Source organism: Serratia sp. NFX21 (assembly GCF_048517035.1).
Classification (GTDB): Bacteria; Pseudomonadota; Gammaproteobacteria; order Enterobacterales; family Enterobacteriaceae; genus Serratia; species Serratia quinivorans.
The window spans coordinates 2,346,456-2,404,126 of sequence record NZ_CP183196.1 but is presented as its reverse complement, the minus strand read 5'-3'; the positions used below and the strand labels follow the sequence as shown (position 1 = coordinate 2,404,126).

53 protein-coding genes (2 of these 53 cut by a window edge) are annotated in these 57,671 nt (G+C 56.3%); 28 read left to right on the top strand and 25 right to left on the bottom strand.

The window, feature by feature from the left end; genetic code table 11:
- The 3 genes in view from ACNT1W_RS11290 to ACNT1W_RS11280 are tightly spaced (each overlapping or abutting the next) and all read right to left on the bottom strand, a layout consistent with a single transcriptional unit that may run on beyond the window.
- Nucleotides 1–231, bottom strand: partial view of a (2Fe-2S)-binding protein gene (locus tag ACNT1W_RS11290; RefSeq protein WP_012006267.1) — the 5' portion only. The gene continues 24 nt to the left of window position 1, outside the view; the window shows 231 of its 255 coding nt (coding positions 1–231); its start codon is at nt 229–231; its stop codon lies beyond the left edge, outside the window.
- A complete protein-coding gene (locus ACNT1W_RS11285; protein WP_419246785.1) occupies nt 228–1,352 on the bottom strand; it encodes an NAD(P)/FAD-dependent oxidoreductase in 1,125 nt (374 codons plus the stop codon). The genes ACNT1W_RS11290 and ACNT1W_RS11285 overlap by 4 nt, the downstream gene beginning before the upstream one ends.
- A complete protein-coding gene (locus ACNT1W_RS11280; protein ID WP_012006265.1) occupies nt 1,352–2,299 on the bottom strand; it encodes a 4-hydroxyproline epimerase in 948 nt (315 codons plus the stop codon). Before ACNT1W_RS11280 ends, ACNT1W_RS11285 begins: the two co-directional genes overlap by 1 nt.
- Before the next feature lie 285 nt (nt 2,300–2,584).
- Between ACNT1W_RS11280 and ACNT1W_RS11275 the strand changes: the two genes are divergently transcribed.
- The 5 genes from ACNT1W_RS11275 to ACNT1W_RS11255 all read left to right on the top strand — a co-directional run bounded on the left by ACNT1W_RS11275 (nt 2,585) and on the right by ACNT1W_RS11255 (nt 8,869).
- Nucleotides 2,585–3,430, top strand: coding sequence for an AraC family transcriptional regulator (locus ACNT1W_RS11275; RefSeq protein ID WP_259188496.1), 846 nt, complete (start codon nt 2,585–2,587; stop codon nt 3,428–3,430).
- Nucleotides 3,431–3,638: 208 nt separating this feature from the next.
- Nucleotides 3,639–4,559 (top strand): dihydrodipicolinate synthase family protein, encoded by a 921-nt coding sequence (locus tag ACNT1W_RS11270; RefSeq protein WP_017892368.1) that lies wholly within the window; start codon nt 3,639–3,641, stop codon nt 4,557–4,559.
- A gap of 57 nt (nt 4,560–4,616) precedes the next feature.
- Nucleotides 4,617–6,227 (top strand): aldehyde dehydrogenase (NADP(+)), encoded by a 1,611-nt coding sequence (locus ACNT1W_RS11265; RefSeq protein ID WP_419246784.1) that lies wholly within the window; start codon nt 4,617–4,619, stop codon nt 6,225–6,227.
- Between the two features lie 44 nt (nt 6,228–6,271).
- Entirely contained in the window at nt 6,272–7,837 is a 1,566-nt protein-coding gene (locus tag ACNT1W_RS11260; protein ID WP_012006261.1) for an APC family permease, read from the top strand.
- A gap of 18 nt (nt 7,838–7,855) precedes the next feature.
- Nucleotides 7,856–8,869: an Ldh family oxidoreductase gene (locus ACNT1W_RS11255; protein WP_419246783.1), complete on the top strand. Its 1,014-nt coding sequence runs from the start codon at nt 7,856–7,858 to the stop codon at nt 8,867–8,869.
- A gap of 46 nt (nt 8,870–8,915) precedes the next feature.
- Here the strand turns inward: ACNT1W_RS11255 and ACNT1W_RS11250 are convergent, their stop codons facing one another.
- Nucleotides 8,916–9,344, bottom strand: coding sequence for a universal stress protein (locus ACNT1W_RS11250; RefSeq protein WP_012006259.1), 429 nt, complete (start codon nt 9,342–9,344; stop codon nt 8,916–8,918).
- A 177-nt stretch (nt 9,345–9,521) separates the two neighbouring features.
- Nucleotides 9,522–10,238 (bottom strand): autoinducer binding domain-containing protein, encoded by a 717-nt coding sequence (locus ACNT1W_RS11245; protein WP_112362741.1) that lies wholly within the window; start codon nt 10,236–10,238, stop codon nt 9,522–9,524.
- A 347-nt stretch (nt 10,239–10,585) separates the two neighbouring features.
- Between ACNT1W_RS11245 and ACNT1W_RS11240 the strand changes: the two genes are divergently transcribed.
- The 5 genes from ACNT1W_RS11240 to ACNT1W_RS11220 are packed head-to-tail and all read left to right on the top strand — an operon-like array spanning nt 10,586 to nt 16,447.
- Nucleotides 10,586–12,115, top strand: coding sequence for a 3-hydroxyacyl-CoA dehydrogenase NAD-binding domain-containing protein (locus ACNT1W_RS11240; protein ID WP_012006257.1), 1,530 nt, complete (start codon nt 10,586–10,588; stop codon nt 12,113–12,115).
- Between the two features lie 9 nt (nt 12,116–12,124).
- Nucleotides 12,125–13,336, top strand: a complete 1,212-nt coding sequence (locus ACNT1W_RS11235) for an acetyl-CoA C-acyltransferase (RefSeq protein ID WP_419246867.1) — start codon at nt 12,125–12,127, stop codon at nt 13,334–13,336.
- A 15-nt stretch (nt 13,337–13,351) separates the two neighbouring features.
- A complete protein-coding gene (gene hemA / locus ACNT1W_RS11230; protein WP_419246782.1) occupies nt 13,352–14,563 on the top strand; it encodes a 5-aminolevulinate synthase in 1,212 nt (403 codons plus the stop codon).
- On the top strand, nt 14,560–15,732 hold the full coding sequence (locus tag ACNT1W_RS11225) for an MFS transporter (RefSeq protein WP_261422716.1): 1,173 nt from the start codon (nt 14,560–14,562) through the stop codon (nt 15,730–15,732). The genes hemA and ACNT1W_RS11225 overlap by 4 nt, the downstream gene beginning before the upstream one ends.
- Nucleotides 15,725–16,447, top strand: a complete 723-nt coding sequence (locus ACNT1W_RS11220) for an enoyl-CoA hydratase-related protein (RefSeq protein ID WP_261098748.1) — start codon at nt 15,725–15,727, stop codon at nt 16,445–16,447. Before ACNT1W_RS11225 ends, ACNT1W_RS11220 begins: the two co-directional genes overlap by 8 nt.
- Before the next feature lie 105 nt (nt 16,448–16,552).
- Here ACNT1W_RS11220 and ACNT1W_RS11215 read toward each other — a convergent pair whose 3' ends face one another.
- Nucleotides 16,553–16,852 carry a putative quinol monooxygenase gene (locus tag ACNT1W_RS11215; protein WP_012006252.1) on the bottom strand — a complete coding sequence of 100 codons (300 nt, stop codon included), beginning with the start codon at nt 16,850–16,852 and terminating at the stop codon, nt 16,553–16,555.
- 156 nt (nt 16,853–17,008) lie between these two features.
- Between ACNT1W_RS11215 and ACNT1W_RS11210 the strand changes: the two genes are divergently transcribed.
- Together ACNT1W_RS11210 and cycA are read left to right on the top strand one after the other, a co-directional pair.
- Complete coding sequence (locus ACNT1W_RS11210) at nt 17,009–17,503, top strand: DedA family protein (RefSeq protein WP_261276929.1); 495 nt, start codon at nt 17,009–17,011, stop codon at nt 17,501–17,503.
- Between the two features lie 687 nt (nt 17,504–18,190).
- Nucleotides 18,191–19,591 carry a D-serine/D-alanine/glycine transporter gene (cycA, locus tag ACNT1W_RS11205; protein ID WP_026142302.1) on the top strand — a complete coding sequence of 467 codons (1,401 nt, stop codon included), beginning with the start codon at nt 18,191–18,193 and terminating at the stop codon, nt 19,589–19,591.
- A 21-nt stretch (nt 19,592–19,612) separates the two neighbouring features.
- On the opposite strand, the gene rutR is transcribed toward cycA, so the two are convergent.
- Nucleotides 19,613–20,308: an HTH-type transcriptional regulator RutR gene (rutR, locus tag ACNT1W_RS11200; RefSeq protein ID WP_329906279.1), complete on the bottom strand. Its 696-nt coding sequence runs from the start codon at nt 20,306–20,308 to the stop codon at nt 19,613–19,615.
- 285 nt (nt 20,309–20,593) lie between these two features.
- Here rutR and rutA point away from each other — a divergent pair, with 285 nt between their 5' ends.
- From rutA to rutG, 6 genes are read left to right on the top strand one after another with little or no spacing between them, the layout of a single operon-like run.
- Nucleotides 20,594–21,694 (top strand): pyrimidine utilization protein A, encoded by a 1,101-nt coding sequence (gene rutA, locus ACNT1W_RS11195; RefSeq protein WP_261098749.1) that lies wholly within the window; start codon nt 20,594–20,596, stop codon nt 21,692–21,694.
- Nucleotides 21,694–22,440 carry a pyrimidine utilization protein B gene (rutB, locus tag ACNT1W_RS11190; protein WP_329906280.1) on the top strand — a complete coding sequence of 249 codons (747 nt, stop codon included), beginning with the start codon at nt 21,694–21,696 and terminating at the stop codon, nt 22,438–22,440. Before rutA ends, rutB begins: the two co-directional genes overlap by 1 nt.
- A gap of 48 nt (nt 22,441–22,488) precedes the next feature.
- Nucleotides 22,489–22,875 (top strand): pyrimidine utilization protein C, encoded by a 387-nt coding sequence (gene rutC / locus ACNT1W_RS11185; protein WP_261098751.1) that lies wholly within the window; start codon nt 22,489–22,491, stop codon nt 22,873–22,875.
- A 24-nt stretch (nt 22,876–22,899) separates the two neighbouring features.
- Complete coding sequence (rutD, locus tag ACNT1W_RS11180; protein ID WP_012006245.1) at nt 22,900–23,703, top strand: pyrimidine utilization protein D; 804 nt, start codon at nt 22,900–22,902, stop codon at nt 23,701–23,703.
- 14 nt (nt 23,704–23,717) lie between these two features.
- Nucleotides 23,718–24,245 carry an NADH-dependent FMN reductase RutF gene (gene rutF, locus ACNT1W_RS11175; RefSeq protein WP_012006244.1) on the top strand — a complete coding sequence of 176 codons (528 nt, stop codon included), beginning with the start codon at nt 23,718–23,720 and terminating at the stop codon, nt 24,243–24,245.
- 56 nt (nt 24,246–24,301) lie between these two features.
- Nucleotides 24,302–25,621: a pyrimidine utilization transport protein G gene (rutG, locus tag ACNT1W_RS11170; protein WP_419246781.1), complete on the top strand. Its 1,320-nt coding sequence runs from the start codon at nt 24,302–24,304 to the stop codon at nt 25,619–25,621.
- A 28-nt stretch (nt 25,622–25,649) separates the two neighbouring features.
- Here the strand turns inward: rutG and ACNT1W_RS11165 are convergent, their stop codons facing one another.
- The gene (locus ACNT1W_RS11165) at nt 25,650–26,567 is read right to left on the bottom strand and encodes a DMT family transporter (RefSeq protein WP_419246780.1); all 918 of its coding nucleotides are present in this window, start codon (nt 26,565–26,567) and stop codon (nt 25,650–25,652) included.
- A gap of 67 nt (nt 26,568–26,634) precedes the next feature.
- On the opposite strand from ACNT1W_RS11165, the gene ACNT1W_RS11160 reads away from it, so the two are divergent.
- Nucleotides 26,635–27,210, top strand: coding sequence for a helix-turn-helix domain-containing protein (locus ACNT1W_RS11160; RefSeq protein ID WP_261422724.1), 576 nt, complete (start codon nt 26,635–26,637; stop codon nt 27,208–27,210).
- Here the strand turns inward: ACNT1W_RS11160 and ACNT1W_RS11155 are convergent.
- Nucleotides 27,207–28,130 (bottom strand): LysR family transcriptional regulator, encoded by a 924-nt coding sequence (locus ACNT1W_RS11155; protein ID WP_419246779.1) that lies wholly within the window; start codon nt 28,128–28,130, stop codon nt 27,207–27,209. The genes ACNT1W_RS11160 and ACNT1W_RS11155 overlap by 4 nt on opposite strands.
- 67 nt (nt 28,131–28,197) lie before the next feature.
- Between ACNT1W_RS11155 and ACNT1W_RS11150 the strand changes: the two genes are divergently transcribed.
- From ACNT1W_RS11150 to ACNT1W_RS11115, 8 genes are all read left to right on the top strand, one after another.
- Complete coding sequence (locus ACNT1W_RS11150) at nt 28,198–28,815, top strand: LysE family transporter (protein ID WP_419246778.1); 618 nt, start codon at nt 28,198–28,200, stop codon at nt 28,813–28,815.
- Between the two features lie 77 nt (nt 28,816–28,892).
- Nucleotides 28,893–29,492 carry an NAD(P)H:quinone oxidoreductase gene (gene wrbA, locus ACNT1W_RS11145; protein ID WP_012006238.1) on the top strand — a complete coding sequence of 200 codons (600 nt, stop codon included), beginning with the start codon at nt 28,893–28,895 and terminating at the stop codon, nt 29,490–29,492.
- A gap of 239 nt (nt 29,493–29,731) precedes the next feature.
- A complete protein-coding gene (locus ACNT1W_RS11140; protein ID WP_017892346.1) occupies nt 29,732–30,043 on the top strand; it encodes a hypothetical protein in 312 nt (103 codons plus the stop codon).
- Nucleotides 30,044–30,180: 137 nt separating this feature from the next.
- Entirely contained in the window at nt 30,181–31,641 is a 1,461-nt protein-coding gene (locus ACNT1W_RS11135; protein WP_419246777.1) for a TrkH family potassium uptake protein, read from the top strand.
- A 165-nt stretch (nt 31,642–31,806) separates the two neighbouring features.
- A complete protein-coding gene (locus ACNT1W_RS11130; RefSeq protein WP_012006235.1) occupies nt 31,807–32,604 on the top strand; it encodes a DNA/RNA non-specific endonuclease in 798 nt (265 codons plus the stop codon).
- Between the two features lie 232 nt (nt 32,605–32,836).
- Nucleotides 32,837–33,397: a sugar dehydrogenase complex small subunit gene (locus tag ACNT1W_RS11125; RefSeq protein WP_012006234.1), complete on the top strand. Its 561-nt coding sequence runs from the start codon at nt 32,837–32,839 to the stop codon at nt 33,395–33,397.
- 15 nt (nt 33,398–33,412) lie between these two features.
- Nucleotides 33,413–35,068, top strand: coding sequence for a GMC family oxidoreductase (locus ACNT1W_RS11120; RefSeq protein ID WP_017892342.1), 1,656 nt, complete (start codon nt 33,413–33,415; stop codon nt 35,066–35,068).
- Nucleotides 35,065–36,474, top strand: coding sequence for a c-type cytochrome (locus ACNT1W_RS11115; RefSeq protein WP_419246776.1), 1,410 nt, complete (start codon nt 35,065–35,067; stop codon nt 36,472–36,474). The genes ACNT1W_RS11120 and ACNT1W_RS11115 overlap by 4 nt, the downstream gene beginning before the upstream one ends.
- 107 nt (nt 36,475–36,581) lie before the next feature.
- On the opposite strand, the gene ACNT1W_RS11110 is transcribed toward ACNT1W_RS11115, so the two are convergent.
- A complete protein-coding gene (locus tag ACNT1W_RS11110) occupies nt 36,582–36,797 on the bottom strand; it encodes a hypothetical protein (protein ID WP_012006231.1) in 216 nt (71 codons plus the stop codon).
- A gap of 462 nt (nt 36,798–37,259) precedes the next feature.
- Between ACNT1W_RS11110 and ACNT1W_RS11105 the strand changes: the two genes are divergently transcribed.
- Nucleotides 37,260–39,254, top strand: coding sequence for a BCCT family transporter (locus tag ACNT1W_RS11105; RefSeq protein WP_112362724.1), 1,995 nt, complete (start codon nt 37,260–37,262; stop codon nt 39,252–39,254).
- Nucleotides 39,255–39,582: 328 nt separating this feature from the next.
- Here the strand turns inward: ACNT1W_RS11105 and ACNT1W_RS11100 are convergent, their stop codons facing one another.
- The 15 genes from ACNT1W_RS11100 to ACNT1W_RS11030 all read right to left on the bottom strand — a co-directional run.
- Nucleotides 39,583–40,974: a VasL domain-containing protein gene (locus ACNT1W_RS11100; protein WP_419246775.1), complete on the bottom strand. Its 1,392-nt coding sequence runs from the start codon at nt 40,972–40,974 to the stop codon at nt 39,583–39,585.
- 62 nt (nt 40,975–41,036) lie between these two features.
- On the bottom strand, nt 41,037–41,126 hold the full coding sequence (locus ACNT1W_RS11095) for a DUF1283 domain-containing protein (RefSeq protein WP_071593052.1): 90 nt from the start codon (nt 41,124–41,126) through the stop codon (nt 41,037–41,039).
- Between the two features lie 98 nt (nt 41,127–41,224).
- The gene (gene tssE / locus ACNT1W_RS11090) at nt 41,225–41,674 is read right to left on the bottom strand and encodes a type VI secretion system baseplate subunit TssE (RefSeq protein WP_012006228.1); all 450 of its coding nucleotides are present in this window, start codon (nt 41,672–41,674) and stop codon (nt 41,225–41,227) included.
- On the bottom strand, nt 41,674–42,219 hold the full coding sequence (gene tssJ, locus ACNT1W_RS11085) for a type VI secretion system lipoprotein TssJ (RefSeq protein WP_012006227.1): 546 nt from the start codon (nt 42,217–42,219) through the stop codon (nt 41,674–41,676). The genes tssE and tssJ overlap by 1 nt, the downstream gene beginning before the upstream one ends.
- Nucleotides 42,197–43,282, bottom strand: a complete 1,086-nt coding sequence (gene tssG / locus ACNT1W_RS11080; RefSeq protein ID WP_012006226.1) for a type VI secretion system baseplate subunit TssG — start codon at nt 43,280–43,282, stop codon at nt 42,197–42,199. Before tssG ends, tssJ begins: the two co-directional genes overlap by 23 nt.
- Nucleotides 43,246–45,000, bottom strand: coding sequence for a type VI secretion system baseplate subunit TssF (gene tssF / locus ACNT1W_RS11075; protein WP_419246774.1), 1,755 nt, complete (start codon nt 44,998–45,000; stop codon nt 43,246–43,248). Before tssF ends, tssG begins: the two co-directional genes overlap by 37 nt.
- 27 nt (nt 45,001–45,027) lie before the next feature.
- A complete protein-coding gene (gene tssA / locus ACNT1W_RS11070; RefSeq protein ID WP_419246773.1) occupies nt 45,028–46,620 on the bottom strand; it encodes a type VI secretion system protein TssA in 1,593 nt (530 codons plus the stop codon).
- Nucleotides 46,620–50,072 carry an ImcF-related family protein gene (locus ACNT1W_RS11065; protein WP_419246772.1) on the bottom strand — a complete coding sequence of 1,151 codons (3,453 nt, stop codon included), beginning with the start codon at nt 50,070–50,072 and terminating at the stop codon, nt 46,620–46,622. Before ACNT1W_RS11065 ends, tssA begins: the two co-directional genes overlap by 1 nt.
- On the bottom strand, nt 50,059–51,195 hold the full coding sequence (locus tag ACNT1W_RS11060; RefSeq protein ID WP_223272856.1) for a hypothetical protein: 1,137 nt from the start codon (nt 51,193–51,195) through the stop codon (nt 50,059–50,061). The genes ACNT1W_RS11065 and ACNT1W_RS11060 overlap by 14 nt, the downstream gene beginning before the upstream one ends.
- Nucleotides 51,192–51,449, bottom strand: coding sequence for a PAAR domain-containing protein (locus ACNT1W_RS11055; protein WP_135344415.1), 258 nt, complete (start codon nt 51,447–51,449; stop codon nt 51,192–51,194). Before ACNT1W_RS11055 ends, ACNT1W_RS11060 begins: the two co-directional genes overlap by 4 nt.
- A gap of 36 nt (nt 51,450–51,485) precedes the next feature.
- Nucleotides 51,486–53,792, bottom strand: a complete 2,307-nt coding sequence (locus tag ACNT1W_RS11050; protein ID WP_419246771.1) for a T6SS phospholipase effector Tle1-like catalytic domain-containing protein — start codon at nt 53,790–53,792, stop codon at nt 51,486–51,488.
- The gene (locus ACNT1W_RS11045) at nt 53,780–54,274 is read right to left on the bottom strand and encodes a DUF3304 domain-containing protein (RefSeq protein WP_419246770.1); all 495 of its coding nucleotides are present in this window, start codon (nt 54,272–54,274) and stop codon (nt 53,780–53,782) included. The genes ACNT1W_RS11050 and ACNT1W_RS11045 overlap by 13 nt, the downstream gene beginning before the upstream one ends.
- 36 nt (nt 54,275–54,310) lie before the next feature.
- Entirely contained in the window at nt 54,311–54,814 is a 504-nt protein-coding gene (locus tag ACNT1W_RS11040; protein WP_419246769.1) for a DUF3304 domain-containing protein, read from the bottom strand.
- Between the two features lie 94 nt (nt 54,815–54,908).
- A complete protein-coding gene (locus ACNT1W_RS11035; RefSeq protein WP_261276908.1) occupies nt 54,909–55,712 on the bottom strand; it encodes a DUF4123 domain-containing protein in 804 nt (267 codons plus the stop codon).
- Nucleotides 55,705–57,671: the 3' portion of a type VI secretion system Vgr family protein gene (locus ACNT1W_RS11030; protein WP_419246768.1), read on the bottom strand. Its footprint extends 409 nt past the window's final position; only the last 1,967 of its 2,376 coding nucleotides appear in the window; its start codon lies beyond the right edge, outside the window; the stop codon is at nt 55,705–55,707. The genes ACNT1W_RS11035 and ACNT1W_RS11030 overlap by 8 nt, the downstream gene beginning before the upstream one ends.

The following is a 57,671-nucleotide window of genomic DNA, read 5'->3' as shown; positions in this document are numbered from 1 at the left end:
ACGCATTCCAGGCTGGCACAGAGTCTGACACGCCAGCCGCCGCAGGCCATTCACCGTCACCCGGCACTCCTGGCAAATGCCCATACCGCAAAACGCGGCGCGGGGTTGCCCCGTGACCGAGATGCGGCAGCTATCCAGCCCGCTCAGGCTGAGCACTGCGGCTACGCTAAGTCCTTCGGGTACGCAGAGACTTTCACCGTTGAGGGTCAACGTCAGCAGGTTTTGTTTCATACCGGCAACGCCTCCTTAGGGAACATTCGTGCAGCCAGATAAGGGGTATCGTCAATCGCCGGTCGATGATTATGGATCTGCGCGGCAATCAACGCGGCGCTGCCCAGCGCGGTGGTAACCCCCAGCCCCTCATGCCCCAATGCCAGCCATAACCAGCGATGCTGGGGATGTGGCCCGAGTAGCGGCAGACCGTCGTCGGAGGCGGCACGCAGGCCGGTCCAGCAGCGGATAATGTTCATCTGTGCCAGGGCAGGAAGAAAGGTGGTGGCGCGTGTCAGCATGGCGGCCAGTAACGGCATGTCGATAGTGCTGTCTGGGGCATCAAACTGGCGGGAGGAGCCAATCAACAGCTGACCGGTTGGACGAGCCTGAACGTTAAACGCCACCGAAGTCCCGTCGCTGGCGTGTGCGCTGGCACCATAACCCAACTCAACCAATTGGTGGTGCACCCGTTGCGGGTAGCGATCGGTGATCGCCAAATGCCCTTTTTTGGCACGCAACAAGGGTTGCCCCAGTAAGCTATCGTCCTGCAGACCACAGGCCAGCACCACCGCCGGTGCGGTTAAACGTTCGCCGCTCGCCAGCACCAGCGCCTGCTGTTCCAGCGCGACGGCTTCACCCACAATGACCCTGACCGAGGGTCCGGCGTCAGCCACTAACCAGCGGGCAACGTTGGGCGCATAAACAATGCCGTCCCCCGGCACGCGTAAACCACCGGCCAGACCGGGCCGCAGCATGGGTTCAAGAACAGCGACCTGCGCAGTGTTCAGCGTTTCGCTCGTCACACCGTACTCCGCCATGCGTTGCCGCTTCGCTTCGGCAACCGCCATTTCGTCGTCCCGCTCCGCCAGCCACAGCGTACCGCAGCCACGCCAGGCGCAGCCTTCCGGCAGACGCGCCACCAGGCTGCGCCAAAGTTGCAATGAATAGGCGCTTAAAGCCAGTTCGGCAGGATTATCGTCCATGCACACCAGGTGGCCCATACCGGCCGCCGTCGCCCCAGCACGCTGGTTGTCCACCAGCAAAACTTGTAATCCTTGCTGCGCCAGTCGCCAGGCGCAGGCAGCGCCGATAATGCCGGCCCCCACCACAATCGCATCCGCCCGCCTGCCGGCAATCATCAGCGGATCCCCCAAACGAAGGGATCGCGCTCATCCAGCAGCAGTTGGCTGTCGGCGCAAACGTAAGCTTGCCCACGAATAAACGGCGTCACGCGATCGCCACTGCGCTGGTAATAGCCGCTGAATCTACTGCCAATCACGCTCGCCTGGTGCCAAATCTCACCCGGCTGCAGTTTGCCATCGGCCGCCAGACAGGCCAGCTTGGCGCTGGTCCCGGTGCCGCAGGGCGAGCGATCGTAAGCCTTGCCGGGGCACAGCACAAAGTTGCGGCTGTCGGCCTGCGGGTCGGCGGCAAACAGCTCGATATGGTCGATAACGCCACCGTCTTCGCCATATATCCCTGCGCCCTCAAGCGCCTGACGTACCGCCCAGCTAAAGGCGGTCAGCGCATCCAGATTTTGCGTATTGATCGCCAGATGATGTTCGCCGATCAGAAAAAACCAGTTACCGCCCCAGGCAATATCGCCCACCACCGGCCCGTAGCCGTTGACCTCAACCCTGACCTGCCGGCGATAACGATAGGCCGGTACGTTTTCCACCGTCACGCTGCCATCCTGATGCAAAGTGGCGTTCACCGTGCCCACCGGAGTTTCGATCAGGTGCTCACCGACGCCGATTTTCCCCAGATAGGCCAGTGAGGCCACCAGACCGATGGTGCCATGGCCACACATGCCCAAATAGCCGCTGTTGTTGAAAAAAATCACCCCGGCGGCGGCCTGCGGTGAGCAGGGCTGGCACAGTAAGGCTCCCACCAGCACGTCGTTGCCGCGAGGCTCCAGAATGATGGCGCTGCGCCAGTCGTCATATTGTTGAGCAAACAGCGCCTTGCGTTCCGCCATACTGCCCGTGCCCAAATCGGGGAATCCTTCGACAATCAGTCGGGTGGGTTCCCCGGCGGTATGGGAATCGATCGCCCGCAGCGCGGTGAAGTGCGAAGAAAGTGCCATCGGAATCTCCTGGGTTAATGAAATGTTACCGATAGAGCTAGACTGACCGAATCTGCTGACGGCGGCTTGATGCATTTCGGCGTGGCAAATGCCGAAATCAGCACAATCCCCTGGGCAGGGTTTAGCCGGATCGAGACAACCCGGCGAGCAAAAGTATGCGGTGATCCGCATAATTGGCAGCTACGCTTGAAAAGTTATAAGAAAGTTAATATTGATGAGGCGCTTGCCAAACGGCCGGTCCGGCCACCTCAGATTCAGTGCCACCCAGTGGGAAAAGGTATTGCCATGCGATTAGCCCAGGATCATCAGCTTGTTACGGCCTCCCGGCCGGTTATCGAGGAGCCGGAACAGGACATTTTTGCCGTTGAACAACTGTCACGCTGGTGCGATGGCCTGGCACAACAGCGCCCGAACACCCTGCACGACCTGCTCAACTCTCTGGCTCTGATCGCCCCGCTACTCAATGCTATCCCCAACGTGGTGTTTTTTATCAAGGATCTGCAAGCGCGTTACCTGCTGGCCAACCTGACGTTGGCCAAGCGCTGCGGCTTTAAAACCGTCACGCCGCTGCTGGGAAAAACCTCGGCGGAGGTGTTTCCGGCCCAGCTTGGCTCGGGTTATACCGAACAGGATCTGCGAGTACTGCAGCAGGGAGCATTGATTCAGGACCAACTGGAAATGCACCTGTACAGTGGGCGAGAGACCGGCTGGTGCCTGACACAAAAACTGGCGCTCTATGACGTTCAGGGCAAGATCATCGGTATGGCCGGCATCTCGCACGATCTGCAGGAGGCCAAAGCAAACCATCCTGCCTATCAGCGACTGGCGGCGATCGACGTCTATATCCGTCAGCACTACGCCCGACCTATTGCCCTCGAGGAATTAACCGCCCTCACCGCCCTTTCCGTGGCGCAGATAGAGCGCTACTGCAAACGTATTTTCCACCTCACACCACGCCAGATGATCCACAAGGTGCGGCTGGAAAAAGCCACCGAACTGCTGGCAGGCGATTTACCCATAACCGACATCGCCCTGCAGTGCGGTTACACCGATCACAGCGCATTCAGCCGCCAATTCAAAGCCATGACCGGCTCCACGCCACGTGATTTCCGCATTAGCATCACGCCATAACACACTGATTTATTGCATAAAGAAGTTTATCTTTGGCGCTTTGACGGCCAGGTTTTTGCTTGCCTGATACTCTGCGCCACTGTGCCAATTTCGTCATGGCATTCGGAGAAAACCGTCAAGCCCCTGCGGACAATACAGGTCAATCTGTGATTGGATTTTACCAATAATTCACCATTGATTAACAAACTTGGACGACAGGATAAACACTATGAGCCATAAAGCCATTAGCTGGAGCGGCGTGTTCCCGGCGGTCAGCACTCAGTTTCGTAGCGATTTCTCTCTGGATCTCGATGCCACCCATACGGTGATAAAAAACCTGGTCAAAGACGGTGTTTCTGGCCTGGTGGTGTGTGGCACCGTGGGCGAAAACACCTCGATGACCGTTCAGGAAAAATTGTCGGTGATTGAAGTGGCACGCGATGCGGCACAAGGCAAAGTACCGGTGATTGCCGGAATTGCCGAATTCACTACGGCCTTTGCTCGCAACATGGCGCAAGAAGCGCAAAAGGTCGGCGTCGACGGCATCATGGTCATGCCTGCGCTGGTCTACTCCGCCAAACCCCATGAAACCGCCGCCCACTTTCGCAGCGTTGCCGGTGCCACCGATCTGCCGATCATGGTCTACAACAACCCGCCAATTTACAAAAACGATGTGACGCCCGACATCCTGACGTCCTTGGTTGATTGCGAAAATATCGTGTGCTTCAAAGACTCTTCCGGCGACACCCGCCGCTTTATCGATCTGCGTAACGAAGTGGGCGATCGCTTTGTGCTGTTCGCCGGGCTTGATGACGTGGTGCTGGAAAGTATCGCCGTCGGTGCCGAAGGCTGGATCTCCGGCATGTCCAACGCCTTCCCGCGTGAAGGGGAAACGCTGTTCCGTCTGGCGAAGCAAAAACGCTTTGAGGAAGCCCTGGCGCTGTATAGCTGGTTTATGCCGTTGCTGCATCTGGACGCTCGTCCGGACCTGGTGCAATGCATCAAGCTGTGTGAAGAGTTGGTCGGCCGCGGCAGCGCCATTACCCGTCCGCCGCGCCTGGCATTACAGGGCGATACCCTGGCAGAAGTCACCGCCGTGGTTAAAAAAGCGCTGGCAAATCGCCCTGAATTGCCGGACGTCGGCCTGTAATTGCCACTCTCGCCCGGCCGCCTGCCGGGCCTGAACACCAGCCAACCGGGGGAACCCATGTCCAACGCTTATACCATCCGTGGTCAACAGTTTATCGGCGGTCAACGCCGTGCCAGCGGTGAGGCCGAACTGGTCAGCCTGCGTGCCGATAACGGCCAGCCAACCGGCCACCGTTTTTTCTCGGCCAGCATCGCAGAAACCGCCGCCGCCGCCGATGCCGCCGCACAGGCGTTCACCGCCTATTCACAACTCAGTGCCGAACGGCGGGCTGACTTCCTTGAGGCGATTGCCGGGCAGTTGGATGCACTGGATGAGGAATTTTTTAACTACGCCATGCAGGAGACCGCTCTGCCATTAGCTCGTCTGAGCGGTGAACGCGCCAGAACCAGTGGCCAGATGCGGTTATTTGCCAGCCTGTTGCGCCGTGGTGATGTGCACGGCGTACGCATAGACTGCGCCTTGCCGCAGCGTACACCGCTGCCGCGTCCGGATCTGCGCCAATACCGCACGGCGCTCGGGCCGGTGGCAGTGTTTGGTGCCAGCAATTTCCCGTTGGCCTTCTCTACCGCAGGCGGTGATACCGCCGCTGCCCTGGCCGCAGGCTGCCCGGTGGTATTCAAGGCGCACAGCGGCCACATGATCACCGCCGAGCTGACCGCACAGGCGATTGAACGGGCCAGAGAGCAGCAACAGATCCCGGCCGGGGTATTCAACATGATTTACGGCGACCGCATCGGCGCGGAACTGGTACAGCACCCGGCCATTCAGGCGGTGGGCTTTACCGGTTCGCTGCGCGGCGGCAGAGCCTTGTTCGATCTGGCCATGCGCCGTCCGCAGCCGATCCCGGTCTTTGCCGAGATGTCGAGCATCAACCCGCTGATCATCATGCCGCAGGCCTTAGCCCAACGTGGGCAGCAGATCGCACGCGAGCTGGTGGCCTCATTCACTCTGGGTTGCGGCCAGTTCTGTACCAAGCCGGGGCTGATCATCGGCCAACGCGGTGAAGCATTCAGCCAGTTTATCGGTGAATTAACCGAGCGGGTGAACGCCGCCGCCCCGCAACCGATGCTCAATACCGGCACGCTGGCACATTACCGCAGCGGATTGGCAGCACTGGATCAGCACGACGGCATTCGCCATCTGGCCGGCAGCCGCGAGGAACACCCTTTTTTAGCCGCACCGCAACTGTATCAGGCCGATATCGGCTTACTGCTCAGCGGCAATCCCGTGCTGCAGGAGGAAGTGTTTGGCCCGGTAGCCATTTTGGCTGAGGTGGAAAATCACCAGCAACTGACCGCCGCACTGGAAAGCTTGCAAGGCCAACTGACCGCCACGCTGCTGACCGACCCAGAGGATCTGGCCGATGCCGAACCGCTGGCGCAGTTGCTGACCCGTAAGGCCGGTCGGGTGCTGTTCAATGGCTACCCAACCGGGGTCGAAGTGTGCGATGCCATGGTACACGGCGGCCCTTATCCGGCCACCAGCGATGCCCGTGGCAGCTCGGTCGGTACCCTGGCCATTGAACGCTTCCTGCGCCCGGTTTGTTTGCAAAATTACCCAGCCGCATTGTTGCCGCCAGCGTTACAAGACAGTAATCCACTGGGCCTGCTACGGCTGGTGAACGGTATTTACACCCGAGATCCGCTCCACTCACCTGCCAACAACTAGCCCGGCCGCATCTGCATGCCACCTAATAACAAAAGGGTAAACTCATGACAACCCAAGGCAAATTCAAGAAGCAGCTTACGCTCACCGATTTGACGTTTATCGGCCTGGGCGCAATCTTTGGTTCCGGCTGGCTGTTCGCCGCCAGCCACGTCTCCTCCATTGCCGGCCCCGCCGGCATTTACTCCTGGCTGATCGGCGGGTTGGCCGTGCTGCTGCTCGGCATTGTTTATTGCGAGCTGGGTGCTGCACTGCCCCGGGCCGGCGGCATTATCCGCTACCCGGTATTCTCCCACGGCGAACTGATGGGCTATCTGCTGGGGTTTATTACCCTGATCGCCTTCTCCAGCCTGATATCGATTGAGATCGTCGCGGCCCGCCAGTACGCCGCCGCCTGGTTTCCCTTTCTGAGCCAGCCCGGCTCCGGCAACCCAACGCTAATCGGTTGGCTGGTCCAGCTCCTGCTGCTGTGTTTTTTCTTCGCCCTGAATTACTACAGCGTCAAAACCTTTGCCAAATCCAACAATCTGATCAGCGTGATTAAATTTGTGGTACCGCTGCTGGTGATTGTGGTGCTGTTCAGCTTCTTCAAACCCGAAAACCTGCACAGCCAGGGGTTTGCGCCCTTTGGCTCCGCCGGGGTGGAAGCGGCCATTTCTGCCGGAGGAATTATCTTCGCCTATCTGGGCCTGACGCCGATTATCTCGGTCGCCAGCGAAGTGCAAAATCCGCAGCGTACCATTCCTGTCGCGCTGATCCTGTCGGTGGTGCTGTCCACCATCATTTATGTGCTGCTGCAGGTGGCCTTCCTCGGCAGTATTCCCAGTGAGATGCTGAGCGGCGGCTGGGCCGGTATCAGTCAGCAATTCTCACTGCCTTACCGTGATATCGCCATCACCCTGGGGATGGGCTGGCTGGCGTTTCTGGTGGTGAGCGATGCGATTATCTCACCGAGCGGCACCGGCAATATTTACATGAACGCCACCCCACGCGTGATATACGGCTGGGCTCGTGCAGGCACTTTCTTTAAGATCTTTACCCGCGTCGACGGTGAGTCCGGCATTCCGCGCCCTGCCCTGTGGCTGACCTTTGCGTTGTCGATCTTCTGGACGCTGCCCTTCCCCTCCTGGGAGAAGTTGATCGGCGTGGTTTCCGCCGCGCTGGTGCTGAGCTACGCCATTGCGCCGGTGACTGCTGCCGGTCTGCGCCGCAATGCGCCAGATCTGCCGCGCCCCTTCTTCGTGCGCGGCTTCTGCGTGCTCGGTCCGGTGTCATTTATCATTTCGGCGCTGATTGTCTATTGGTCCGGCTGGAACACCGTTTCCTGGCTGCTGGGCCTGCAGATCCTGATGTTCGTGGTCTATATCCTGTTCAAAAACAAGGTGCCAACCCACGCCGTCAGTCTGAAGCAACAGATTTGGTCGTCGCTGTGGCTGATAGCCTTCTATGCGCTGATTATTGTCGCGTCCTATCTCGGCAGCTTTGGTGGCATCAACGCTATTGGTCACCCGTGGGACACCCTCACGGTGGCGGTCATTGCATTGGCAATCTATTACTGGGGCGCCTATACCTGTTTACCTCAGGCAAATTTTGCCGGTGATGAGGAAGAGTAACCGTAAAGGAGATATGTAATGACGCAAACCCAGAGTCTGACGCTGAAAGAAGCCTATGAACTAGCATTGCGCGCATTGCGCAGCAACGGTTTCAGTGCCGAACATGCCGATGCCGTCGCGCAGAATGTGACGGCCGGTGAACGCGACGGCTGCGCCTCGCATGGTTTGTATCGGGTACTTGGCTGCGTGCGTTCGCTGCTGGCCGGCAAGGTATCCGCCGAGGCACTCCCGACGATTATCGATCAAGCCCCGGCTATCTTGCGGGTGGATGCTCACGATGCTTTTTCGCTGCTGGCCTACCGTACCGCGCTGCCGGCGTTTATCGATAAGGTGCGCGCCAACGGCATCGCTGCACTGGCGATTAATCACTGTGTGCATTACTCGGCGCTGTGGGCCGATATCGAACCCCTGACCGATCGGGGTCTGGTGGCACTGGCCTGTACCCCCAGCCATGCCTGGGTCACGCCGGCAGGAGGAACCCGGCCGCTGTTTGGTACCAATCCGATTGCCTTCGGCTGGCCGCGCCCGCAGCGCCCGCCCTTTATTTTCGATATGGCCACCAGCGCGGCGGCACGCGGTGAAATCGAGCTGCATCGCCGCGCCGGTACGCCGCTGCCGCCGGGCTGGGGTATCGATCAACAAGGGGAGCCTTCTACCGATGCGGCCAGCGTGTTGCAGGGGGCGATGCTGACCTTTGGCGGGCATAAGGGTTCAGCGCTGGCGGCGATGGTGGAGCTGATCGCCGGGCCGTTGATTGGCGATATGACCAGTAAGGAGTCGCTGGCCTACGATCGGCAGACCGGCTCCTCCCCTTACGGCGGCGAGCTGATTATCGCGATGGATCCCGATCGTTTTCTGGGGGCGGACAAGGCGACGCATTTAGCCAGGGCAGAAACCTTATTCGCGGATATGAAAGAGCAAGGGGCGCGTATTCCGGGGGAACGGCGTTTTGAGCGTCGACAGTACAGTGAGCAGCACGGCATTAGCTTGCCGCAGACACTGTATGACGAGATTGTGGCGCTCTGCCGCTGAATGAGACAGGCCCGCAGTTCAATACTGCGGGCCTGATTTGAAAAGATTACCTGACCACCATCACAGAGATATTGGCGTGGCGCACAATGGCCGCCGCGTTGGAACCCAACAGGTAGGTTTTTACACTCGGGCGACGCGAGCCGATGATGATCAGATCGGCTCCGATCTCATCCGCCAGCTGCAGTACCTCATCGCGCGGTGAACCAAAGCTGATGGTGTAATCCAGACGATCCAGGGGAATGTCGATTTCCGACATGATCTTCTTGAGCTTATCTACCGCTTTGACTTCCGCCTGATTCTCAAATTCCTTGATACCGAAAGAATAAGCGGTAACGAATGCCGAAGCATCCGGCAGCGCATGGAAGAAATGCACTTTGGCACCGGATATTTTCGCCAGGTACTCAACATGCTCCAGCGCATGCTCGGTCAACAGATCTTCTTCAATATCTATCGGCACTAATATCGTCTTGTACATATCACATCCCTTCTATGTAACCTTGGTAGCTACAGGGTACTGCCGGGAAGGATAAGGGTGAAACGCTTTCTCGCGCTTTTGTGATCGGCGGTGAATACTGGTTAGGATAATTCTTTAATTAACAAAATATAAACATCACATTTCTAACGGCTAGCCGATTAACTATTTCAAACCGGGTTAAATAAGCTGTAAATACACCGCCTTCGCCGTGGCGGCGGTTTTATTGGCCACCGACAGCTTCTTAATCGAATTGCCAATGTGGAAATTCACCGTCCGCTCACTCAGCCCCATTAGCAGAGCGGTCTCTTCCGAGGTTTTACCTTCGCTGCACCAGCGCAAAATATCTTTTTCGCGCAGCGTCAGCACATCTTTGATTGCCTCGTCGTTCACCGAGATTAATGCTTCACGCAGCGTTTTATGAACCATCTGCGCCAACCACAGGAAAAAGGTTTCGTTACGTGCGCTGGCCTGTGGTGACTGAACGGGAATGCTTTTTCCGGCAAAGGTGAGAATACCCAGTCGGCCATAGCAATCCTTGACCGACTGCGACCAGCCTTCGCGAATACCAAACTGGGCCATACGCCACCACAGCTCTGGCTTGTCCTGGTAGAAATGTTCGTCCCAATAAAATTGCAGCGTAGAGTGGTGGGCCTGCTCAATCACCGGATCCTGCAGGTAGACCCGCAGCTTGCGATAGTCCTCCAGGTAACACTCGGGGAAATTGCCCTCTATCAGCATTTTGGGTCGGCTGGCCGGGTAGCAGGAAAAGACCGTGTAAGAAAAGTATTCAAAACCCAAAGCCTGGGCACAGGGTGCCAGCTGGCTTAAAAAAACCTCGCGGTCTGGCTGACTGGTCAGTAAGGCATCCATCAAAGGCTGAAGGTGGGTGTCCATAAAACAGGTTCTCCAGAAGGCCACACCGGGTTATCGATAAGTAAGGTTAACTATAGTGGAGGGCCCGGAGCGGCAACAGCCGTTTCATAGTATAAAAAGTACCATGCCTATATCAAAAACAGCTATGCCTGCTCGGATATTAATAAATAACGCCTTTAAATGGCATTAATAGCGGAAATTACGCGAATAACATAAAGCCGATTTATTGTAAACCTGTCACTTCTACCGTTAGACACTGGCAGCTATGCCCATTACCTTCGCCATAGGCACCTGGTGCTTTTTAAATCCAAATAAATTATAAGCATTTGCGAATTTCGCAAGGCAGAAAAATACTCACGGGGATTTTTATGGCAGAGAATAATTCGGCAATCCATTCGGTCGCTGTTATTGGTGCCGGGACCATGGGCAGAGGTATTGCCTATCTTCTGGCGCAAAACGGCATACGAACCCTGCTTTATAATCGTAGCGGTAATAATCTGAATCAGGCCAGGGACTATATTATTCGTGACCTGGATAAGAAAATAGATGGCGGAAAAATAAGCCCGCAGAAAAAAGGCGAGATATTGGCCAATCTGGTTTTCTCTCCCATTTTCGAGGCTATTGCCGACAGCGATCTGGTGATTGAAACCATCGCGGAACATGAGGCAACCAAGCATGAGATCCTCGCGGCGATTGCGGCCACGGTGAAAAAAGAGGCGATTATCGCCACCAATACCTCCTCGCTGTCATTGAATAAGCTGGCCGCAGGCGTCGAAAATAACGCCCGGTTTATCGGCCTGCACTTCTTCAATCCGGCCCCGCTGATGAAACTGATCGAAATTATTCCGTCTTACTTTACCAGCCGGGCCACCAGCCTGCGTTGCCAGCAGTTGGTGACGGCGATAGGCAAACAGTTTGTGGTCTGCAAAGCCACGCCGGGCTTTATCGTCAACCGGATGGCCCGACCTTTCTATCTGGAAGGGTTTCGGCTGTTGGAAGAGAACGTGGCTCTGGCGCCGCAGATCGACCGCGCACTCAAGGCCGGTGGCCACTTCCGCATGGGACCTTTAGAGCTGACCGATTTTATCGGCCAGGATATTAACTATCAGGTCAGCAGCCAGATTTGGCAGGACATGCAGTACGATCCCCGCTATACCCCCGGTCATTTGCAACGTTCGCTGGTGGATGCCGGGCTGCTGGGGAAGAAAAACGGCCGATCCTTTTTTACCCCCTCTTCCGCCGAACCCAGCTCCGCCGACGCAGGCAGCGGCACGCCGACCTCACTGAATTTTTATGGTGAACATCCCCTGTTCGACCTATTGCAACAGCGCGCTTTGGCGCTCTGGCCAAGGGTGCAGATTAATCGCCAATCGGAACAGCCAACGCTGGGCCGCTTTATCCGGGTGAATGACGCAATGGCCATCAAAATCACCGATGGCCGCACCGCCAATCTGCTGGCTGAATTGACCGAACTCGATACCTTCGTGATCGACGCCGCGCTCAACTACGCCGATACCGCCTATTTGGCGGCAGCCCACAGCCAGGATGCCAGCGCGGCCAATAAAGCGCTGTTTCTGACGCTGCTGCAAACGTTGATCCCGCAGGTGGAGTTTATTAAAGACTCCCCGGGCCTGATTGTCGCCCGCGTCCTGAGCAGCCTGATCAATGAGTCGGTGATTATGGTGGAGAGCGGTGTTTGCAGCCGGGCGGATATCGATATCGCCGCGGTGGCCGGCGTTAACTATGCCGATGGCATCTTTAGCTGGCTGGCACAGCTTGGGCAAAAAAACGTGAAGTCGACGCTGGACAATATGGCGCAACTGCTGCATTCCGCCCGCTATTACCCGCATTACTCTTTGCTCAATACCCCCCGGCCAGAGCTGGCCGTCGCGCCCTAAGGAAAAATGATGACGATTAAAGACGATGGAGTCTATCTGATCGACGGCACGCGCACGGCTATTGGCGCCTATGGCGGTAGCCTGGCGTTAACTCGTCCGGACGATATGGCGGCCTCGATTATCCGGGCGCTGCTGCAACGACATCCTGAAACCGAAGCGGATATTGATGAGGTGATCCTCGGCTGCGCCAATCAGGCCGGAGAAGACAACCGTAACGTGGCCCGGATGGCCGCGCTGCTCTCCGGTCTGGATCAGGGGGTGCCGGCGATTACCCTTAACCGTTTGTGTGCTTCCGGGCTGGATGCGGTGATCTACGCCAGCGCAAAAATAAAAAGCGGCCTCAGCGATCTGGTATTGGCCGGGGGTGTGGAAAGCATGAGCCGCGCGCCCTACGTGATGGGCAAAAGTGAAACGCCTTTCGACAAGGGGGTCAAACTCTACGACACCACCCTGGGCTGGCGTTTTATCAATCCGCAGTTGGCACAGCGCTATGGTAGCGATCCACTGGGCATAACGGCGGAGAACGTCGCGCAGCAGTACCGGATATCCCGCGACGATCAGGATGCTTTTGCCCTGGCCTCGCAGCAGAAGGCCTGGCGGGCGATCGAAAATGGCCGCCTGGCCAGGGAAATAACGCCGCTCGAGGTCCAGGCCGACCGTAAAACCCGTAAAACCTTCGAACAGGATGAGTTCCCGCGTCAGACCACGATGCAAAAATTGCAGGCGCTGAAACCGGCCTTTACCCCCGACGGCTCGGTCACCGCCGGCAACGCCTCCGGCATCAATGACGGTGCTGCGGTGCTGTTGCTGGCCAGCGGCCGCTATGTGAAACGCAAGTCGCTGCAGCCGCTGGCGGAGATAGGTGACAGCGCCAGCGCCGGCGTCGCCCCTTCGCTGATGGGAATTGGCCCGGTCGCCGCCACCGATCGGCTGTTGGCGCGGTCCGGCTTTACCCTGAACGATTTTGACGTGATTGAAATTAATGAGGCGTTTGCCGCCCAGGTGCTGGCGACGCTGCAAAGCTGGCGTATCGACTTCAAGGATACGCGGGTCAATCCCAACGGCGGAGCCATCGCCCTTGGGCATCCGCTGGGCATGTCCGGCGCGCGACTGGTGCTTTCCAGCGCGCTGGAGCTGCATACCCGGCACTTAAACCATGCGCTGGTGACAATGTGTGTCGGTGTCGGCCAGGGTGTTTCATTGGTCATTAAAGCCCTCTAATGCAAGGAATTCCGTATGAGCGTATTGAACATTCTTGAAGAAAAATTGGCCGAAACCAAAAGACAGGGCCGCTTCCGTGAGTTCCTCAATCTGGAACGCAGCGTGCTGGACAAACCCTGGGCCACCAGCCACGGTCAGAACGGTGAGCGCCGTCTGAACGTCTGGTGCTCCAATGACTATCTGGCGATGAGCCATCACCCTAAAGTCATTCTGGCCACCACCGAAGCAGTGAACCGCGTCGGGCTGGGCACCTGCGGCGCACGCAGCATTTCCGGCACTTCTGTCTATCACAGTGAATTGGAAACCCTGTTAGCCAGCGCCTATGGCAAAGAGTCGGCGCTGCTGTTTACCACCGGGTTCGGTGCCAATGACGCCACCTTGTCCACCCTGTGTGATGCCATTCCCGATCTGATTGTGTTTTCCGATGAGCTGAACCACGCCTCGATGATTTACGGCATCCGTTACAGCAAGGCGGAGAAAAAGATCTTCCGCCACAATGACGTGGCCCATCTGGCCGAGCTGCTGCAGGCCGCCGACCCGCATCGGCCCAAACTGATCGCCTTCGAGTCGCTTTATTCAATGGACGGCGACTTTGCGCCGCTGGCGCAAATTGTGGAACTGGCTGAGAAATATCAGGCGCTGACCTATTTGGACGAGATCCACTCTGCCGGCGTTTACGGTCATCGCGGGTTGGGCTATGCCGAACAACTTGGCCTGTTGGACAAAATCACCATTATCCAGGGCGGTTTTGGCAAATCTTACGGCGCTGCCGGTGGCTACATCGCCGCCCCGCGCGTGGTGGTTGAAGCGGTGCGTAGCTGGTCGCCGGCGTTTGTCTTCAGCACCTCGTCCCCCGCTCCGGTGGTGGCGGCCGCGCTGGCCAGCTTCAAATACAACCTGGAGCATGACAATCAGCGCAAGCATCTGCTGGCGATCATCGACCACTTGAAGTCCGGCCTGCGCGACGCCGGCATTCCGCTGGTTTCGGAGGACAGCCACATTCTGCCGCTGCTGGTCGGCGATCCACACCGCAACAAGCACATCAGCAAGCAACTGCTCGACGAGTACGATATTTACGTGCAGCCGGTGAACGCCCCAACGGTACCGGCCGGTAGCGAGCGTTTGCGCGTTACGCCGACCTCTGCCCATACTCATGAGGACGTGGAATATTTCCTGGCGGCGTTAAGCAAAGTCTGGGACGCCAATCAGTTACGGAGAGCAGGATGAAGTTGACGGACTATAACGGCCATTTTCTTACGCTGTGTCTGATGGCGACCGGCACCTTTGCCATCGGGACCGACGCGTTTATTGTCGCCGGTATCCTCGACGAGATATCCGGCACCTTTGCCGTCAGCCCCGCGCAAGCGGGGCAGTTAATCTCGGTATTTGCCCTGGCTTATATGCTGTTTGCCCCGCTGACCGCCTGGCTGCTGGGGAACCTCAACCGCAAACATATTTTGCAGTTGGCCCTGGTGTTATTTATCGCCGGTAATCTGGTCTGTGCCTATGCCGACAGTTTTTTGCAAATGTCTGCCGGGCGGGTGCTGGCGGCGCTGGGCGCGGCCTGCTATACGCCACAGGCCGCAGCCGCCGCGGTTGGGCTGGTATCGGAGAAGCGCCGCGGGCTGGCGATATCTATCGTTTACGGCGGCATGACGCTGGCCATCGCCCTTGGCATTCCCTTCGGCACCTTCCTGGCAAAGTTGATCGGTTGGCGGGAAATCTTTTTGCTGATCGCCCTGTTGGGCGCGGTCTCACTGCTGGGGCTGTCGCTGGCGCTGAGCACCATCGCGGCACCGGGTAAACACACGCTAAAAGAGCGGCTTGCTCCGCTGCGGCAAAAAGCGGTGCTGACCACCCTGCTGATTACCTTTTTCGCCGTCTGTTCCGAGCATATCGTTTACAGCTATGTGAGCGTATTGCTGAAAAACACCCAGTTTGGCCCGGAGGCCATTTTGCCGATTGCGCTGCTGGTGTTCGGTATCGGCGCCGTTATCGGTAACTTCGTTTCCGGCCTGTTAACCGATACCTTCGGCAGCAAGTTTGTGCTGCTGTTTTCGGTATCGGTGCAAACCGTTTCGCTGTTCCTGCTGGCCTTTTACGTCAGTTCCCCCTGGTGGGTACTGGCGATTTTTCTGGTCTGGGGCATTACCGGCTGGATGTATCTGGTGCCGATCCAGCACCACTTGTTGTCGCTGTCCAAACGCTTTGGCGCGCTGACCGTTTCACTCAACAGCTCGGTACTCTATGCCGGCATCGCGGCGGGTGGCATGCTGGGTGGCCTGACGCTGTATGCGCTGCCTGCCTTTTATCTCCCCTTGTTCTCGCTGCCGCTGGGGGCTATCGCCCTGCTGCTGACGCTATTTTTCTTCCAGGGGGAAAAAGCCAATGAGTGATCTGCCCCTCCCGGTGCGGTATGAGCAAAATGACGGCATTGCCGTGATTACCCTGAACCGACCGGAAAAAAAGAACGCCATCAATCTGGCGATGGCGCAACTGATCCAGGGCTATCTGCAACGGGCCGAACAGGATGATGCCGTTCGGGTGATCGTGCTGACCGGCCTGCCGCAAATATTTTCTGCCGGAATGGACGTCCGGGCCTTCCAGCAGGGAGAGCTGCCGGTGGTCGAACCTGAAGGATTTGGCGGTCTGGTGCATGCCCAGCTCACCAAGGTGATTATTGCCGCAGTCGATGGCATCGCCTTCGGCGGCGGTTTCGAGATAGCGCTGGCCTGCGACCTGATCGTCGCCAGCCACAGCGCACAGTTCAGTTTCCCGGAAACCGGGCTGGGATTGATTGCCGCACAGGGAGGCTGTTCACGGCTGCCAGCGCGCATCTCACCCTATATCGCTCTCGAGTGGTTACTGACCGGCCGAATCATCAGCGCGCAGGAAGCCTGGCAACAGGGTGCCATTTCCCGCATCAGTGAGGGCAGCGCGCACGAGGAGGCACTGACTCTCGCCCGGCAGATTGCACAAAAAAATCCGCTGGCGAGTCAGGCGGTGAAGGCCATCGTCCGCCAAGGTTTGAACCGGCATGAAGCCGCTTCCTTTGACTATCAGCAAGGCTGGGTGGAGCGGGTGCGCCAGGCCGCGGCCAAATCCTTTTAAGAACATTCTTAGTGAATGGCAATCATTCGCAGTCTAATTTTTAATCACTACAAGACAGTGCTTGAGAAGCCATTAACCCCGCTCTGCGGGGCTTTTTTTTGCTGATTAGGATTTTACGGCGGAAAAAGGCTGCATAAACAGGAAGGTACAGGGTTTACTCTGGTGCTGATTGATCAAGGGCACCAAACGCCTGAAGTGTTCCGTTTGGCAATGGGCGTCCAGCGCGGCGCGATCGGGCCACTCCTCGACAAAAATAAAATGCCCAGCATCCTGGTGATCGATAAACAACTCATAGGAGAGGCAAAGTGGCTCCTGCCGGGTTTTCTCCACCAGTTCCTGATACAGCGGCATCACCGTTTCAACACAATCGAGCTTGATAAAATCTTCAGCAATCACTTTTAACATTGTTACCTTCCTTGTTTTTATCTCAGACGCATCACCATGGGTAACCACCCAATCTCATCAGGATGAACCTATTCAGTTAACAAAACCTAATTGACCATTTATTGAAGTTACGAATGGGACACTGGTCACCAGAGAATACATTTTCACAGGTGGCCAATGGAACAACTCACACAAATTATCGCCAAATACAGCCCGGAGCCTGAATTCCTGTTGTTGATTATCTTTTTATTTTCGCTGGGAAAGTCAGTGATTTTTATTTCTTCGCTGCTGCCACCGGCTTCGGTCACGCTGATGCTGGGTATCGTCGCCGGTAAAAGCATGCTCCCCGACGTCCATGTCTGGGCGGCGATTACCCTGGGCGCCCTGCTCGGCTCCGTATTGTCCTTCCATTGTGGCGCGCTGTTCTGCCAACGCGAACCCGGAAAGTGGCTGCCGACCCGATACCGGCAGGCACTGCTCAAAACAAAATCCGCATTGCAGCATAAAGGGTGGGTGCTGTTGTTTATGTCGCGTTTTTTGGCGGTAATGCGCTACACCGTACCGCTGGTCGCCGGCATCATTGCTCTGCCGCTCAGGCAGGTTTATTGCGCCAGCGCGCTGTCCGCCGGGATTTGGGCGGTGGGGTTGATGTTGGTTAGCCGGGTGTTTTGAACCGCCTGGCCTCTGGCTTTCGAACTCCGGGTAGCCCGCGCGCCTATAGCAGCTCTGAAGAAGCACCGGGATCCCATTATCAATTTTGCAGGGAATCGGGGTTGCAAGACGGCTCGAAAAGGTGGCTTCGAAAGCCCAGCCTGCGTCAGATCACTTAACTGAATATTCACGCCGGAAGGATGCCATTTTTGTGGGACGAGTCTCAATTAAGTATTATTCTTAAAAAACGCTGAAGAAAAAAAACCGCTAACAAATTGATTTGGTTGATAAGTAACACGCAAGCCAGCCTTGTAATCAATTGATTACCCCCCAGAGCACTTCCCGCCGAGCTTACGACCTTACTCGTCGACCTCTTCACTGCTACCCCCGAATGTCAAACGCTTACACCCATTAGTTTTTCTCATGCGATGTTTTTAACCCTCTGTTTTATCAACAAGATAAGTCGCATCAGGGCTGTTAATCTGCCCAGACCCAGAGTAATCTTCCGCCCCCGAGACGTCCGATTTGCCTCCGCAGTGTAAAGAACAATCGACTTTTATCCCTCGCATAAATGTTGTAAACATGTTGCACAAAGGTGGCGTTATTGCACTACCTTACTAAATCTGGCACAACCAGATAATCGTATAAAAAAGAGCCACTTCAGAGCTCACTATTTCACTCATGACAGGTAAAACAGGACATCATCAGATGGTAGATCACTCTAAAATAGCCGCAGAGGCCGCGCCAGAATCAGAAGATCATCTACGTCGAAACCTAACTAACCGACATATTCAACTGATCGCCATCGGCGGTGCTATAGGTACGGGTCTGTTTATGGGTTCCGGCAAAACCATCAGCCTGGCCGGGCCTTCGATCATCTTCGTGTACATGATTATCGGCTTTATGCTGTTCTTCGTGATGCGCGCCATGGGCGAGCTGCTGCTCTCCAATCTGGAATATAAATCCTTCAGCGATTTCGCCGCCGATCTGCTCGGCCCCTGGGCCGGCTTCTTTACCGGCTGGACCTACTGGTTCTGCTGGGTGGTCACCGGTATTGCCGACGTGGTGGCGATCACCGCCTACGCACAGTTCTGGTTCCCCGGACTGTCACAGTGGATCGCTTCGTTGCTGTGCATATTGCTGTTGCTGGGCCTGAACCTGGCGACGGTGAAGATGTTTGGTGAGATGGAATTCTGGTTCGCGATGATCAAAATCGTCGCCATTGTCGGGCTGATCATCGCCGGGCTGGTGATGATCGCCATGCAGTTCCAGTCACCAACCGGCACCGTCGCGTCGTTCTCACACCTGTGGAATGACGGCGGTATGTTCCCGAAAGGCATCAGCGGCTTCTTCGCCGGCTTCCAGATTGCGGTGTTCGCCTTTGTCGGCATTGAGCTGGTGGGCACCACCGCGGCTGAAACCAAAGACCCGGAAAAAGTGCTGCCGCGCGCGATTAACTCGATTCCTATCCGCATCATCATGTTCTACGTGTTCGCCCTGATCGTGATTATGTCGGTCACGCCATGGAGTTCCGTGGTCGCCGACAAAAGCCCGTTCGTAGAACTGTTTGTGCTGATTGGCCTGCCTGCGGCGGCCAGCGTGATCAACTTTGTGGTGCTGACCTCCGCCGCCTCTTCCGCCAACAGTGGCGTGTTCTCCACCAGCCGCATGCTGTTCGGTCTGGCGCAGGAAGGCGATGCACCCAAGTCGTTCGCCCACCTGTCCAAGCGGGCGGTGCCGGCTAACGGCCTGACCTTCTCCTGTATCTGCCTGTTGGGTGGGGTGGTGCTGATTTACCTGATCCCGAACGTGATGACGGTCTTCACGCTGGTAACCACCGTCTCGGCGATCCTGTTTATGTTTGTCTGGACCATTATCCTGTGTTCATACCTGGTTTACCGTAAGCAACGCCCGGCGCTGCACCAGAAATCAATCTACAAGATGCCGGCCGGCAAGCTGATGTGCTGGGTCTGTATGGCGTTCTTCGCCTTTGTGTTGGTGTTGCTGACGCTGCGCGAAGACACCCGTCAGGCGCTGATCGTCACGCCGCTGTGGTTTGTGGTGCTCGGTCTGTCTTACGTGTTCCTGCGCAAAAAGAAAACCGCTTAACATTCCCCGGGGGATAGTTCGCTATCCCCCTGCTTCATGCGCCTGGCGCGGCCGAATACCCTCGATAATCACCCGCTGCACGTTCTCCACCGTCTGCTGAAAAAACGCCTCATCGTCCAGAGTCTTGCCGGTCACTGCCTCCACCTGCACCCAAAAATCTGCGTAGTGCTGAGTGGTCGCCCACAGCATGAAGATCAGATGGTGCGGCTCTACCGCCGCGATATGGCCTGCGGCGATCCAGCGCTCAATCATCGCGGACTTCTCGTCCACCAGCGCCTTCAACCCGCCCTGCAGCTCTTGTTTCAGCAACGGCGCCCCCTGGATCATCTCCAGACAAAACAGCCGTGAGGCCTGCGGGTGCTGGCGAGATACCTCAAGCTTCAGGCGGATATATTCGCGAATCGCCTTCAGGGGCTCCTGATCGGCGCGCAGCGCCTTCAATGGTGCCAGCCAGACGTCGAGAATATCTTTCAGCACCGCCAGATACAGTGCTTCTTTGGAGGGGAAGTAATACAGCAGATTGGTTTTGGACACGTCGGCACGTTCTGCCACCTGGTCCAGACTGGTGCCATGAATACCGTACAGCGAAAAAAACTCCAGTGCCGCATTCAAGATAGCGCCGCGTTTTGCGGCTACCGCACGCGAGCGACGCGTGGGGGGTTTAACGGCTTGTGGCTTCACTGCGGCTCCTTGGCGCACCCTGATTCGGGCCAGCATAGCAAAGCCATTGGGTGAAACCCACGCTTTTACCTACCCCTTCCGAGTGATTTTCTGCACCTTTAATGAGCAGTTACGCCTGTTTTTTGTGCATGCCGTTTTGACCAAATGGTCTGTTTTAGACCACTCGCTCAACATGAAAATCACGAAAGAAAAACAATCCCTTGATAAATAAACCATTTTAAAAACTGGCACCGCCTTTGCAAAAGCCTCCGTATCCAGCGCCGTCCACAGAAAGCATTCAGGCGACGCATGATCCGTTCCACTAGCAACCGAGGTGTTCAAATGAAAATTGGCGTATTTATCCCGATCGGCAACAACGGCTGGCTGATTTCCAGCAATGCCCCGCAGTACCAACCGACGTTTGAACTCAATAAAACCATCGTGCAGAAGGCCGAGCACTACAACTTCGATTTTGCCCTGTCGATGATCAAACTGCGCGGTTTCGGTGGCAAAACCGAATTTTGGGATCACAACCTGGAGTCCTTCACCCTGATGGCCGGGCTGGCCGCCGTCACCTCACGCATCAAGATCTACGCCACTGCCGCCACTCTGACCATGCCACCGGCGATCGTCGCCCGCATGGCCTCCACCATTGACTCGATTTCCAACGGTCGCTTTGGCCTGAACGTGGTCACCGGCTGGCAGAAACCGGAATACGAGCAGATGGGCATGTGGCCGGGCGACGATTACTTCGGCCGCCGCTACGACTATCTGGCGGAGTACGTCAATGTGCTGCGCGATCTGTGGGGTACCGGTAAATCCGATTTCAAAGGCGAGTTTTTCCAGATGGACGACTGTCGCGTCAGCCCACAGCCGCAGGCGGACATCAAGGTGATCTGCGCCGGACAAAGCGACGCCGGCATGGCCTTCTCGGCCAAATATGCCGATTACAACTTCTGCTTTGGCAAGGGCGTCAACACGCCGACCGCCTTTGCACCAACCGCAGCACGCTTAAAAATTGCGGCGGATAGCGAAGGCCGCAGCGTGGCCTGCTACGTGCTGTTTATGATTATTGCCGATGAGACCGACGAGGCCGCCCGCGCCAAGTGGGAAAGCTATAAAGCAGGGGCCGATACCGAAGCCCTGGCCTGGCTGACCGAGCAAAGCGGCAAGGACACTAAATCCGGTGCCGACACCAACGTACGCCAGATGGCGGACCCCACCTCCGCCGTCAATATCAATATGGGCACGCTGGTCGGTTCCTACGCCAACGTGGCGCGCATGATGGATGAAATCGCCACCGTGCCCGGCACCGAAGGTGTGCTGCTGACCTTCGATGACTTCGTCACCGGGGTGGAAAACTTTGGCGAGCGCATCCAGCCGCTAATGAAAAGCCGCGCCTACGTTTGCCCACAGACTGCCGCAAGCCGCGAGGTGGCATAATGAAAATTGTTGAAAACCAACCGGTAGTACGTCGTCAGTCGCCGCAGGCCGAGGTTACGCTCACCCTGCCCGCCCGTCCGGAGGCTATCGCCTTTGCGCCGCAGGAAACCGCGCTGATCGTGGTGGATATGCAAAATGCCTACGCGTCGCAGGGCGGCTATCTGGATCTGGCCGGTTTTGACATCTCGGCCACCGCCCCGGTGATCGCCAACATCAAACGCGCTATCAGCGCTGCCCGTGCAGCCGGTATCAGGGTGATCTTTTTCCAAAATGGCTGGGACAACCAGTACGTCGAGGCCGGTGGGCAGGGTTCCCCCAACTGGCATAAATCCAACGCGCTGAAAACCATGCGTAAACGCCCGGAACTGATGGGCAAGCTGCTGGCCAGGGGCGACTGGGATTACGATCTGGTGGACGAGCTGCAACCGCAAGCCGGCGATATCGTGCTGCCGAAACCGCGCTACAGCGGCTTCTTCAACACCCAACTCGACAGCCTGCTGCGCTCGTATGGCATTCATCATCTGGTGTTTACCGGCATCGCTACCAACGTCTGTGTCGAGTCCACGCTGCGCGACGGTTTTTTCCTCGAGTATTTCGGCATCGTGCTGGCCGACGCCACTCACCAGGCCGGGCCACAGTTTGCCCAGCAGGCGGCGCTGTACAACATCGAAACCTTCTTTGGCTGGGTGTCGGACGTCGACAGTTTCTGTAATACGCTCGCCGCCCCGCTCAGCCAGACGGCATGAGTTTTGCTCGCCTTTAACCAAAATTGAATTTTCACCAGGAGCGCCACTATGCCAAAAACCATTATTACCCCGCCGGGCACCGGCAAACCGCTGGCCCCTTTCGTGCCCGGCACCCTGGCCGACGGCGTGGTTTACGTCTCGGGCACGCTGGCATTCGATAAAAACAATAGCGTGGTGCACGTCGGTGACGCTGCAGCGCAAACCCGTCACGTGCTGGAGACCATCAAAAGCGTGATTGAAACCGCCGGTGGCTGCATGGACGACGTGACCTTTAACTCGATATTCCTCACCGACTGGCAAAACTATGCCGCCATCAATCAGGTGTATGCAGAGTATTTCCCCGGCGACAAACCGGCGCGCTACTGCATTCAGTGCGGCCTGGTAAAGCCGGACGCCCTGATTGAAATTGCCACCGTGGCCCATATCGGCCGCTGAGTCATTATCCGCAGAGGACTGAGCATGTATTTTGAGATTTTGGGAAAAGACACGCCGTTGGCACCCACGCTGGTGCTGTCTGCCGGGCTGGGTGGCGCAGGCAGTTTTTGGCAACCGCAGATTAACGCGCTGGGCGAGCACTTCCGGGTGGTGGTTTACGATCACTTCGGTACCGCTCGCAGCAAAGGGAGCGTGCCGGACGGCTACAGCATGGCCGATATGGCCGATGAAGTGGCGCAGTTGCTGCGTTCACTCAACGTCGACTGCTGTTACTTCGTCGGCCATGCACTGGGCGGCATGATTGGCCTGCAATTGGCGCTCACTCATCCGCAACTGGTCGAAAAACTGGTGGTGGTCAACGGCTGGCCGACGCTGGACAGCCAGACCCGCCGCTGCTTCAAAGTACGTCAGGATCTGTTGCTCAACAGCGGCGTGGAAGCCTATGTGCGCGCCCAGCCGCTGTTCCTGTTCCCCGCCGACTGGCTGTCGCAGCACTCCGCCTTGCTGGATGAAGAGTTGCAGCACCAGACCGCACATTTTCAGGGCACCGAAAACCTGCTGCGCCGTCTGACTGCGCTGATGAATACCGATTTTCGTCCGCACCTGGCGGACATTACCACGCCAACCCTGGCGCTGTGCTCCCGCGACGATTTGCTGGTGCCCTATCACTGCTCGCATCAGTTGGCGGCCAGCCTGCCGAACGGCGAACTGGCCGAGATGGCCTACGGCGGCCATGCGATGAGCGTGACCGACACCGAGCACTTTAACCGCATCCTGCTGGGTTGGCTGTTGAAAACGCAAAACGCCCAAACCCGCCTGCAACCCTAGCCCGGAGACACAAAATGCAAAGCCAAACGCTGCTTGCCGATACGCCACTACAGTCGCCGTATGTAGAAAAACAGGACTTCCGCGACGCCATGGCGCGCCTGGGATCGGCAGTCAATATCATCACTACCGATGGCCCTGCCGGCCGGGCCGGTTTTACCGCTTCTGCTGTCTGCAGCGTCACCGACACGCCACCAACCTTGTTGGTGTGCCTGAACCGTTCCGCGTCGGTCTATTCGGTGTTCAAACAAAACCAGACGCTGTGCGTCAATACGCTGGCCGCGGAGCATGAGTCGCTGTCGAATCTGTTCGGCGGTAAAACCCCGATGGAGCTGCGGTTCTCCGCGGCACGCTGGTCTACGCTGGCGACCGGATCCCCCATCCTGCACGGTGCAGTGGTCTCATTCGACTGCCAGATCGGCCAGATTGTCAGCGTCGGCACCCACGACATTTTTTTCTGCCAGGCGCTGGCGCTGACGCGTAATGACGACAGCCACGGTCTGGCCTATTTCGACCGGCGCTACCACTCGCTGTTGAAACAATGATCGGCGCATAACCGCTCAAACACATTCACCTGCACCCTGAAATTTTGGAGATAACGATGGCGAATACCTGGTTTCCCCAATGGCGCATGAAACAAGGCAGTCTGGACGGTTCGATTGTCGCGCCCGATGAACGGCTTTCGCTGGCGCAAACGCTGGTGATGGGTTTGCAACATGCGGTGGCGATGTTTGGTGCCACGGTACTGATGCCACTGCTGATGGGCTTTGACGCCAACCTGGCCATTCTGATGTCCGGCATCGGCACGCTGCTGTTTTTCCTGGTGGTGGGCGGCCGGGTACCAAGCTACCTCGGTTCCAGCGCGGCGTTTGTCGGGCTGGTGATCGCTCTGACCGGTTACAGCGGCCAGGGCGCTAACCCGAATATTGCGCTGGCGCTCGGCGGCATTATCGCCTGTGGCCTGGTGTATCTGCTGATCGGCCTGGTGGTGATGAGCGTCGGTACCCGTTGGATCGAACGCCTGATGCCGCCGGTGGTGACCGGTGCCGTGGTGATGGCGATCGGCCTTAACCTGGCGCCTATCGCGGTGCGCAGCGTTTCAGCCTCCAACTTTGACAGTTGGATGGCGGTGACCACTATTTTGTGTATTGGCTCGGTCGCGGTATTCACCCGCGGGCTGATGCAGCGGCTGTTGATCCTGGTGGGATTGATCGCCGCCTATTTAATTTACGTGATAGCCACCAACGGCTTTGGGCTTGGCAAACCGGTGGATTACAGCGCACTAAGCCAGGCAGCCTGGTTCGGCCTGCCACAGTTCACCACGCCGGTGTTTAACCTGCACGCCATGTTGCTGATTGCTCCGGTGGCGATCATTCTGGTGGCGGAAAACCTCGGGCATGTCAAAGCGGTGGCGGGCATGACCGGCCGCGATCTTGACCCTTATATCGGCCGCACCTTCGTCGGCGATGGGCTGGCGACCATGCTCTCCGGTTCGGTGGGCGGTACCGGGGTGACGACCTATGCCGAGAATATCGGCGTAATGTCAGTAACCAAAATTTACTCTACGTTGGTGTTTGTCGCGGCGGCGTTAGTAGCGATTGTGCTGGGGTTTTCACCAAAATTCGGCGCGCTGATCCACACCATTCCCGGCCCGGTTTTGGGTGGCGCCTCGGTGGTAGTGTTCGGTCTGATCGCCGTCGCCGGTGCGCGCATCTGGGTGCAAAACAAAGTAGACCTGGGCGATAACGGTAACCTGATTATGGTTGCGGTCACGCTGGTACTGGGTGCAGGCGATTTTGCACTGACTATCGGTAACTTCACCATGGGTGGGATAGGCACCGCCACTTTCGGGGCCATTATCCTTAATGCCCTGCTGCGCAGGCGTAAAGCGCTGCCGCTGGCAGACAGTGCCGTACGTTAATAAATGACTATGGCCCGCTAAACGGGCCTTATTCGGCCAGCGCCGCCGCTTTCCCTTTGCGGCGAATACGCAGTTCGCTAACCAGCACCCCCAACACGATCAGTGCGCACCCCAACAGGGCGACAGCGGGCAAACGTTCGCCGGCAATACGCCCGACCAACCCGGCCCAGACCGGCTCACCGGCATAGATGACCGTGGCACGCGTTGGCGAAACGCTGCGTTGCGCCCAGTTCATCGTTACCTGAATGATGGCACTGGCGAGCCCCAGGCCAATCGCGCTGTACAACAAATAGCTGCTATACGGCGGTACCGACTCACCGGTAGGCACCATCATCAGGAACGAGGCCACTGAGGCGGTAGCCAATTGCACCACCGTCACCCGCTTGACATTGACCTTGCCCGCATAGGCACCAATCAAAATGATCTCGGCGGCCATGCCCAACGTGCCAATCAGCGTCAGTATCTCACCCACGCTGAGCGTCATATCGCTGCTGCTCGGCGCTGCCAGCAGCATCAGGCCGCTGAATGCCAGTAACACGCCGACCCAGGCCATCACCCCGGGAAAACGTCCCAATACCAACCACTGCAACAGCGGCACCATAGGCACATACATGGCGGTAATAAACGCCGACTGGCTGCTGCTGATGGTTTGTAGCCCCACGGTTTGCAGACCGTAGCCGAACATAATGGCAACGCCAATAAACACGCCCGCTTTCAGCTCATACCAGGTCAACCCGCGCAAACTGCGCAGGGAGAACAGCATCAACACCAACGTGGCCGCGGCGAAGCGCAAGCCAACGAAAAGGAACGGCCCGCTGACCTGCATGGCAAGATGCACCGCCAAAAAGGTGCCGCCCCAGATCATGGTGATGAAAATCAGCACCGCTTCCTGCCGCTTTATCTTGGGAATATAGGTTGAAATAAAGGATTTTTTTACTGCGGACACCGGCTTGCCCTTCCTGCTGGGTGCAATATAATGCACAGTTCCTGCCAGTATGAGGTAAAGCCTGCGGATGGGCAATACAGTGAACAACGGTAAACATGAAGCGCCCAAGGTACTGCAATACCTGAGCAGCAACCTGCGCGGTTATCGCCAGCAGGCGGGGCTTAGCCAGGTGGCGTTGGCAGAAAAATCCGACGTCAGCCGCCGCATGCTGGCCGGCATTGAGGCCGGTGACCGTAACGTTAGTTTAGCGGTGCTGGATAAGCTGGCCGACGCGCTGAATATTTCCTTCACCGATCTGATCCAGGCGCCCGAAACGCGCGGCAGCCATCTGGTGGGTGAACTGGCCTGGCAGGGAGTACAACCGGCAAGCCAGGCGCTGTTCGCCGCCAGTGTGCCCGCACGCCAACGGGTTGAACTGTGGGAATGGACGCTGATGCCGGGCGAGCACTACGACTCGGTACCGGATGCCGAAGGCTGGAGCGAAATTATCTACGTGATCGCCGGTAGCCTGACGCTGATACTGGAACAGCAAACCCTGACGCTGGAGGCCGGACAAACCCAGGTGTTCAACAGCGATCAGCACTATGCCTACGCCAACCGCAGCGAACAACCCTTGCGTTTTATCCGCAACGTTACTTTCTAGCCATCGGCACTGAGTTTCAGCCAATCGGCCAGCCGGGCCAGAGCACTGCCCGGCCGGATTTCCTGCGGCGTCAGCAAACAGTAACCACTGCCGTCTGGCATGAAGCCAAAAGGAGCGCTCAATAGCCCCGAGGCAACGTCATCACGCACCTGCTGCCACGGACCGATAGCGACACCTACCCCCGCCACCGCCGCCTGCAAGCTGAAGTAAAAGTGATCGAAACGTTGCTCCGGTCGCCCCTTGAGTGCCACACCCTGCTGCTGTGCCCACTGCAGCCAAGCGTCAGGCCGGGTCGCTGAGTGCAGCAATACGGCGTCATGGTTCAAGGAGGGCTGGCCATCATTAACGGCAATAAAACGCGGCACCATGTCAGATTTGCACACCGGCCCAACCCGCTCATCGAACAACGTCACGCTATGCAGCTTATCGCCCCAATCAAAATCGTTACGACGGATAGCGGCGCTAATACCGTCTTTAAACGAAAACGGCCCACCACCCGCAACCAACTGCAGGTTGATGTCAGGATGTGTCAGCTGAAAAGCCGGCAAACGCGGTATCAGCCAACGCATTAACAGCGTCGGCTCGCAAGATAATACCAGCGGTGCATCCTGTGCCTGCTGTCGCAGCGTTTGTGCCGTATGCTCCAGAATGCCAAACGCCTGTTGTGAAGCTTGCAGCAGCACTCTCCCGGCGGTGGTCAGATATACCCGCCGATGGCGACGTTCGAACAACGCAACGCCAAGTTCATCTTCCAGCGCCCTGACCGCTCGGCTGACCGCGCCGTGCGTCAGGCTCAGGCTGTTTGCCGCCTGGGTAAAGCTTTCCAACCGTGCCGCAGCCTCAAAACAACGCAAGCCCCCTAATGACAGAGGTCGGTTTATCTTGCGTGAGTTTTTCTCACCGATATCGTCAGTTTTCATCGTTTGTCACCGTCGATCATTCCTTTTATAAATCAGATACTCTCTTCTGATTTTTTATAGGATAACTATGACCGAACTCATCGCCGTCGTCACCATTACCTTACTCGCTGTCATCAGTCCGGGGCCAGATTTTGCCATGGTGTCACGCAACAGCCTGCTGCTTTCTCGTCGTGCCGGAGTGCTAACCGCCTGCGGTATTGGCGGCGGTGTTCTTATCCACGTCAGCTACACCCTGATCGGGGTCGGCGTATTGATCCAGCAATCGCTGTGGTTGTTCACAATGTTGAAAGCGATCGGTGCCGCCTACCTGATTTACCTCGGCGTCAGCATGCTGCGTAACGCCGGTGCAAGTGCAGCCGCCTCTTCAACCACACCGGCCGCCGTTAGCGATTTCGCTGCCCTGAAAACCGGATTTTTAACTAACGTATTGAACCCCAAAACCACCATTTTTATCGTTAGCCTGTTTATGCAAGTGGTTAACCCGCAGACACCGCTCGGCGTGCAAATCGGTTATGGGTTATTCATTGCACTTGCCCATATCCTCTGGTTCAGCACCGTCGCACTGCTGTTTTCGGCACCGGGCATCAATGCACGTCTGCTGCGGCTGCGTAAAGGCATCGACAGAGCGTTTGGTGGCTTACTGATCACCTTCGGGGCGCTGCTGGCCATCGCCGGGATAAAATAAAGCCGCAAGATAAGTTCAGTATTCACTTCTATGCTTAGGGGGGCATATCGTTCAATCACCAAAACGGAGAGTGGAACATGGCGAAAATATTGGTTCTTTATTACTCAATGTACGGACATATTGAAACCCTGGCGGAGGCGGTAGCGGAAGGCGCTCGCCGGGTCAGTGGCGTTGAAGTGACCCTGAAACGGGTGCCGGAAACCATACCGGCAGAGGCCTTTGCCAAAGCCGGCGGTAAACAAGACCAAAAAGCACCGGTGGCCAGCCCACAGGAGTTGGCCGATTACGATGGCATTATCTTCGGCACGCCAACCCGCTTTGGCAACATGGCCGGGCAAATGCGCACCTTCCTCGATCAAACCGGCGGCCTGTGGGCCTCGGGTGCGCTGTACGGCAAAGTGGGCAGCGTCTTCTCCTCCACCGGTACCGGCGGCGGGCAGGAACATACCATTACCTCCACCTGGACCACCCTGGCGCACCATGGCTTTATTATTGTGCCGATCGGTTACGCCACCCCGGAACTGTTTGACGTCTCGCATGTGCGCGGCGGTACGCCTTATGGCGCAACCACCATCGCCGGGGGGGACGGCTCGCGCCAGCCGAGCCAGGAAGAGCTGACCATTGCCCGCTACCAGGGCGAACACGTGGCGAAAATCACCGCCAAGCTGAAAAGTTAAGCGATAACCTTCTGTTACCTGCACTGCGGGGCCGTTGATTCCTTCGGCCCCATCTTGTTGCCAACCCGCAGCAAGGTTAAAATGCCGCTCAGCCTGCCATTCACTACCTGAACGTCACGGTCGAAATTCGTTCTGCCCGTCAATCACCGCCCTGTGCCCTGATGACGGGCGTTGTGTTTTTGCGCATAGCGAAGGGAAATAAGTCAGTGTCTAAAGATTTTGATGAACTAATAAGAGACATGGATCTTATTATTGAAAATGTAGACAGTTTCAAGGCTCTGGCCCCACGCGCACCCGAACCTCCTGTGACGCCGCCTGCGGTTCATCACTACGATTCGTTCTGCGAGAATGTGGCGCTGAAAGTGGTGCTGAAGGTTCTGCTCTCGTCGGTGGATAAAATCGTCAAGGTACAGATTGCCAATAAGGTCGAGCAGGAAATTGCCCAGATAGAACAGCAGGTAGTCCGCGCCGGTGGCGGGCCGGTATCGCCCGAAGATCTGGCTCAGATGACACAATACGTGCGCCGCACCGTCAACAACCTGTTGGAATAAACACCACCTGGGTTAAAAAACGTGCCAACCTTCGCAGACGATATGAATTTTTACGCCTTTTTTATATCGTCTGCCTTATTCTTTATATACTTAAAGAATAAATTGACTCATTGCCGACAGGCAACTCGGGCGCAAGTATGGTCAAGAATAAGCAGATTCTGGTCGTTATTCATCTTTGCAGTTTTTTAGTTTTCCTTTACAGCCTGTCAATGATTCCCCCTCTGTTGGTGGCATTGTTGTATAAAGAAAAAAGCGTTTTTTCTTTCTTCTATACGCTGGTGATTGCCGGTTCGCTCGGCGGTTTGGGCTGGTTTAGCACCCGTCAGTCCAGGGTACAGCTGCGCACGCAGGACGGTTTTTTAATCATTGTGCTGTTCTGGCTGCTGTTTTCCATGGTCAGCGCCCTGCCGTTATGGATGGACGACACGCTAAACATCAGCCTGACTGATGCCATGTTCGAAGGCGTTTCCGGTATCACCACCACCGGCGCTTCGGTGCTCAATGATGTTTCCGGCCTGCCTAAATCTTTCCTCTACTACCGCTCCCAGCTCAATTTTATCGGCGGCCTCGGCGTCATTGTGTTGGCCGTGGCGGTACTGCCCTTGCTCGGCATTGGTGGCGCCAAGCTTTATCAGTCGGAAATGCCCGGCCCGTTCAAGGAAGAACGCCTGACCCCGCGACTGGCCGACACTTCAAAAAACCTGTGGCTGATTTATCTCGGTCTGGGGTTGGCCTGCACGGTGGCGTTCCGCATTGCGGGCATGCAGTGGTTTGATGCCCTTTGCCACGGGATTTCCACCGTTTCACTCGGGGGGTTTTCCACCCGCAATGAGAGCCTGGGCTTTTACGATAGCTCGGCGGTGGAAATGGTCGGCGGGATTTTCTCTATCCTGGCGGCGGTGAACTTCACCCTGTATTTCGTCGCCGTAGGGCGCCGCAGCCTGAAGCCACTCTACAGAAACCCGGAACTGCGCTTTTTCCTGCTGGTGCTGTCAATTATCGTGGCGATTGTCTGCTTCGAGCTGTACCGCTCTGGCATGTACGGCGCCAAAGACTCCTTCGTACACGGTTTTTTCCTCACCAGTTCGATGATGACCGATAACGGGCTGGCCACCGCCGACTATACCAAAATGCCCTCTCACACCATTATGTTGCTGTTGGCGGCAAGCTTTTTCGGCGGTTGTGTCGGTTCTACCTGCGGCGGTATCAAGGCACTGCGTTTTCTGATCATGTACAAGCAGAGCCGGCATGAGATTAACCAACTGGTTCATCCCAACGCCATTTTCACCATCAAGGTTGGCAATGCGCCTATTCAGGATCGCGTGTTGCGTTCGGTCTGGAGCTTCTTCTTTCTGTATGTCTTCTTCAGCTGTTTCTTCGTTTGGCTGCTGAACCTGATGGGCTATGACCTGGTCACTTCCTTCGCCACCGTCGCCGCCTGTATCAATAATATGGGATTAGGCTTTGGTGAAACCGCCGCCGGGTTTGGTACGCTTAGCGATGCGGCCAAATGGCTGATGTGCTCGGCGATGCTGCTTGGCCGTCTCGAGATTTACCCTATGTTGATTTTGTGCTCCCGCGCCTTTTGGCGTTTTTGATACCTCGGCCCTGTCGCCGCACTGCCTGTTTTCATCAACTTTGCTGTACCAATGCTGACACATTCATAACGTGAATGTGTTGCATTGTTGTATTCGTTTCATTGCGATAAGTTAATTTCACTGTAAATACATACAGTATTATTTTAACTTATTGAGGATATGAATATGCGTTTTAACAAGATGTTAGCTCTGGCCGCCCTGCTGTTTACCGCTCAGGCTTCCGCCGAGGCGCTGGAATCGATCGACAACTGTGCCGTCGGTTGCCCAACCGGCGGCAGCAGCAATGTGTCAATCGTTCGCCACGCCTATACGCTGAACAACAACAGCACCACCAAGTTCGCCAACTGGGTGGCTTATCACATCACCAAGGACACGCCAGCCAGTGGCAAAACGCGCAACTGGAAGACCGATCCGGCGCTGAACCCGGCGGATACGCTGATCCCGGCGGATTACACCGGTGCCAACGCGGCACTGAAGGTCGACCGTGGGCATCAGGCGCCGTTGGCCTCTTTGGCGGGGGTCTCTGACTGGGAGTCGCTGAACTACCTTTCCAACATCACGCCGCAGATGGCCGACCTGAACCAGGGTTCCTGGGCACGGTTGGAAGATCAGGAACGCAAGCTGATTGACCGGGCAGACATCAGTTCGGTGTATACCGTGACCGGCCCGCTGTACGAGCGCAATATGGGTAAACTGCCGGGCACCCAAAAAGCACATACCATCCCCAGCGCTTACTGGAAGGTGATTTTTATCAATAACAGCCCGGAAGTGAACCACTATGCGGCGTTTCTGTTTGATCAAAACACCCCGAAAAACGCCGATTTCTGTCAGTACCGCGTAACGGTTAACGAAATTGAGAAGCGCACCGGGCTGATTATCTGGGCCGGTTTGCCAGAAGACGTGCAGGCGTCGCTGAAGGCCAAACCGGGCGTGCTGCCAGAACTGATGGGTTGCAAGAGCTAACGCATAAACCGGAAACCCGCTTCGGCGGGTTTTTTTATTCTTTACGTGCTGTTTTGTCAGAATACCTAAGCAAGTTTATTGCCGGAAAGTTATCGCCAAGTTAATATCCCGCCAAATTATTAGAAATAAAACCATAAGCAATGGAGTTATTCCATTGTTGATTATTTTTTATCCCTCTTTACCTGATCCCTTTTGCCTTATTCGGCACTAACACCTGTTGTGAGAAAAACACATGGAAAATTTGTTATCAGATGATGGTGGGCTACCAGCCAAAAATGGAACCGGTTTCAGTCGACGTGAAGTGCTGCTGGGGCTGGCCTCAACCCTGCTGGCAAGCTCGCTGCTCAGTTATCCTTTCCTCAGCCTGGCTGAACAACAAACTGCCTCGGCCAATCCGCTGCAGTTTGCCCGCTTCTTCAAAATATCCCAGACATTGACCGAACATAACGATATCGATCAGGGGATGTCTGCGCGTATTTTTACTGCGCTGCATAACCAAAGTCCCCAGTTCACTGCACAGGTTGAGCAACTCGGCGGCCTGCTGCAACCGGGCCAGAGCGCCCAACAGTTGCAACAGCAGGCCGTTCAGGCCGGCTTGCAGGATGTGGTCACCGCGATTATCACCGCCTGGTATACCGGCACCGTCGGCCATGGCCAAACGGCGCAGCTGATTGCCTACAAAGATGCGTTGATGTATCGCCCCGCCAGCGACGCGCTAATCGTTCCCACTTACTGCGGCAATGGACCGCTGTGGTGGACCGCAGCCCCGCCTGCCGTCAATGTTTCCTTGTGATCTAAGAGCCTTCTGATGAAAAAACCTGTATTTACCGCCGATGGCAACGCCTCGGCCGATATTGTGATCGTGGGCTCCGGCATCGTCGGCGGCATGATGGCCGATCAATTGGTCAGCCAGGGTTATTCTGTGCTGGTGCTGGAAGCAGGCTTGCGCATCGAACGCGGCCAGGCGGTAGAGAACTGGCGCAATATGCCTTTTGACAACCGCGCCGGCTCAGATTACCAGGGGCTTTACCCACAATCTGAATTCGCCACCGCGCCGCTCTATTTCCCGGAAAACAACTATGTTGCGCTGAGCGGCCCGAGCGCCGGCAGTTTCAAGCAGGGTTATCTGCGCACCGTCGGCGGCACCACCTGGCACTGGGCCGCCTCCTGCTGGCGCCACCTGCCCAGTGATTTCCAAATGAAAACGCTGTACGGCGTGGGCCGCGACTGGCCGATTTCCTACGACGAGCTGGAACCCTACTATTGCCGGGCCGAAGAAGAAATTGGCGTCGCCGGCCCCAACGATCCGCAACAGCAGTCCCCGGTTGAGCGCAGCAAACCTTACCCGATGGATATGGTGCCCTGGGCCCACGGCGACATCCGCTTTGCCGAGGTGGTAAACCCGCATGGTTACCGCTCCGTTCCCATCCCACAGGGGCGCAGTATCCATCCGTGGAAAGGCCGTCCGACCTGCTGCGGTAACAACAACTGCCAACCCATTTGCCCGATAGGCGCCATGTACAACGGCATTCATCATATTGAACGTGCTGAAATGAAAGGCGCGGTGGTGCTGGCCGAAGCGGTGGTCTACAAGATCGACACCGATGAACAAAATCAGGTGACGGCAGTCCATTGGCTGGACAACAAAAAACAGTCCCACCGGGCCACGGCCAAAGCTTTTGCGTTAGCCTGTAACGGCATAGAAACCCCGCGCCTGCTGCTGATGGCGGCTAATGAGCGCAATCCCAACGGTATCGCCAACGCTTCCGATCAGGTGGGCCGCAATATGATGGACCATTCGGGCTTTCACTGTACCTTCCTGGCGAAAGAACCGCTGTGGCTGGGGCGTGGCCCGGCACAAAGCAGTTGCCTGGTTGGCCCGCGTGACGGTGAGTTTCGCAAAGACTACTCGGCCAACAAAATGATCCTCAACAATATCAACCGGGTGGTACCGGCTACCCAGCAAGCGTTGGAAAAAGGCCTGGTCGGCAAAGAGTTGGACGCCGAAATCCGCCGACGCGCCGCCTATGGCGTCGATTTATCCATCAGCCTGGAACCGTTACCAGACCCCAACAACCGCCTGACCCTGAGTAAAACCCGGAAAGATGCTCATGGCCTGCCTTGCCCGGACATCCACTACGACGTCGGCGACTATGTGCGTAAGGGCGCAGAGGCCGCGCATAAACAGTTGGAGCACATCGGCCAACTGTTTGATGCCGATGAATTCAACATCACCACCAGCCTGAACGCCAATAACCATATTATGGGTGGCACCATCATGGGCCACAGCCCCGAAGACTCGGTGGTAGACGGCAATTGCCGTACTCATGACCATGCCAACCTTTGGTTGCCGGGCGGCGGTGCCATTCCTTCCGCCAGCGTGGTGAACAGCACCCTGACCATGGCCGCATTGGGCATCAAGGCCGCCGATGATATTGCGCGCCAGCTGGCGGTGAAATCATGAAAAAACAGCTAAAGCTGACGCTTTTGTCCCTGCTGTTACTCGGCAGTCGCGCCGCACAGGCGACAGACGACGGTGGTTTAAGCGGTGCGGCGTTGATTAAAAAAGGTGAACAGGTTGCCATCGCCTCCGACTGTCAGGCATGCCATACCAAACCGGAGGGCGGTGCGCCGTTTGCCGGCGGTTATGGCATCAGTTCCCCCATGGGGGTGATTTACGCCACCAACATCACCCCGTCCAACGTCGAGGGTATCGGCAGTTACAGCGAAGAGCAGTTTGCACGCGCGGTCAGGGACGGTATCCGTGCCGATGGCACCCATCTCTACCCCGCCATGCCCTATACCTCTTATACCCGCTTGAGCGACGCGGACATCAAAGCGCTGTATGCCTACTTTATGCACGCAGTGAAACCGGTCGATCAGAAAAATACGCTGACCGATCTGCCGTTTCCGTTCAATCTGCGCTTTAGCATGGCGGCCTGGAATCTGCTGTTTCTGAAAGAGGGGCGCTTTGCGCCAGACGCCGGTAAAAGCGAACAATGGAATCGGGGCGCCTATCTGGTCAATGGTCCTGGACACTGCGATACCTGCCACACCCCACGCAACCTGCTGATGGCTGAAGACGATAGTCAGGCCTTGGCGGGCGGTATGGTCGGCAGTTGGTATGCGCCCAACATCACCTCCGACCCAATCAGCGGTATTGGTGGCTGGAGCCAGCAGCAATTGGCGCAGTACTTGAAAACCGGCCAGGTGGCCGGTAAGAACCAGGCCGCCGGCGGCATGGCGGAAGCGATCGAAAACAGCCTGCAGTACTTTTCCGATGAGGATTTATCGGCCATCGCCGTTTACCTGAAAAGCACTGCCCCGATCAGGGACCGCCATGACAGCCAGGCGGCCGACAGCTATGGCAAGCCGACAAACGTTGAGCCTCAGTTGCGCGGGCTACACCCTGCCACGGCCAATAACACTCTGACCGATGGCGCCGCGCTGTTTAGCGGCAACTGCGCCAGTTGCCACCAGCCGGACGGCAGCGGCAGTAAAAATCAGGCTTACCCTTCGCTGTTCAATAACACGGCCACCGGTTCAGGTAACCCGGCCAACCTGATCTCGGCGATTCTGTTCGGCGTTGAACGAAGGGTCGGCGGTGAGCACGTGCTGATGCCGAACTTTGGCCCCCAGTCGTATGTTAATCCTCTAAACGACCAGCAGATTGCCGCTATCAGCAATTATGTCCTGCAGCAGTATGGCAATCCTGCGGTTAAGGTCAGCGCCACGGACGTCGCCGTATTGCGGCAAGGTGGCCCGATCCCGCTGCTGGCCCGGTTGCAGCCTTATATGGCTCCGGCAATCGGCTTGGCGGTACTGGCCTTGCTCATCCTGGTCTGGCTGGTAGGGAGAAAACGGCGTTAAATGCTGTGACTGCAGGCTGGGGAGCTATCCCCGGCTTGCAGGTTTGGCCGCAAGCCACGCAGGGATAGTTTTTGCCTTCATCCTGAGGAATTCGGCATGGGGCGCTTTTACTGAGTTTGATTTTCCACACGGGTGATGCCGTGTTTCTTCATCACTTCTTCCATGGTCAGATTTTCATCATCCGGCGTTTCGTCAATGACAACATCTTGCGGACGAACATAAGGTTTGGTGGCACGTTTAAACATCCACCACCAAACGAACACCAGAAACGCACCGGACTTCAGAAAGATCATGGTCCACAATGCTATTTGATACCAGGTCATCTCTATCTCCATGAAAGAGTTAAACGCGATCGCGTCGCGCTATTTTACCCTCTGTATGACTCTGATCAAGCGCCAACGGCACATCCCTCTGGTTCAAGCCGCTGTTATAGGGGTTTCTCTCATGAACTGCTCTACCCAGCCGCTAAAAGGCTCTTTCCTACCACTGACGCCCGGCAGCCGCAGTCTGCGGTGGTATTGAAGTACATACAGGCATTACTCGGCCAAGCTGTCTTTTCTCTTCGAAAAGAGTGAATTGTCTTTTCTGAGCGCCCTCTTTTCATATAGCGAAAACATCTAATAAAACCACTTAAAATAGCCGTTTTAACCAAAAAATGTTAATTAGCTCGTTTTTTCGCTATACTCGCCGAGTTAAATTTCTCGGGCAGCCGTTCGCCCACTTTTTATGGAGCTGTTTTAAAGGATTAACCCCCATTCCCTAACGGACTAGCTAGAAGGTATTCTATGAGCCAAAACGACACTGAAATTGTGGCACGTCGTAGCCATATCAATCCTCCGGTATTTTTTATTTCTGCCGCTTTAATCATCGTCCTGGTGGCCTTTGCCGCCCTTTACCCCGAGTTGGCCGATCGCAAATTCAAAGCGCTGCAACTGGGTATTTTCACTAACGCCAGCTGGTTTTATATTCTGGCGGTGGCATTGATCCTGATGAGCGTGACCTATCTGGGTTTGTCGCGTTACGGCAATATCAAGCTCGGCCCGGATCACGCCCAGCCAGACTTTAGCTATGTATCCTGGTTCGCCATGCTGTTTTCCGCCGGGATGGGCATTGGCCTGATGTTCTTTGGCGTAGCCGAACCCGTAATGCATTACCTTTCTCCCCCAGTCGGAACGCCGGAAACAGTGGAAGCGGCTAAACAGGCCATGCGCCTAACCTTCTTCCACTGGGGCCTGCACGCCTGGGCAATCTACGCCATCGTGGCGTTGATCCTGGCCTTCTTCAGCTATCGCCACGGCCTGCCGCTGACGCTGCGTTCCGCGCTGTATCCGATTATCGGCGATCGCATCTATGGGCCAATTGGCCACGCGGTAGATATTTTTGCGGTGATAGGTACCGTGTTCGGTGTCGCAACCTCGCTGGGCTACGGTGTGTTGCAGGTTAACGCCGGTCTTAACCACCTGTTTGGCTTGCCGATCAACGCAACGGTGCAGGTGATTCTGATCGTGGTGATCACCGGGTTGGCTACGCTGTCAGTGGTTTCCGGGCTGGATAAAGGCATCCGCATTCTGTCCGAATTAAACCTCGGCCTGGCGGTGTTGCTGCTGGTGCTGGTGGCTGCGCTCGGCCCGACCGTGCTGCTGTTAAAATCCTTTGTCGAAAATACCGGCGGTTATCTCTCTGACATCGTCAGCAAGACCTTTAACCTGTATGCCTATGAGCCGAAGTCCAGTAACTGGCTGGGCGGTTGGACACTGCTGTATTGGGGCTGGTGGTTGTCATGGTCGCCTTTCGTCGGCATGTTTATCGCCCGCGTTTCACGCGGACGTACCATCCGTGAATTCGTTACCGGCGTGCTGTTCGTCCCTGCCGGCTTTACGCTACTGTGGATGACCGTGTTCGGTAACAGTGCCATTAATCTGATCATGGCCGAAGGTGCGCGTGATTTGGCTAACACGGTGCAAAATGACGTAGCACTGGCACTGTTCAACTTCCTGGAACACTTCCCGTTTTCTAATATTCTGTCGTTTATCGCGATGGCCATGGTGGTAGTGTTCTTCGTCACCTCAGCGGATTCGGGAGCGATGGTGGTAGATACCCTGGCTTCCGGGGGTACCGACCAAACTCCGGTCTGGCAGCGGATTTTCTGGGCAGGCATGATGGGCCTGGTCGCCATTGCCTTGCTGCTCGCCGGTGGGCTGAGCGCGCTGCAAACCGTGACCATCGCCAGTGCCCTGCCGTTCTCGATGATCTTGCTGGTGTCGATCTACGGGCTGTTAAAAGCCTTGCGTATCGATGCCCACAAACGCGACAGCCAGACGACGACCACGATTGCACCGACTGCCGCACGCAATCCGATCTCATGGCAACGGCGTTTACGCAATATTGCTTATTTCCCTAAACGCTCACAGGTCAAACGCTTTGTCGGTGAAGTGGTTCAGCCGGCGATGGCGCTGGTGGAAGCCGAATTGGCCAAACAGAGCACCACCTCCTCGATTGACGATTCACAGGACGATCGCATCCGTTTCGAAGTCGATTTGGGTGAAGACCTGAACTTTGTCTATGAGGTTCGCCTGCGGGCTTACATTCAACCGGCCTTTGCGCTGGCGGGCTTGAAAGACGAAGAGCGTGATGAGGAACATAAGTACTACCGGGGTGAAGTCCACCTGAAGGAAGGGGGCCAGGATTACGATGTGATGGGCTGGACGCAAGAACAGATCATTCACGATATTCTCGACCAGTACGAGAAACACCTGCACTTCCTGCACCTGGTCCGCTAGTAGCCTGCGCTACTATTCTATTCAGCCGCCCCATCCGGGGCGGTTTAGGTTGCTGACAAAGCAGGAAAAAGCGTGGTTTTTCCTGCTTTGTGGTGATCAGCCGAAAATCAATGAATTGATTTTCCTTATTTTTTATTTATCGACCTCTACTCGCTCTATTCAGGAATGAGTTTGTCATCAGTCTGAACCGCCCCATCCGGGGCGGTTTTTGCTTCCAGTAAATCCCTGGCATGTGGTTCACTGTTATCGGGTTTGATGCCCCGCAGCCACTTGCAGAGGCTATAATTACGATAATAAACGGAATTTATTGCAATTTTTAGCACCGTTTTTATTTTGATGCTTTCAGTTTTATTTCAGCATAACGGGCGGTCAGCTGCTTCAGATGCACTTCCAGTTGGGCCCTGCCAGCAACAGGTAAAGGTTCTCCCGCAGGGTTTGCTGACAATGCTCGCAGTTGCTCTTCTGCCGGTATGGATTGGTTAAATGACTGCATGGTTGAAAATACCACTGATTTCAGCTCACTGACCGTCATGTATTTACCCTTCTGCTCATCCAGCCCGCTCAGCCGGTCACTCAGTTGCTGTAGCTTCGTCATCCCTTGATGCCAGCCATTCAGGTTTTCTGTCGGTATGCCGGCAGCGTTTAACTGCCGCTGCCACTGTTGTACCAGAGGTTTAGCCTGCTCCGGCCAAAGCGCCTGAGCCTGTTCTACGAGCTGCCGACTGTAGGCAATATTCCAGTCAGGAGGCAATTGATCCAGCCGGACAAGCTGCTGCTGTGTTTGCGCGATTCCAGTTTGTGGTAACGGAGATTGCTGACGCAACATATCCAACTGCTCGGGCGTGAGTGTTGCGGGTAACGGCGCCAGGGATGCAGCAAACTGAGTCTGTAACGGGTCAGGTCGGTGCAAGACATGCCAGCCCCACACCGTTGCCGCACTTATCACCAGCATGGAACACATCCCGGCGGCAAAGAAATGCCACTTTTTTACCGGAACCGGCACCGCTGCCAGTACTTCCACATTCGCCTGGTGTTCTGGTTGCGTTACGTACACCCATTTCACTGGACTGGCCGGTACGTCTTTCTCTGCAACCGGAATAGCAGAGTGGGCTGCAGATGATATTCCTGAATCATTCATTGTCGCCGCAGGCAGCACAATTCCGGGCTGAATAACAACATCAGAACCCAATGCGCCGTCACTGTTTTCCAGCCGAACGGCACTGTTATGCATCAGGGTACGCAAGGTATCGAACTGGCTCAGGTGCTTGAGCTCCAGGCGCTGTAATAACACCCCAAGGCTGGCAAGCTGCTGTTCTGCAAGATAAAGCTGGCTAAGGTCACTGTAATTCAGGGGGAGAGTACGCATTAGCTGTTGTATACGCTGGCTCAGACCGCTGAGGATTTCCATCCGCGCATGTACCGGCTGCGGCCAGAGCGCCCCCCACTGATGGCTGATCAGGGCTTCCAGGATGGACAATCCTTCATTCAGACCAAACAGCCCGGCCAATTGCGTACGGGCCAATGTGTACCAGGCTGCCGTCTGTAGCTCCACGCCATTTTGTTCAAACAGCGAAAGACAGAGTTTTTCAGCATAACGCCAGTTCACATCCGGACGCGCCGGATGTGACAGTTTGCTCAGCTCATCGCGCAGGGCAGCATAATCCGGCAATGTTCGAGGATCGTTACCGGTTTTAATTTTACGGGAGGGAATGTCATTCATGACCAGATATCCATTTGATCTGCATACAGAATTGGAGAGTTACCATATCGTTTTGCCCTCTTTCAGGGGGTAATCAGTTCTCTCCCCGTGCTTCTGTCCAGGCACCGCTTGGTAACAGCCTCCCAATAGGCATTGAAATTTTTGCTGTTGATACATGCAGAGCAACAGCGGCAGCTTAAGGCCGGTTTGCAGTTTCATTTGGAATATCCCTATAAGTTAAAAGGCGCTGACCTCTTCTGTTTTCTTGAGTTTACGGCGAATTATCAAGATACTGCTGTTGTTTCAAGTGGCGTAACAGCACCCGCCCCTCAGGCATAAATTCGGTGCCATAACGCACCAGACCTATACCCTTCAGCTCTGCATCAATGGCGTAACGCAGTTCACCGGGCTGAGCCTGTTCCAGTATCACCACGGCAACGTTTTTCAGGCGGGGTTCATATTTCAGCAAAACGGATGTCAGCGTGCCCATCAGTTGATGTGAGGTACCCGGCATCCCTTGCAGGATTTTCGCCATATCAGGCAGGCCGTAATCGGGTAAATGGGCCAGCGTCCCGGCGCGACAGTTGAGGATGCGCTGCATATTGTCCAGCACCGACAGAATGAACTGATTTTCTTCGCTAACCTGATGGAGGCCGAGGCCGCCGGCGAAATTGCCGACCAGCATTTCATACAACGACGGGGGATTATGTCCCTGAGGCATTAATCGTCCTTAGCGGGTAGCAATGTCAGATAGTTATTCCCGGCCTCCAGGATGCGCGGCTTATCCGGGTCCAGCTCTTCACGCTCAATCACCCGCCTCCAGGTGTTATTAACCAAATCCGGATGACGGAACAGCCCCGCGACCGCCACAAACTTCGCATCGGCTTCCATGGGCATATTGAGGCTGGCATCGCCGCCCGGTTTTACCACCACATCGCGGGTGGCCAGCAAATCGGTTTTCAGGAGGGTGTCGCCGTCTTTCAGCAGTTGCTGATACACCGTCTTGTCGAAGGTTTTGCGGTCTTTCAGCTGGTAAACGCGCACCACAACCGGCTCCGACAGCGAATTGCTCTCTCGGGCATCGGTATTGAGCGCCTCGCGCGCGGTAAAATCCAGATGCAGGATTTTAATCTTCTTGTAAAAAACGGCGGTGAAGGCCGACTTTGTGCCGTCCGTGACGCTCTGCGTCACCCCACAGCCCGTCAGGCTGAACGCCAGCAGCGCGAGCTGCCAGCGTACGGTTTTAGTCAAATTGGTAGGTAACACGTCGGTTTCCTTGTTGTGGTGTGGCGGGCTTCATGCCGTGGTAATAGCCCAGATCCGTCGTAAAGGCCTGCGGGATGTCGTCCGGGAGCAGGTCCCCTTCCGCGCCCAACACAGCATTCATCCCCAGCCAGAAAGGGCCATCACCCAGCGGCGGGACGGTCAGCAGGCGGGTACTGACTCTGAGCTGGATTTTTGCCTTAAACCGCCAGCCCAGATAGACCCGCAGCATCACCAGCAAATCCTGATACAGCAGACCATCCGGCTTCCAGCCCTGCGCTTCCTGCTCGTTATCCGTTGAAAGCACAATCAGCAACTGGCTGTTGGCATCCATCGCTTCATCACCGAGCGGCGTGTTGCCATCCAGCAGAAAGTCCTCATCACCGTAAAATCCCAACGGCTGGCTGATTTCCACCGGCCGCAGGCAATACGGACTGACCTGCACCGCCGTGTCCGGTGCCAGCAGGCTCACCAGCGCCTGCATCCCTTCCTGGGTTTTGCCGGGCTGACGCAACACGCCCAGCAGCGCCAGAAAGCGTGACACCGGCGTGGCGATGTGATTTGCCGTCCCCGGAATACCCAACCCCACCAGGCCCAACAGCGACTGCGAAATGCTGTCGGTTCCGCCGGGTTCGAACGCGGCCGGGTAAGAATACTTTCGCCAGATGCGATAAAACTGCGTCAGGATGCGATGACTGAAGATATCCAGAAAGCCCTGCAGCGCTTCATGCCCTTCCCGGCGCTGGGTGATGTCATCGAGATAGGCCGTCGGCAACGGTGAGTCGACACCGTACATCCCCATAAAGGTGGTGCGGATGAGCGGTGGCTTACTGTCGTCGTTCTCGTCATATTCAACGGCTTTCAGTTCACTGACAGGAAATCCCATCCCCGGATGCGGCGCAAATCGCACTGGGTCATCAGCGGGATGGCTGGTTGAGCCCATCAGCGGTCTGCCCGGATTACGCTTCTCCAGCAGCTGGCATAAACGGTAAAAGTTAATGCGGTGAAGGTCGGCTTCCAGCCGCGGGGTCAGCCGGGAATGCGGCGGTTGTGCTTCTCTTCCCATTCCAGACGCTCTCCGGTCGGTTGCAGAATGATAATCAGGCGGTTAAACAGGTAAATATCGGTATAGAGGGCAAAGAAACGGCTCAGCATTTCGCCAAACAGGCAGATGTCGCCCCGACCGGCAAAGCCGTGGCTGTCGAGGGTCACTTCAATCTGCACGCCGCGCACCAGATAGCCCTGCTCGAAGCGCTCGGTTTCGCTGTGCTTCACGTCGATGATGGCCTCCAGGCGACGGCGGTTCATCTCGCTGTCCGTCCACTCATACAGCGCCAGAGTACCGCGCAGCACGTCGGCGTTATCCATCATCGAGAGGAACCCGCTGCCGAGGTGGCTCAGCACGCGCCAGTGAAACCGGTCCTGCGCCGGTGGGTAACAGGGAAGCGTTGGCGCACACAGGTTGCGCACGGCGATGCTGGTCGAGGTGGTTTTCATCACCGTATCAAGCACGGTACTTTGCAGCGTACGTCGTGGCAGTTGGCCATTGGTGCCGGTGAGCGTCAGCGACAGACTTTCATCTTCCGGCACAGTGTGATGGTCAAAGGCTTCGCCACCGAGGATCAGCCAGGTGTTGTGCAGCCCCGAAGGGCCACGGCGTACGCGGGTGTGGTAGTAATATTCCGGCGCTTGGTGGCGCATCATTCCGCCTTTGTGGCGAAAACTGGAGAACGGCACATAGGTATGCTGACTGGATGACGTCACCGAATCCACGGCGTAAATCTCGGTGTGGCCGTCCTGCACGCGCATCGGGCGCAGCATGTATTCTGTTTGCAGGGAGTTCAGCGCCAGCGGATCAGACTCCAGCGGGAAGAGGTTGATAACCGGCACGCAGTTAAGGCGCAGATGCTTTTCGGTAAAGCTGAAGTCATGTTCCCAACGTTCAGCCAGCACCACATCGATTTCAAACCAGGGGAGCGCAGCCGGAAAGGCGACGCTCTCCAGCCCTCGCAGGCCGGTGAACATGAATTTCTCGCGGAAGGTGAAGTACTCCAGCAGCAGTTGGTAGCCACTGAAACTGCTACTGCCTTTTGGCCATAAGGCATCGTCATCGCCAAAGCCCTGCGCGGTGAAATGCCCATCCAGCGGTCTTCTGTCTATATCGCCCGGCATCCGCAGCCACATCCGGGCCACATTCAGGGTAAAGGCGGCGTGCATGGCGCAGGCCAGCGGCGCATCGGCGTTGAAGTAAAGTGAAATACTGCTGAGATCGATACGGCTCCAGTCTGCCAAATTACTGCAATTAAAACGCAGCGTGACAACCGAGCGACCATCCGCATCGGTGGCCAGTCTGGCCTGCTCCAGCGACAGCGGTTGAAGGTTGAGCTCTTGGGTGGTGGTGTAACGGCAGCGCGTCCCTTTTTCGCCGATCGGACGCGACAACACCTCGAAACCTTTGGCGATCCGCATCTGCTCTTTCATTTCGCGCCAGTCCGGCGTGAATTCGACCACGGACATGGAAGGAATGGTGCGCAGGTAATGCGGCCACAGCAGGCTGACCAGCCCTTCGGTCAGCTCCGGCAAATCGTCGTCAAGCTTTTCGCGAAGCCGGCCCATCAGGAAGGCAAAGCCTTCAAACAGACGCTCCACATAGGGGTCGCGGGCGCCAGATTTATCGAGGTTCAGCATCGCCGCCTGCTCAGGATGAGCGCGGGCAAACTCTTCACCAGCTTCCAGCAGGTAGCGCATTTCGGCGTCGTAATAACGCAGGGTTAAGTCGTCCATAGAGTTATCATCTTTTTGTTCGGTGTGTTAACCACACAGCACTGCGGCGCGTGCCGGATCGAGAGAAATCAGCCCGGAAAGCAGTGATTCCATCTCAGGCTGCAGACGGGTTTTATCCGCCTCACTGCGCCCGGCCTTGCCACGCAGCAGTTTGAGTCTGCGAGCTTTGACCTCAAACATCAGCTTTGGCACCCACTGTTCAAGCGTCAGCTCTCGGGCGCTGACATCGAGTTCACCCAGCAGGTGCAGCGCCATTTCGTTTTTACCGTACTGCTCGCTCACCCGTGCCATCAGTAAGCGCATCAGCCATCGATCGCGGGAAGAGGTGTAACCCGGCTGAACCTGCAACCAGCTGAGCGCGGCTTCAATGCCTTCACTGTCTGCTTTCGCCAACACCTCAGGCTCCAGCATCAGTACATCATCACTGTTGCTCGCCGTTGCCGTCACCGGTTCATCCTTCCAGCCCGGCATATCATCCAGCACGTTTTCTTTAATCCAGTTTAGGGTCACTTCATCAGCGAAAGGCGTGCCGTCATTGAAGGCCAGCGCCTCCAATCCCGGAAGGCGGGCCAGCAGCCCTTCCAGGTCACGGCAGAGGATGTCGGCACGCACGCTGTCGTTATCCAGCTTGACCAACGCCTGCCAGGCGTACCACTGCACATCCAGCCACAGATGGTTAACCCCCTGCGCCAGCAGGGTATCCGTATGCTCCAACAGTTCAGACCAGCTTTTTTGCAGGTACAGACGTTTGAGATGTGCCCTGTTGTCTGGCTTGGGGGGAACCAGCCGGGTGCGCCCGGAGGCGTCCAGCGGCGGCAACTCCGTCAGTGTGTCCCAGCGCACACTTTTCAGCAGATGATGGCCAGCCAGCCAACCACCGGGCTGATCGCGGAGATATTTCGCCAGCACTTTGGCCTGATCGAGCAAATCACGTCCTGACGTGACGGCGTTCATCACCGGCGCTGATAATGCTGGCCCCTTAGTAGCGGTTTCTTCACGACTGGTTTGCGGCACCAGACTGTTAGCGCCACCGCTCTGCACCAGCCGGTTATCCAGCGCCTGATGCAGCCCTGCCAAATCCGGACGAGCGTCTTCAGCAAACGTTTGGAGTGCCTGACCGGCCAATAACAACGCCGCCGTGATGCGTTGCATGACGGCCATATCCACTTCCGGGTACAAAGACAGGCTGTCTGTCACACGGCTACTGCCAAGCCACTCCAGGGCAGATTTGCGGCTGCGCTCACGCCGAGGATGCAATCGGGTTCCGAACTGCGCCAGCATTGCCGCCAGCAGCTCAAGCCCCTGAGCAAGCCCGGACTCGCCATCCTGATGCAGACGCGCCCAAATGTAGAAGGTGATGACACGCAGATCCTTGCAGGTGCCGGTCAACAGTCTTTCCGCTAGTTGGCAAATCAACCCGGTATCAATCCCCGAGAGCTTGTTGACCTCTTCGCGAATACGCTGAAAATCATCGTCATAGCCCGGGTCTTCCCCGGTTGGTTCATTGTCATTGATGGGTGCCAGCCAGCGTTCCCAGTCAGCGCTACGTTCCCTTGCCATCGCCAGTAAGGCATTTTCATCTGCCCCACAGGCGCGGAGTATGTTCTGTAGTGCGCCCATTATTCCATCCCCTCCATGGCTGAATTCTCTGTGCCGGTCAGCGCCTGTGCAGTGGCGGCATCCACGCTGAATATCTGCTCAGGAAGCCTGAAACCGCGCAACACCAGCAACGCCAGCGGCCCTTTGCCCAGTTGGGAACGCAGAACCCACTGCAGCGTGCGACCATCCGGAGCGGTAAAACTCATCATCCACTGGCTGCGATCAAGCTGTTTCCGCTTGCCCTGCTCCAGCCAGCGAATGAAGCCCCAGGTGCCACTGTAATCCCCGAACAGACGTGTACCGGCGCTGGTTGAAGTCCAGGTCAGCATGGCGCCGGGCTTGAAGGTATCCCCCGGCCAGCGGAAGGACTGCCAGTCGGCCATCTGGTTGAAGTAATGCAACTGCTGCCCGTCAATCGTTAGCTGGGTTTCCACCACCTGCGGTACCGGGCGGGCCTGTAATTCGAAGCTGATGCCCTGACTGCCGTCGGTAAACAGAATGTCGGATAACTGGCTCAACTGATTTAACGCTTTCAGAAACGCCGGGTTAAACGTCAGCCCCTGGCTGTTAGTACGGTTCGGCACCCAGCGGCTGCCTTCTTTATGCAACACGCCGCTGAGTTCAGCGGTCAGGAAACGGTCGATACGCCCGCTGTCCTTGCGGATAAACTCCGCCAGCATCGGCAGGGAAGCGTCGCTTTTGCTCGCGGCAAACGGGAAGCGCCCCTCAAAGGCGGTATGCCAGTTTGCTACCACTGAACGGCTCCAGCGGGCGTTCAGGCTTGCTGCAGACGGTTGCAGTACGGTTTCCCAGGCCTGCGTCAGCGGCTGAACAAACAGGGTGTTGCCAAAGCCGCTCCATTCCTCACCCAGACTGGCCGCCACCAGGCTGCCGTACTGCTGGGTATCGGTCAGATCCACACTTTTGCCCTGGAACACCGTCTGTGCCAGGGCCTGCATCATCTCCTGCGGATCGTTAGCACTCGCCACCTGTTGCAGGCGCAAACGCACGCGGGTGATACGGGTCAGATAGGTTTGCAGGCTCAGCGTGCTGTCGGCCGACATTAGGTTGCTGGCCTGGTTTTTCCCCATCAGGGTTAGCAGCGGCCCGAAGGTGTCATCCAGCGGCCCCTGCGGCCCGGCTGCACGCTGATCGATAACGGGCTTATCCTCACTGCCGAGCAGATCTTTTGCCGACTTGATAATGGAATCCGACAGCCCTTCGCGCAGCTCGCCGGCTTGTCCCTGCCAGGCCAACGTATTCATCAGCGCAATCATCGGCGACTGACGCACATCGCTCATCAGTGTCAGTTGGTCCGTCACATCAGAGATATTATGAGCCGGATTCAGCCGCAGGCTGTTGAGGAAGTTCAGCCAGCTGCCGGCAAAATCAGTGAAGTAACGCTGCGTCAGACGCGCTTTCAGCGCTTCCGGAGAAAGGTCGGCAGAAACGGCCTTGCGACTGTCGCTCAACACCCAGTCAATCTCATCCCGGCGCGAGTTTGCCGCTTTCTCGATGGCCTGCTGAATGCCCCCTTCCCAGGCCTGACGGGTGAACATCCCCGGCACCACGTCATCGGTGGAGAACAGACGGCGGGCATCGGTCCCACTGGTCATGTCTTCCAGTGACACATCGGCAAAGTTACGCCGCACCGATTTGAGCATGTTTTCGTAGAGGGTTCCCTCCGCATTACGGCGACCAATCTGCTGCAACAGCACCTGGCGGCTCTGGCTGACCAGCGCCGCATCCGGGGTGATTTTCCACTGCGGCTGTTCCAGCAACCCAGATATAGAGAACGCCCACAAGTCTGGCGCAAGGCTCTGCCACAATCCGGTGGAAATCCCCTGCCGGGTCGGCTGCACCCTTTGCATGGTTTGGGCGTAGAACGCGCCATCCACTTTGTCCGGGCGGGACATCATCAACCAGGCTTTCAGTTGGTCATAACCGGATTTCGCCAGCTGTGCGCGCTGGTCGCTGTTAGGTGCCGAGTTTGTCAGCGCAGTCAGTTTTTGCATCAGGGCAGCATTGGCCGGATCGCGGATCAGGCGATCATTCGCCACGCCATACCACGGGAGCAGCGCGCTCAACAGTTGCGGGTTATGATCGAGGCCAAAACGTTGATACCAGGGTGAACCGCCCTGAACATGATGTTGCAAGCGGCCGGCATCGTTACGCAGGTCATGCAGGGCCGTCAGTTGAGAGTCAGAAACAGAGGGATGCTCGACCAGAGAACGGGCTTTGCTCGCTACAGAAGAAATATGACTATAGTTCAGGGTAAAAGAGAGCAGCAGCCCGGCGCCCCAGATACCGAGCACAGCCATAATGCCCCATGCCAACGTCTGCTCCCAGGCCATACCGACACGGCGGCCACGCACACGGGTGCAGTCTTCCGTCACCCCCAACCAGGTTGCCGGAAACGTCAGGGCATGTTTATGCGCAGCCGGAATGGCGCTTTCCGCCACGTTTTTGCCTGCTTCTTGACTCGGGAATTCGGGTTTATTGACCGGGCTGAACATCAGCCCCCCCAGCGGGATACGCTGTTGCGAACCGTACAGCCAGGGTGTCAAGCGGGACATCCAGCGTTTGCTTTCCCCCTGCTCAAGCTGCTGGGCAAGGCGCAGCAGAAAATCATACTGGCGCTGTTCAGCAATCTGAGACATGCCCTGTTCACGCAGCTGCGGCAGCAGTTTATCGAGTAGTGTTGCCACCTCATCCGGCATCGCCCGCCACGGCAGTGTGATACCGACAGACTGTGATTTACGCCCTGCCTGCGGCCATTCACTGCCGCACAGCTGCCATAACCAGACCGGGGCAGAATAGCGCAGCAGCTCACTGATTTTCTCCAGCCCACGCAGATCGTTGTCGCTCATCTGCGGCGTGAGGTTCTCACCTTCTCCCAGTACCCGGACAATGCCATCCAGTGGGCGTCCGCGGCGGAGTTTGCGCAACGCGGTATATTTTTCTGTATCGACTTCAGCCGTCATACCGCCGCCGTAGATCAGAACGGTACGCTCACCTTCAAGCCACTGGCTTTCCTGCAGGCCGGGCACCAGTTGTTCGATTGCTGCGTTTTCGCCGGTGACTAACAGTAAGCGGACTTTATAACGCCAAAAAGAGCCGTGACGGTTACGTAAAACTGCACGGATATCGCCCGCCAGCGTCAGCCGTGGTGATTTTTTCTTCAGTTCTGCCGTTTTCTTTTCTGCATTACTCATCTGTTTAACGCGGTTGATAAGCCAGAGTTGCATCGTCAGAAAACCCAGCAGCGTGATGCAAATCAGCGCCAGCCAGATAATGCCGCAGACCGTCAGCACGGAACGAATAACCGACCATTCCGGGACATGATGTTCAACGATAAACCAGTATCCCACCCCACCCAGTAAAATGAGCAGGGTGATCGCCGCGATGGCGAGTACGGCGGTGAATGCAACAGAGAGGCCCTGGTGTTGGTGGGTGGCTTTATCCTTTTCCATAAGGTTTAACGATTCCAAGTGCAAAAGTATGTAAAGGATCAGTGGCTATCCAGGCGCAGGACTGGTCCTGATGGTGGGCAAAAATAGCGGCAAGCGACAATACAACCAGCGGCTCCAGTTGCCCCAGCTCTCCCCAGTAACTGTCCTGGAGATGATGAGTCACATTCCAGCCACTGCCTGCCAGCGCAGATTGCTGAGGTTGAGAAAACAGGATGCAGGTGTCAGGTGACGCATCGAGTTCGCTTTGTCGCTGCGCCCGCTTACAGACCTGTGGCAAGGACTCACTGGCGGACGGATCAAAGACCTCGCCACGGCAAACCTTAACCGGGCCACCTGAGCCAGCAAGCCACAATACCGCTGACTCCCCCGCAGGCCGCAGACAGCCTGATGATGGGGGCAGAGACTGGCATCCTGCCACCAGATACAGGGCATCACTTTCCGCTGAAGATAATGAAGCGGCCAGGGTTGCCAGTGTTAGCTCTCCCTGCCAGGGTTCCGGTTGTTCCGGCAACACCACCGCCGGGAAAGATGCTTTCATCTGAACAACAAACGCCTGCCAAGCCGTTGCACTGCCCTGCCAGTAGCAGCGCTGTAACGCAGAGATGGTTTTACCTTCGCTCTGGCCTTTCCACTGCAAAACCAGCATCCTGGCCAGTTGTTTTTCTCGTTCATCAACATCGGGCGAGAAGGTTCGCGCAACACGCAGGGCTTTACCCTGAGCTTCCTGCCATTCCCCTGGTTGCGGCTGCTCACGCTTAAGCAGCCGCAACCAGTCAGACAGTTCAGCGCCAGCAGGCCCGATCAACACCACCTCGCACAGTGCGAAGCACTGTCGATGCAGATACCACCAGTGTTGGTATTCCTGCAGCACCGTCCGTTGCCAGAGCATGGCATGATGCACAGAGCAGCGGTAATACAGCATATAAAACAACCAGATAACCAGCATGATACTCAAGATGATAAACATCCCGGTGATGATGTTCCCCACACCGGCTTGAACGCCCTGTCGCAATGCAATACCGCCACCCACAAGCAACACCAGCAGCGAACCGACCGCCAGCCAACGTCTGGTGTCCGGCGCATGGGCGACGTTGTAGGAGGGAAACGCCGGAAGTGGCCTCACTGCGCAATACCACAATCAGGAAATGAACTCACCAGCGTGCATCCACAGGCGCAGTGATGCCCGTGTAACGCGACAGGCTGACCGTCAACGTTTGATAATTCGCTGCCTTCAACAATCGTGGTCATGCCGTGCTTATTGCATTTGACCGGATCACCTTTGATGGCAATACCTTTGCCAAAACAAAGATAATGCCCGCCCAGTACCTGACCACCATATTCCCGCAGAGCATCGCCCTGACGTATCACCTGTTTCATCAGAACACCTTATTTTTTAGTTGAACACATCAGACGTCAGATAATTCTGGCGCCAGACTGTTGCAGTCGGGTCGTGGCGGCGGTCAGCATCGCCTGATGTTCAGCGGCAATAATCTGCGATTGTTGGCGTGCAGCCACCTGGCCCGGCGCGTTATCCGCTGGCAGCATCGCTGACGGTGACAAGGTCTGCACATGACCATTCGCTAAATCTTTAACCTTGTGCACCTCAGAGAGCTGTCCGTCCTGCTCCCGCGCTTCAACCGTATACTCGACCCGGTTAGACGTAGAGGTCGCCCCCACGATTTTGCCTTCAACTGAAATAAGCTGGAGCTGCTTGTTGGCGATATCACCAAAGTAGATCATCCGGTAACGGAAATAACCGCCCCAGGGTTCTCTGCCGCCCAACGCGCTTTGCATAAACCAGGCGCGGGAATCGTGGATTTGTTCGTCATAAAACGCCAGAAGTTCAGCCCCGGGAGGTGTCTGGATACCGGTACCCAGACTGTCGGTAAAGAGACGGATATAGTAATAGTCGCCTCCATCCCGCATCTGCTGGTATTCAGCATTCACATCGTCCCCGTTGAGCAGATAAACCGGGGCTTTAGGGATAACATCGAGGATTATTTGTTTGGTTTTATTCCAGAAGCCACCATTGATATCGCGATACCAGTTGCGGTAATCATGCTCAAACTCGCGCGCGGCTTCACGCAACTGGTATTGGGCATTGGTGGGGTCGTAATCCGGTTTACCCTGTTCGATACGGTCCTGCCAGTTGGGCTGGCGGCGGTCAATCGCCTTACGTTTTTTGAGCAGTTTCGCCTGAGCCGTTTCGTAATCTGCTTTTTCCTTATTAAGTTTATCGGGAGGTAACTGTGGGGCATTATCATAAAAAGGCTGAACCAGCAGGCTGTTATGAGCATAGCGACCAATACGCCAGGCGGTGATCCACGCCATCTGTTCGATAATCACACTTTCCAACACGTGGGGGAGCTGATAAGGACGGTAACCGGGTTCAGTGGCAGCCGTTTCCTCGTCAGGGGCATCGTTCATTAGCGTTTGACGCCAGAGATTGAAACGATTGATGAGAACATTAGAAATGTTAAATTCGGTAATTGAGTCACGTGACATTTTTCTGGAAGGCTGAATATCTTTAATTAAAGGCGTGATCAATTCAGGAGAGACCGTCAGCGGCGCCCCCGCCTCAAAAGCAGCAAGATAAAGATCGTGCAGCACAATCTGCGACAGCAGCTCCCCCACGCCGCCCCGGGATTTTCCCTGGTCGCCCGGCGGGTAGCCGCCGCCGACATCCGAGTGCATGCCCGGATACACCACTTCCAGGGTACTGGCCGGATAGCTGCCGTCAGGCCGGCGAACGGAATCGAGCGGGAAACTGAGCCGCTGCTCATGAGCGGCAATAAAATGACGACAGCAGCGAATCAACCCCGGGAAACGGGTTTCATCCGGTAACTGCTGGGTACCGTCGGCCCAACCCATATGCCCGGTGGCGCCGGGGGCAACGTGGGCAATGCCAACCGAGGGTACGGTATCCAGAATACCCAAAAACTCAATGTTCAGCGGCAGCCCCAGCAGACTCATCTCTGGGCGCTCGCCACCCGGCGGCGTGGCAAACAGCTCCGTCAGCCAGTTAACAAAGGTACGGGCCTCCGCAGCGCCACGGGAGAAGCCGTAGATAAACAGTTTGATAGTGAGTAAATGGGGTTTAGCCTGCTTTACCTGAGCTTTTAACGGTGCCAGCAGTTTGTTAATTGCATTACGCCGGTTCACTTCGCCGGTTATCGGCCAGTGCGCGCGCATATCAGGCAGCAGCCCACGGGCAACCCCATCATCCAGGCGCTGGTGCGTGGGGGTAATGGCATACCTCAGGGCATCCACCAGACGCAGCAATCCCCAGTTGATGCGGTCTTCTCCGCCCGCGGCAAAGGCCAGGCCATCGGTACTGTAATCAAATTCATTGATTTTCGGGAACGGGGTGCCTACGCCGGGGATGTAGTATGAAAAATACCCCTTTTGTTCCGCGACCGTTGGGTAAGCAGCATGAAATAATTTCGCAATATTTGTCGGGTGAGGCGGGTTGGCAACTTTGGTATCGTTCTCTTCATTATTACCGGTGCCATCAAAAAACAGGCTGATATGCAGGCTCTGGCTGCAGGTAAAGCCAACTCGCCGCCCGGCCTGTTCGCTCAGCAGCATTTTAAACGCGTCCACCTCGCGAATTTGTTTTTTATAGTTGGCATTAACCTGGGCTGGCGAGAGCGCCAGATGCCCTCCTTCCGGGAACGCAGGCGGTGCCCAGCAGGGTAACCCTGAGTTTATTTGGGACATTGCGCTGGCTCCTTCATATTCATCGGCTCTTTAATCGGGTAAGTCGGCGTACCGTACCCCTCGCACACCGTCGTGACCTTCACCTGATTACAGGGCAGGAAGTGGACGCTGATCCCGCAGCGTTCTTTGCCGTACTGGGGAATATCGACGACGGTACTGTGTTTCTGGTAGCTGGCTTTAACCTCTTTTTCCCACTTTTTATATTTCTCCCTATCCTGATATCCCGGGAAAGGAGAAGCTGTATCAGGATCGACTTCCCACTCGATACGGGCTTTCAGGTCCGGGGTCCATTTCAGGGGCAGCATAATGCAACAACTATTCCCTGTTAGCCGACCACCATAACCGTTGATGGTAAAAGAATTGATACCTTGTTGAGTATGATTAAATCCCCGAATATCTCCAGAGGTATAATCATCATTCCCCGCACCGGAACACCCGGGCACGACCAGTATTGTCAGAAAGATAAATAGCCATTTAATCATTAACGTCTCCTTGAATTATTTTCATTAGGCCCACCTTTATTTGGGACATTGAGCAGGCTCTTCCATATTCATCGGCTCTTTAATCGGGTAAGTCGGCGTACCGTACCCCTCGCACACCGTCGTGACCTTCACCTGATTACAGGGCAGGAAGTGGACGCTGATCCCGCAGCGTTCTTTGCCGTACTGGGGAATATCCACCACGGTACTGTGTTTCTGGTAGTTTGCTGCATGGCGGGCATAAGCACCTTCTTCATATCCGGACCCTTTCTTTTTGAATGGTATATATTCATTTGGATTAGGATCGACTTCCCACTCGATACGGGCTTTCAGGTCCGGGGTCCATTTCAGGGGCAGCATGACGCAGCAATAGCCGCCACCTAATCCAGGTGCTCTATGGCCATTAACGCTAAACCAGTTAATATTCTGACCAGCAACATGATTTTTGGCACGTAAATCCCCTGCGGTATAATCATTACTCCCCGCACCGGAACACCCGGGCACGACCAATATTGTCAGAAATATAAATAGCCATTTAATCATTAACGCCTCCCGAGAATATTTTTCATTAGCGCTCTGTTTATTTGAGACATTGCGCCGACTCCTTCATCCTCATCGGCTCTTTAATCGGGAACTTTTAGGCCCCTTCTTTTTCATACCCACCACCGTTGCTCCCATCAAATTGTTGAATATAGTCACTGAGCTCGCCAAAATATCCCTCATGACTAGCTGCCAGAGAGGCGGAAAAACAACGCTGGAAATTTTTTTCCCGGGAGATATTTTCCTTCTCGATATTCCTGGCCAACATTTCGGCATCACTGATGCAACCTATATTTTCTATCTGCTGGTCGTTAAACGTGAGTATTGTCGGATCTGGCAAAGTCCTGCTATCTGACCCAATACTTCCCTGCTTCCAGATTTGACACATATCACGATCCTGCCAGCCCCAGTAAAACGCGATATCGGTAAAAGCGACTTGTTGTTCTTCAGATAACACATGACTCAATAACGCAGGGAACACGCGGCTGTCGTAAAAGCGTAATACGCCGGTTTGATCTCCCCATTCAAATTGGGTCAGAGCCCCCAGGCGACTTTTCAGTTCATCAAACACCAGTGGGCTAATCAGCAGCATCAGGCGGGAAGCTCCTCCCCAATACTGCATAAACTCAGCAAGCAAAGCTTTATGTTGCCATTCCGGCCAGAAGAGCCGTACCAGTACCGGTCCGTCGTCCTGCATGCCTTCTTCTGGTGTCCCCTCAAATAGCGAGGCCTGGCGAACCGCTGGCGATAGCTGGTTCAGTGCCTCCGCCACTGGCCGCTCTGAACCCGCCTGATCGATAATCACATCAATGTAGTTAAGACCAGCGTTAAGACTTAAAAACCCGGCTTGCTCCAGCCATTGGTCGGCGGCAGAAAAAGCAACGCGCTGTAAATTATCCACGTAATACTGCTCCCATCGCCTCTTCCTGCGCTTTTTTCAGGCACTCTTTACACACCGACGCCGGCAATTCAGGCAGTGGGAAATCTTCGCTGGCGGGCCCCTGCAAGTTATGCTGCCCCTTCAGACTGATTAATCCAGGCCCGTGAATTTCGACTTCCCCCTGCGGGGTCAGGCGGATGTAGGCGCCGCCACAGCCGATAGTGATACCGTTTTTCGCCGTCAGTTGCAGGTGCCCCTGCGTGGACTGGACGGTGATATCTTTTAGTGACGTCAGAGATAAGGTATCGGCATGAGATTCCACCGTCAGAGGCCCCCTGGCCGACACCAGACGCATCCCTTCATCCTTGGCCAACAGGGATATCGCTTTGCTGGCATTGACTGAATAGCGTTGCGCCGTGGCAATATTCACTTCCCCCAAACTCTGCAGGTACAGGCCTTTTCCGCTGTGCAACAGCGTAGTTTCAGGGGTTACAGCAGCGATACCTTTTGGCGCGCTCATCAGTAAGGCTGCTTCTTTCAGTTCACTGGCCCCGTTAACCAATGCTCCAAGCGGATCCGTATCTGGGGAAAAATTATGATGCGTCTGGGTGATGCTTCCCCATTCAGTGATCTGATTAACGGCCCCTTTCAGCAGGCTGACCGCCGGTTGCATCTCCAGCACCTGGCCCTGCGCCTTTGCCTGACCGTCTGCGCTGATGAAAATGCCCTTCTGCGCCCGAATCGCGCCCCAGCTGTCGGTTCTGAGTTCAAAACCCTCGCCCCGTTTTTGCTTCTCGCAGTCAACGAGATGTCCGAGATTCAGCTGGCTCTTGCCGCCGTACTCGGTGCTGACCTTGATATGCTCCTGGCCCCGGCTGTCATCGAGGCGGATTTTGTTGTTGCTCGGTGTGCGCAATACGTTGCGCTTGTAGTTACGGATGGTGACATGGTCGCCGTGCGCCGAGTCGTGCAACACGCCGGAGATGTACGGCCTGTCCGGGTTGCCGTCCTCAAAGCCTATCGCCACTTCGGTGCCTGCCAGCAGCGGCAGGTGCAGACCATAAGTGTCGCCGGCGTACGGGCGGGACTGACGCACCCACAGGCTCTCGAACCCGGTCTCCCAGTTATCACGGTCAAACAGCATGTTGACGCGATAGCGGCCGTCTTTATCGATATGCCCGTAGGTGTCGTTTTCCGTGGTGCTGGTCACGCGGGCGGGCAATGTGCCCGCCATCACCGGACGCTCACCGGGTTCCGGGCGGAAGCCAAAATCGGTGCTGTCCGGGATACCGCTGAAATGCACCTCAAAATCTTTATCACGGCGGGCCGCGCTTTTCATCCCGGTGATGAGCACGCCCTGGTTGAACGCCTCCGCCACTTCATAACCGCCGGTGACTTTCAGTACCTGTCCGGGCGCCAGTATCGGGCAACTGGTGATGGCGCTGAGTTGGGTCTGGCCGTTCAGGTAGCGTTCGTGACGCACGCGGGCATAAAACGCGCCGGACTCCGGAGCCGGGTTAGGGTCATAAGTGCTGCCCTGCGTCAGGTAGTTCTCGGCATAGTGGTAAGCCTCGCCGTAGGTGGTGCTGTCACCGCGGGTCGCATCCACCTGGGTGTTCATGTCATTGGTGGCCTGGCGGTAGTTGTAATCGTGGGTACTGACCTGCTTTTGCACCACGTTGTGATGGCTCGCCATCCCCCATACCGAATCCATGCCTTGCGCGTGCTGGCCCGATGGCGGTACCGACGGCAGAATCAGGCCTTTTTCGTAGCCCTGGCGGCTGTCGTAAAACTCCACCACGTCGATGTTCAGGCGTGTGTCGGTGGTGAAACGGAACCAGATCCCCACCTCACCCAGCAGGCGGGTGATAAAGTGCAGGTCATCCTCGCCGTACTGCATCACCTGTTCACGCCGCGGGTATTCTCTGGTTAGCGAAAACAGAAAATCCTGCCCGCGCAGGTTGTGGCGCTCGCGCAGGA

Coding starts and splice junctions, on each gene's coding strand:
- ACNT1W_RS11285 (WP_419246785.1), bottom strand. CDS start 1,352: ATGATTGCCGGCAGGCGGGCGGATGCGATTGTGGTGGGGGCCGGCATT.
- ACNT1W_RS11280 (WP_012006265.1), bottom strand. CDS start 2,299: ATGGCACTTTCTTCGCACTTCACCGCGCTGCGGGCGATCGATTCCCAT.
- ACNT1W_RS11275 (WP_259188496.1), top strand. CDS start 2,585: ATGCGATTAGCCCAGGATCATCAGCTTGTTACGGCCTCCCGGCCGGTT.
- ACNT1W_RS11270 (WP_017892368.1), top strand. CDS start 3,639: ATGAGCCATAAAGCCATTAGCTGGAGCGGCGTGTTCCCGGCGGTCAGC.
- ACNT1W_RS11265 (WP_419246784.1), top strand. CDS start 4,617: ATGTCCAACGCTTATACCATCCGTGGTCAACAGTTTATCGGCGGTCAA.
- ACNT1W_RS11260 (WP_012006261.1), top strand. CDS start 6,272: ATGACAACCCAAGGCAAATTCAAGAAGCAGCTTACGCTCACCGATTTG.
- ACNT1W_RS11255 (WP_419246783.1), top strand. CDS start 7,856: ATGACGCAAACCCAGAGTCTGACGCTGAAAGAAGCCTATGAACTAGCA.
- ACNT1W_RS11250 (WP_012006259.1), bottom strand. CDS start 9,344: ATGTACAAGACGATATTAGTGCCGATAGATATTGAAGAAGATCTGTTG.
- ACNT1W_RS11245 (WP_112362741.1), bottom strand. CDS start 10,238: ATGGACACCCACCTTCAGCCTTTGATGGATGCCTTACTGACCAGTCAG.
- ACNT1W_RS11240 (WP_012006257.1), top strand. CDS start 10,586: ATGGCAGAGAATAATTCGGCAATCCATTCGGTCGCTGTTATTGGTGCC.
- ACNT1W_RS11235 (WP_419246867.1), top strand. CDS start 12,125: ATGACGATTAAAGACGATGGAGTCTATCTGATCGACGGCACGCGCACG.
- hemA (WP_419246782.1), top strand. CDS start 13,352: ATGAGCGTATTGAACATTCTTGAAGAAAAATTGGCCGAAACCAAAAGA.
- ACNT1W_RS11225 (WP_261422716.1), top strand. CDS start 14,560: ATGAAGTTGACGGACTATAACGGCCATTTTCTTACGCTGTGTCTGATG.
- ACNT1W_RS11220 (WP_261098748.1), top strand. CDS start 15,725: ATGAGTGATCTGCCCCTCCCGGTGCGGTATGAGCAAAATGACGGCATT.
- ACNT1W_RS11215 (WP_012006252.1), bottom strand. CDS start 16,852: ATGTTAAAAGTGATTGCTGAAGATTTTATCAAGCTCGATTGTGTTGAA.
- ACNT1W_RS11210 (WP_261276929.1), top strand. CDS start 17,009: ATGGAACAACTCACACAAATTATCGCCAAATACAGCCCGGAGCCTGAA.
- cycA (WP_026142302.1), top strand. CDS start 18,191: ATGGTAGATCACTCTAAAATAGCCGCAGAGGCCGCGCCAGAATCAGAA.
- rutR (WP_329906279.1), bottom strand. CDS start 20,308: ATGCTGGCCCGAATCAGGGTGCGCCAAGGAGCCGCAGTGAAGCCACAA.
- rutA (WP_261098749.1), top strand. CDS start 20,594: ATGAAAATTGGCGTATTTATCCCGATCGGCAACAACGGCTGGCTGATT.
- rutB (WP_329906280.1), top strand. CDS start 21,694: ATGAAAATTGTTGAAAACCAACCGGTAGTACGTCGTCAGTCGCCGCAG.
- rutC (WP_261098751.1), top strand. CDS start 22,489: ATGCCAAAAACCATTATTACCCCGCCGGGCACCGGCAAACCGCTGGCC.
- rutD (WP_012006245.1), top strand. CDS start 22,900: ATGTATTTTGAGATTTTGGGAAAAGACACGCCGTTGGCACCCACGCTG.
- rutF (WP_012006244.1), top strand. CDS start 23,718: ATGCAAAGCCAAACGCTGCTTGCCGATACGCCACTACAGTCGCCGTAT.
- rutG (WP_419246781.1), top strand. CDS start 24,302: ATGGCGAATACCTGGTTTCCCCAATGGCGCATGAAACAAGGCAGTCTG.
- ACNT1W_RS11160 (WP_261422724.1), top strand. CDS start 26,635: ATGGGCAATACAGTGAACAACGGTAAACATGAAGCGCCCAAGGTACTG.
- ACNT1W_RS11155 (WP_419246779.1), bottom strand. CDS start 28,130: ATGAAAACTGACGATATCGGTGAGAAAAACTCACGCAAGATAAACCGA.
- ACNT1W_RS11150 (WP_419246778.1), top strand. CDS start 28,198: ATGACCGAACTCATCGCCGTCGTCACCATTACCTTACTCGCTGTCATC.
- wrbA (WP_012006238.1), top strand. CDS start 28,893: ATGGCGAAAATATTGGTTCTTTATTACTCAATGTACGGACATATTGAA.
- ACNT1W_RS11140 (WP_017892346.1), top strand. CDS start 29,732: ATGGATCTTATTATTGAAAATGTAGACAGTTTCAAGGCTCTGGCCCCA.
- ACNT1W_RS11135 (WP_419246777.1), top strand. CDS start 30,181: ATGGTCAAGAATAAGCAGATTCTGGTCGTTATTCATCTTTGCAGTTTT.
- ACNT1W_RS11130 (WP_012006235.1), top strand. CDS start 31,807: ATGCGTTTTAACAAGATGTTAGCTCTGGCCGCCCTGCTGTTTACCGCT.
- ACNT1W_RS11125 (WP_012006234.1), top strand. CDS start 32,837: ATGGAAAATTTGTTATCAGATGATGGTGGGCTACCAGCCAAAAATGGA.
- ACNT1W_RS11120 (WP_017892342.1), top strand. CDS start 33,413: ATGAAAAAACCTGTATTTACCGCCGATGGCAACGCCTCGGCCGATATT.
- ACNT1W_RS11115 (WP_419246776.1), top strand. CDS start 35,065: ATGAAAAAACAGCTAAAGCTGACGCTTTTGTCCCTGCTGTTACTCGGC.
- ACNT1W_RS11110 (WP_012006231.1), bottom strand. CDS start 36,797: ATGACCTGGTATCAAATAGCATTGTGGACCATGATCTTTCTGAAGTCC.
- ACNT1W_RS11105 (WP_112362724.1), top strand. CDS start 37,260: ATGAGCCAAAACGACACTGAAATTGTGGCACGTCGTAGCCATATCAAT.
- ACNT1W_RS11100 (WP_419246775.1), bottom strand. CDS start 40,974: ATGAATGACATTCCCTCCCGTAAAATTAAAACCGGTAACGATCCTCGA.
- tssE (WP_012006228.1), bottom strand. CDS start 41,674: ATGCCTCAGGGACATAATCCCCCGTCGTTGTATGAAATGCTGGTCGGC.
- tssG (WP_012006226.1), bottom strand. CDS start 43,282: ATGGGAAGAGAAGCACAACCGCCGCATTCCCGGCTGACCCCGCGGCTG.
- tssF (WP_419246774.1), bottom strand. CDS start 45,000: ATGGACGACTTAACCCTGCGTTATTACGACGCCGAAATGCGCTACCTG.
- tssA (WP_419246773.1), bottom strand. CDS start 46,620: ATGGGCGCACTACAGAACATACTCCGCGCCTGTGGGGCAGATGAAAAT.
- ACNT1W_RS11065 (WP_419246772.1), bottom strand. CDS start 50,072: ATGGAAAAGGATAAAGCCACCCACCAACACCAGGGCCTCTCTGTTGCA.
- ACNT1W_RS11055 (WP_135344415.1), bottom strand. CDS start 51,449: ATGAAACAGGTGATACGTCAGGGCGATGCTCTGCGGGAATATGGTGGT.
- ACNT1W_RS11050 (WP_419246771.1), bottom strand. CDS start 53,792: ATGTCCCAAATAAACTCAGGGTTACCCTGCTGGGCACCGCCTGCGTTC.
- ACNT1W_RS11045 (WP_419246770.1), bottom strand. CDS start 54,274: ATGATTAAATGGCTATTTATCTTTCTGACAATACTGGTCGTGCCCGGG.
- ACNT1W_RS11040 (WP_419246769.1), bottom strand. CDS start 54,814: ATGATTAAATGGCTATTTATATTTCTGACAATATTGGTCGTGCCCGGG.